Below are 49,017 nucleotides of genomic sequence, written 5' to 3' on the forward strand. Positions count from 1 at the left end.
CTGGGTGCCCTTGACGTAGATGGGTTCCACGTAGAGCATCCCGTCGCCGACCGGCAACGAGATCAGGTTGCCGTACAGGACCGTGGACTGGGTGGTGTTGGACAGCAGGGTCAGCTGGGATCTGACCTCGGCGTTGTTGGCCATGCGCTGGTGGACCTGGACCGGGCCGGGGATGGCGGTCTGGTCGGGTAGTTCGAGGACCTCCAGTTTGGGCTGGCCGCTGACGTAGCTGCCGGAGATCAGCGCGGCCAGGTTGTCACGGTTGCGGGGCGTGACCGCGGAGGTCAGCTGGAACCGGGTGCTGTCCTGCCCGGGCAACTGCACGTTCAGGTAGAACGGCGGCTGCTTGATGTTCTCCTGTGGCGCGTCGGGCGTGTTCGGCACCTGCCAGAAGTCCTGACCGGAGAAGTATTCGCCGGCGTCGGTGACGTGGAACTGGGCGAGCAGGTTGCGCTGCACCTTGAACAGGTCGGCGGGGTAGCGGAAGTGCGCCTCGAGCGACTTCGAGATCTGCGCCTTGGGCACGATCAGGTTGCCGCCGAACGCCTTGTTCCAGGCCTTCAGGACCGGGTCCTGGCCGTCGAACTCGTACAGCTTGACGGTGCCGTCGTACGCGTCGACGGTCGCCTTGACCGAGTTGCGCATGTAGTTGACGTTGTCCCGTTCCAGGGCGAAGGTGCCCCGGTCGGTGGTCTCGTCGCGGGTCTCGTTCTGCAGGTTGATCTGCTGCGAGTAGGGGTAGCTGTTGCTGGTCGTGTAGCCGTCCAGGATCCACTGGATGCGACCGTCGACCACGGCCGGGTACGGGTCGCCGTCGATGGTCAGGAACGGGGCGACCTTCTCGACGCGCTCGCGCGGGTTGCGTACGTACATCAACCGGCTGTTGTTGTTGACCGCGTCGGACAGGACGAAGTTGCTCTCGGTGTTTTTGATGGCGAACACGAGCCGGCGGAAGAAACTGCCGATCGGGACGCCGCCCTTGCCCTCGTAGGTGTAGCGCTCGTCGGCGGTGCCGCCGGGCTGCGGGCGGTCGAACTCGACGTTGCGGTCCTTGTCGGCCTGTCCGACGATCGCGTACTCGCTGGCCTGCTCGCCGTAGTAGACCCGCGGCTGCTCGACCTTGATCTGCTCGACCGGCGCGCAGGCCGCGTCCTGGCTGGGGTCGGCCTTCTGCTCGCCGAGGAAGCCGGAGACGAAGTGCGGAAGGCCGCTGCACACCTGGTTGGCGGGGGCGGCGACCAGGCCGTACCCGTGGGTGAAGACGGTGTGCCGGTTGAGCCAGTTGCGCTGCTGCGCGGTCAGCTGCGAGTCGTTGATCTCGCGGACGCCGACCACGTAGTCGCGGGTGTTGTCGTCGACCTTGTACCGGTCGACGTCCAGTTTGGCCCCGAAGTCGTAGAAGCCGCGGACCTGCTGCGACTGGGTGAACGCCTCGGACACCAGCTGCGGGTCGATCAGCCGGACGTTCTGGGCGCTGGAGTTCGCGGCCAGGGTCGACGGCGCCCGGGTGTTGCTCGCGGCGTACGGGCGTATATCGGTCTGGGCCAGGCCGAACGCGTCTCGGGTGGCGTTGATCGATTTCTGGATGTAGGGCGCTTCCTTGTCGGCCAGGCTGGGCTGGACGGTGAAGTTCTGCACCGCCAGCGGGTAGATGCCGCCGATGGCGACGGCCGAGATGGCCAGCAGGGCCAGCGAGACACCGGGCCAGACCAGGTTGCGCATGACCGCGTTGGAGAACACGATGATCGCCACCGCGACCACGATGGAGATGTAGGCCAGGATCTCCTTGGCCGGCAGCAGGGCGTTGACGTCGGTGTAGCCGGCGCCGTAGAGCCCCGGCGACACATGCTGCTCGAGCAGCAGGGCTCGCCGGTCGAGGATGTATGCGACTGCCTTGAGCAGCACGAACACCGCCACCAGGGTGGTCAGATGGGCCCGGGCGGCCGACGTCATGCGGTCACCGACGCCCTGCAGGCGTACCCCGCCGAAGATGTAGTGGACCGCGAGCGCGCCGATCACCGACAGCACCACCGCGGTAAAACCGACGCCCAGCAGGTATCGCCACATCGGGTAGTCGAAGACGTAGAAGCCGATGTCCACGTTGAACTGGGGGTCACGGACGCCGAACGGCTGGGCGTTCTGGAAGAGCATCCAGTCCTTCCAGCGGTTCTGGGCGCTCAGGCCGGCGAAGAACCCGATGATCACCGCGATGACGGCGATCCAGGTGCCGAGGCGCGGCGCCAGGATCATCCGGTAACGCTCCAGGGTCGCCTGCTCCGCGGAGTGCGGGCGCAGCAGCGGCCGGAGCCGGTAGGCCAGATAGAGGTTGCCGGCCACGAGCAGCGCCATCGCCGCGCCCACCGCGAGGAAGAGCAGCACCTTGGTGACCAGCTGCCCGGTGTAGACCTCGGTGAACTCGACCTCACGGAACCAGAGCAGATCGGTGTACTGGTCGATGCCCCAGCCCAGCAATGTGAAAAGAAGGAAGACCCCGACCAGGACGCCGACCGTGACGCGACCGCGCCGGCTCATCCTCGGTAGAGGGCTGTTACGCATGACCAACGTAAACCCCAACCACTAGTTTGCAACGCATTGTCAGGTGGTCGTACACGGCTTCGGTGTCCCACCGGACGTGAACGTCTTGAGCGCGGTGAGCGCGTCGTCCACCGTGGCCACCTCGGCCATCGGCAGACCGGGCACCGCGTTACGCAGCGCCTCGGCACAGTTGTCCTTGGGCACCAGGAAGATCTGGGCGCCGGCCGACTTGGCGCCGACCAGCTTCTGCGGGATGCCGCCGATCGGGCCGACCGCGCCCTCGTCGTCGATGGTCCCGGTACCAGCGATGATCTTGCCGCCGGTCAGGTCGGCCGGCTCGATCTTGTCGATGATGCCGAGCGTGAACATCAGGCCGGCGCTGGGGCCGCCGATCTCGCCCAGGTCGATGGAGATCCCGTACGGGTCGGTCTGCTTCTTGTCGATCTGCACGCCGACCCGCGGCGTCCCGTTGTCGTCCCGGGTGGTGACGCTGGCCGTGGCCGCCTTGCCGCCCCGGGTGTAGCCGATGGTCAGCGCCGTGCCGGCCGGCTTGGCCTGGATCAGCTCGGTCAGCTTGGCCGGGCTGGTCACCGGCGCGCCGTCGACCGAGGTCAGGATGTCGTCCTTGGCCAGCTTGCCGGCCGAGGCGCCGTCCGGGGACACCAGTGTCACGTACGTCTCGATGGGGTGACCGAGCTCGCGCAGCGCGACCGTCTCGGCGCTGGACTGCGAGGTCTGGAACTCCTGCTTGTTGTTCTGCTCGACCTGTTCCTCGGTCTGGTCCGGCGGATAGATCACATCGCGCGGCACGACCGCCTGATCGGTGCTGAACCAGCCGCGGATCGCCCAGACCAGCTCCACGTCGTTCTGCACGCCGACGGTGGTGAGCCGCAGCTGCCCGGCGGACGTGGAGGTCTGCCCCTTCGTCACCTGGATCACTTCTTTGCCGTTGTCCGAACCGAGCGTGTTCACCGTGGGCCCGGGCTTCAGCACGACATACGGCATGGGGACAGCCATGACCCCGATGGCCAGCAGTGCGGTGATCAGGGCGCCGAGGATGACCGTGACACCGCGACGTCTCATGCGCGTGAGAGTACCCACCTACCCTGAGTCCCCTCTGAGCTGACACCGCATCAGCACCCGGGAAGACCCGGAGTTCTCTCTGAGCTGACTTCCGGACCGGTACCGAGCGGCTTTTCGCGCGTACCGTTGACCTCGTGCCTGATATCCCGTTCGGCTTCTCCCTGCCGGGGGCCCAGCCGCCCGATCCCTCCGACCCGCAGCAGATGCAGCAGTTCATGAACCAGCTGCAGCAGATGTTCGCCGGCCAGGGCAGCGGTCCGGTCAACTGGGACCTGGCTCGCCAGGTGGCGGCGAGCCAGCTCCAATCGTCCGGCGACCCCGCCGTGACCATCGTCGAGCGCAACCAGATCGAGGAGAGCCTGCGGCTCGCCGACCTGTGGCTCGACCCGGCCTCGGCCATGCCCAGCGGCATCCGCGCGGCGGCCGGCTGGAACCGCAACGAGTGGATCTACAACACCCTCGAGGTGTGGAAAAAGCTGTGCGATCCGATCGCCGGCCGCATGGTGGGCGCCATGAGCGACCTCGTCCCCGACGAGGCCAAGGCCCAGCTCGGCCCGATGCAGTCGATGGTCGCCACGCTGGGCGGCGCGCTGTTCGGCGGCCAGCTCGGTCAGGCACTCGGCCAGCTCGCCGCCGAGGTGCTGTCGGCCGGCGACATCGGCCTGCCCCTCGGCCCCGCCGGCACGGCGGCGCTGATCCCCGCCAACATCAAGGCCTACGGCGAGGGCCTGGAGATCCCCGAGGACCAGGTCAGGCTCTACGTGGCGCTGCGCGAGGCGGCCCACCAGCGGCTGTTCCAGCACGTCCCGTGGTTGCGGGCGCACGTGCTGACCGCGGTCGAGACCTACGCGTCGGGCATCACGGTCAACCGCGACGCCATCGAAGAGGCGATGAGCCGCGTCGATCCCGCCGACCCCGAGTCGATGCAGGCCATGGCCCTCGAAGGCATTTTCACGCCCGAGGACACCCCGCAGCAGAAGGCCAGCCTGGCCCGCCTGGAGACCGCGTTGGCGCTGGTCGAGGGCTGGGTCGGGCACGTGGTCGACTCGGCCGTGGGCGACCGGCTGCCGTCGGTGAACGCGCTGGGCGAGGCGTTCCGGCGCCGGCGCGCGGCCGGGGGCCCGGCCGAGCAGACGTTCGCCGCGCTGGTCGGCCTGGAGCTGCGGCCGCGCCGGCTGCGCGAGGCGGGCGCCCTGTGGACGGCCGTGCTCGAGCACCGGGGCATCGCCGGGCGTGACGCGCTCTGGGATCACCCTGACCTGCTGCCGACCGACGAGGACTTCGCCAACCCGGTCGCGTTCGCCCAGGCGAAGCTGGATTGGGACATTTCCGAGCTCGATGGGCCTGGCGACAAAACCGACGAAGACCCCAAGAGCTAAAACCTGGGTCGTAGCGGGGTGGGTGGTGCAGACCGCTGCTCCCGCCGAGGTCGCTTCGCTCCACGTGAGTAATCGGTCGCCCCCAACCCCACCCCCAGGGCGCCATCCGCTCCGCGGACGCCGCGGGCCTACCACCGGGGAGCGCGGTGGTGGGGCAGGGCGGTGGGTCAGCCGCCCAGGAGGGCTCGGGTGTTTTCCCAGCCCTCCAGGGCCGGGTCCAGGCCGGCCAGGTCGGCCGGGCCGCGCAGGCGCCGCCACTCGGGGGTCGACTCGACGTCGCCGGGCTGCGGGGCAGACTTGCGCAGCGCCATCGGGGTTGCGGCGTTGAGGTCGTGGTCGGCCAGCCAGTCCGGCGGCGGGAGTTGCGTGGCCACGCCAAGGCCCGGTGCCACGGCGACCGGCTTGCGTTCCAGTGGTCGCAGAAGCTTGCCCAGGACCAGGCCGGGCACGTCGGGGGCGTCGGCGGCGATGACGGCCGCCTGGTCGAAGCCGTCCTTGGCCGCCGCCTCGAGCACGGGACGGATGGTGGCGGTCGCCACGTCGTAGATCGTCGTACCGGGCCAGGCGATCTCGTCGGCCAGTCCCCGGTCGGCCGGCGTGGCGGCGATGGCCGGTGTGGCCTGTGCCAGCCGGGCCAGCAGGTCAACCAGGTCCTCGGCCATGGCCGCCCGCCACGCTTCGAGATCAACCCCGGGCGGCGACCACGTCACCGGCACGAGCAGAGCCACCACCACACGCCTCACCACGAGCGCGAGGCTACCCCGCTTCGCCCGCCATGAGACCGGCGCCAACAGCCGGGGCCGCGCTCGGCGGTTCACTGCTCCCTTCGAGCTCGGCTCTTCCGCCAGGCTCGGACCTACCACCAAGCTCGGGAATGCCGGGTCGCCTGCGGCAGGCGCGGCGGGGCCGCGAAGCGGGTGAGGGTGACCACTCACGCACGTGGAGCGAAGCGACCCTCGGCGGGAGCAGCGGTCTGCACCACCCACCCAGCTACGACCGCAAGCCCTTGATCTTTATTCATCGCCCATGACGAGGCCGGTGGCCGCGCTGATGCCTTCGAGGTAGCCGCGGGCGCGTTCCGACTTGGGGTAGCGGTTGACCAGGTCCCAGAAGCGGGCCGAGTGACTGGGGACGACCAGGTGGGCCAGCTCGTGCAGGAGCACGTAGTCGATCACCCAGTCGGGCATCTCCTGGATGCGGTGGGAGATGCGGATCGTGCCGTCGTCGGGGGTGCAGCTGCCCCAGCGGCCGTTCTGGTTGGTCACCCAGCGGACGCTCGCGGGCGTGACCCGGCGGGCGTGGTCGGGCAGGTAGCGCGTGGTGAGACGCTGCGCGCGGGCCGCCAGCTCGTCGTCGCTACGCTGTACGCGCTCCTCGCGGGCGGCGAGACGGGCGAGCATGCGCTCGACCCACTCCATCTCCTCGGCGCGGGAGAAGCGGTCCGGGATGAGGACGACGACGCGTTCGCCGTCACGATACGCGGACACGGTCCGACGCCGGCGCTGGCTGCGGCGCACTTCGACGACAGGCTTGCGTGTCCGGGCCATTACCGGCTCGCGGGGCCCAGTTTCGGGTTCACATAAGGACGCTAATCCGTGAGACCCATGTCACCGCAAGGGTACTGGGAACGACACGCGCCGGAAAAACGAGCTTCGTACCCGACTGACCGAAAAGATTTTTCCAGACCGCAACAGCGGAGGCCGTACCCCACCACAAAACGGATCACCGCACGACGCACTCGTCCCGTTTGGGAGCTTCTGAGCGTATTCCTCGGCGTGTCCCGACATATCTGCCTAAAAAGGGCGTGATCGCGTCGCACACTCTCGCTGTCGGCAACTCAGCCGACGCTGCGCTGACATGGAAACGGCCTGACCTGGGTATCGTCCGCCGCGGAAAGGCGGCCGCATCCCGTGGTCGCGGAGCGGTCCAGCGCCGAACACAGGTCGCGGCTGAGCGCCGCGAGCCGGGCACCGGGCCGGCCGGGCCGGCGAACATGACGAGGAGGAACCGTGGCCGACAACACGTACAACGGCTACTGCGTGAAGTGCAAGGAGAAGCGCGACTTCCAGGGCACCGTGGAGGTCTCGAAGACGGGCATGAACATGGCCAAGGGCAAGTGCCCGGTCTGTGGCACGACCGTCAACCGCATCCTGGGCAAGGCCAAGGCCTGACCAGGTAGGACCTGAACGAGGGGCGGCTCCGGCCGCCCCTCACCCGGCCGAGGCCGTAACTTGTGGTCGCACGCACACGTTGAGTAAGTAGCCACAGGCCTGTGGATAACTTGTGCACCGCTGTGGACAACCGTGCGTGAGGCCACCACCGCCCTGTGGATAACTTCCCCTGACCGCGACGGCACAGTGACAACCTGTCACCCATGCCCCTCCAGCGTCCGGTTCTGATCCCCGGCGTACCCCGCCTGCGCCGCGGCCCGCACACCCTGCACCTGGGCGTGACCCGCCCGGTCCTGATCGACCTGCCCGGCCACGACCCCGCGGCGCTCCTCGACCTGATCGACGGCACCCGCACCGACCGGCTGCTGATCAGCCACGCGTCCCGGCTGGGCATACCGCCGCCGACCACCCGCGCGCTGATCGAGACGCTGACGGCGGCCGGCCTACTGATGCCCGCGCTTCCCCGTGAACCCGCCGGTTCCGAGGCGGCCGCGCTGGCCCACTCCGGCTGTGCCGACATCGCCACCGTGCTGCGACGACGGGCGCGTGCGGTGGTGCGGGTGTGCGGCGAGGGCCGGCTGGGCGCCGGCGTGGCCGTGGCGCTGGCGTCGGCCGGGATCGGCCACATCGAGATCGACCTGCCAGGTGCGGTGACCGCGGCCGAACTGCCCGGCGGTCCGCTCACAGCCGAGGACGTGGGCCGGCCGCGCGGGGAAGCGGTCGCCGCGGCCCTGTCCCGGCTGACTTCGGAGATCAAGACCAGTCCGGTACGCAACCGCGCGATCAGCCTGCAGATCCAGCTCCGCCATCGCGAGCCGGTGGCCCTGCTGGCCGCGTCCCTGGCCCGTCGGCGGCGGCCGCACCTGTTGCTGGGGCTGCGCGAGGGGGTGGCGGTTGTCGGGCCGTTCGTGCCGGCGTCCGGTGGGCCGTGCCTGCTCTGCGTCGACCTGCACCGCCGCGACCGCGACCCCGGCTGGTCGGAGCCCACGACGACAGCCGAGCCGGCAACGGTGGCGGTGCTGCTGGCGGCCACGGCGTACGCGGTTGCGGAAGCGCTGACCTTCCTCGACGGCGGCGCACCCGAGACCGTGGGCGCATCGGTCGACATCAGCCGGCCCGGCCGTCATCGCCGCCGGTCCTGGCATCCGCATCCGGCCTGCCAGTGCTCTCGCGAGCGGCGGATCCTCCGGTGACTATCGCGGTGCGCAGGAGCGTGAGGGCTTCGTGGCGGGCGCCGGTGAAAGGTGGGTCTTGGGGTCCGGGCGCTGGGGTCGGCGGCGCTGGAGGTTCGGCCGCTGGGGTCAGCGGGGCCGGGGGTTCGGCCGCTGGGGTCAGCGGGGCCGGGGGTTCGGCCGCTGGGGTCAGCGGGGCCGGAGGTTCGGCCACTGGGGTCAGCGGGTCTGGTCGGGCTGCTGGGGTCGGCGGGGCGGGAGGTCCGGATGCCGGGATCAGCGGGACCGGGCGGGGAGTGGCCGACACGGCGGCGCGGAGAGGGGCGATCAGGGCCGGTCCCCAGGTGCCGCCGATCACGACCTGGGCCGGGTCGGTCAGGGCCACGACGGCGGCGATCACGCCGGTGACGGCTTCGGTCAGGGCGGGGACGGCGCCGGCTTCCAAGAGCTTGGGTACGTCGATCGCGGTCGACCCGGCACGCCGGAGACCCAGGGCGGCGAAGACCTCGGTGAAGCGGACGGCCCGGCCATCGGGACCGGTGGTGATCATGTGCGAGATCTCGCCGGCCAGGCCGCCGTGGCCTCGCCTGATCTCGCCGTCGCTGACGATTGCGCAGCCCAGTCCCTCACCCAGATAGAGGTAGGCGAAGTCGGCGCCGGCCCGCTCCCGCGCGGCCCGGGCCGCCCAGTTGACGTCGTTGTCGACGACTACCGGACCGTCCACCAGCGGGGCGAGCACCGCCACCGGATCGAGCGCGCCGACCAGAAACGGCGAGTCGGGCAGCTCGACCAGGCGGCCGGTGGCCCGATCGACGGGGTCGGCGGCACTGACCACCGCGAGCCGCGGCCGTCTCGGGGTGGTCAGCGGTGTCCGCCGTTGCTGCCCTCCGCCCGTGGCGTCGCCACCCGCCGCCGTCCCGCCACCCGCGGTCCCGCCACTCGCCGCCGTCCCGCCACCCGCGGTCCCGCCACCCGCCGCCGTCCCGCCACCCGCGGTCCCGCCACCCGCCGCGGTCCCGGCATTCGCCGCCATCCGACCGCCCGCCGTTGTGCCCCCGCCCGCCGTCGTACCGCTGCCCACCGATACGCCGCCGTCTGCCGATGCGCCGCCGTCTGCCGATGCGCCGCCGTCGGCCGCCATCTGGGCGTCTGTCGCCGTCCCCGCGCTTGCCGTCTCGCGGTCGGCCTCGCTGTTGTCCAGCGCGACGACTCCTGATGCGGTGAGCACCTCCATTACCGCGGCGTAGAGAGTGGTGGCGACCTCCGAGGGGCGGTGGATCGCCATTGTGACCTCGGCGATCGTCTCGCCGTAGGCGTTGAGGCACTCGGCTCTGACTCCTGCGGGTGCGATGCTGACCGCCAGGGCCGTGCCCGCCGAGGGCGCCAGCGCGTAGTAGGAGCCGACGCGGCCCTTGCCGCGACCACCGGCCGTGCGCTCGCCGGTGTCGACCACCAGGCCACGCTCGGTCAACCGCCGGACACTCTCGCCCGCGGTCGGTTTCGAGATGCCGACCATCGCCGCCAGCTCGGCCCGGGTCAGCCGGCGGGTCGTCATCAAGGCCCGCAGGACGGTTTCGTCGGTCTGAGCGCCCACCGGATCCATACCCGAGATTCTAGACAGGCCCCTTGCCCAGAAAGGCACCCACCCCGTACTCTCACCCGTACAAGTAAGGACCATTGACCAGAAGGAGCTGACCGCCGTGGCCGCGCCGACCATGACCCTTCCCGCCCTTCCGCACTGGGAGGAGACACCAGCCGACCTCAAGGCGGCCATCCGCGAGATCAAGGTGGCATTGCGGGCGCGGATCGCCGCGTCCGGTCGCACCGTCGACGAGGTCTTCACGGTGGTCGAGCGGCGCATCCGGGCCGAGGTGGAAGACATCGCGGCGGCGCGTGAGCGGGGCGAGACGGTGTGGCCGGTGATCGAGTGGTCCGACATCGCCGCCGGCACGGTCAGCCCTGAGCAGCTGGCGCTGCTGCGGCGGCGTGGTTGTCTGGTGGTGCGCGGGCATTTCGAGCGCGAGCAGGCGCTGGGCTGGGATCGAGACATCGTCGACTATGTCGAGAGCAACCGGTTCTTTGAGAACTACCGCGGGCCCGGTGACGACTTCTTCGGCAGCGTCGGGTCAAAGCCAGAGATCTACCCGATCTACTGGTCGCCGGCGCAGATGCAGGCGCGGCAAAGCGACCGGATGGCCACGGTGCAGGCGTTCCTCAACGCGCAGTGGAAGCACGAGTCCGAGGGTGGGCGGTGGTTCGACCCGGGGCGTGACTCGCTCTACCCCGACCGGATCCGGCGGCGTCCGGAGGGCGCTGATTCCAACGGCTTGGGTACTCACCTGGATCCGGGCACGCTCGACCTGTGGATGACCGAGGCCTACCAGCGCGCGTTCCGCCACCTGTTCGACGGCACGGTCGAGGAGTATGACCCGTGGGACGCCGCCTATCGCACGGCCGGCCCGCAATATCCGGGTTCGACAATGTGCTCGGCCTTCCGGACGTTCCAGGGCTGGACGGCCCTGTCCGACATGGCTCATGACCAGGGCGTCCTGCACACGGTGCCGATCCCGGGCGCCATGGCCTACCTGATGCTCCGCCCCCTGCTGAGCGACGTCCCCGACGACGACATGTGCGGTGTCACGGTCAATCAGGTCTTCCCGGCCAACGAGCGCTGGCATCCGCTGCTGATGGAGGCGCTGTCCGGCATCCCCGACGTCCAGGCCGGCGACTCAGTCTGGTGGCACTGCGACATGATCCACAGTGTGGCGCCGGTCCGCTCCCAGCGCGGCTGGGGCAACGTGATGTACATCCCGGCCGCCCCATGGTGCCCCCGCAACGAGGCCTACGCCGAGAACATCCGCGCCGCCTTCGCCTCTGGCGAGAGCCCCAACGACTTCCCACCCGAGCACTACGAGCGCACCTGGCCCAACCGCTTCCAAGCCGCCAACCTAAGCCCGACCGCCCGACGCGGCCTCGGCCTCCAGTAATCCGAGCCCCAACCGCAGCGCCCCGCCCCCGGCTTCCGCTTAATCTCCTTCCGCTTCGTCTCCTTCCGCTGAGCCCACCGCCGCACCTTCAAGCTGGATGTCGGTGAGCGCCCCTACGGTGCCCGGGCGGCGCCTACGTGGCGCTGACGTCCAGTGCGGTGACCGGTAGGGAGCTGGCGAGTGCCGGCCGTGCGGGTGCGGGCCAGCGCAGGTGCCGGCCAGCGCAGGTGCCGGCCAGCGCAGGTGCGGGCCAGCGCAGATCCCGGCCAGCGCAGATCCCGGCCGTACGGGTGCCGGCCGTACGGGTGCCGGCCGTACGGGTGCCGGCCAACGAGAATGCGCGCCGCCCCGGGTGCCGACCAGCACGAGCGCGGCCGCACCGGGTGCCGACCAGCGCGGATGCGGGAGGTGCGGGTTGCTTCACACCGGCCGCCGCACCCTGGATAGTGGCGGACTGATCAGGCGCTTGACTCACTACCTCCTCGGGCACACCGCCCAGCGCCGCTACGCCAGCGGGATCGGCGCCCTGAGCAAGATCCGGCGGGAGGCGCGAGGACGGTCTTGGTGAACCGGACATTGTCTGGCTTATGCGTCATATAGAGCGCACCGGGCGGACGATGCCCTCGTGGTCAGTAACAATGATCGGGTGAGCGATATACCGCGGCGGGCGGCGGCCCGGACTGCCAGGCTGGCCGCACTGCCGCTCGGGTTCGCCGGGCGGACGGCTCTGGGGCTGGGTAAGCGGGCGGTTGGTGCTGCCGCGGAGGTGATCTCCGCGGATATTCAGCAGCGGACGGCCGAGCAGCTCTTCAGCGTGTTGGGGCAGCTCAAGGGCGGCGCGATGAAGTTTGGCCAGGCGCTGTCGGTGCTTGAGGCGGCCATGCCCGACGAGATGGCGGGGCCGTACCGGCAGGCGCTCACCAAACTGCAGGAGGCGGCGCCGCCCATGCCGGTGGCGAACGTGCACAAAGCGCTGGCCGAGCAGTTGGGGGCGGACTGGCGGGACAAATTCGCCGAGTTCGACGACTCGCCGGCCGCCGCCGCCAGCATCGGACAAGTGCACCGGGCCGTGTGGAAGCTGCCGCCCAGCCGGAAGGGGGCCAAGCCCAAGACAGTGCCGGTCGCGGTCAAGATTCAGTATCCGGGGGCGGCGGAGGCGTTGCTCTCGGACCTGAAGCAGCTGTCGCGGCTGGCCGGCATGTTCAAGATCATTCAGCCTGGCATGGACATCAAGCCGCTGGTCAACGAGCTGCGTGAGCGGATTGTCGAGGAGCTCGACTACGCGATGGAGGCGGAGGCCCAGACGGCCTTCGCTGACGGCTACGCGGACGACGACGAGATCTACGTGCCGCGGGTGGTCGCGCACGCCGAGCGGGTGCTGGTCACCGAGTGGGTGGACGGTACGCCGCTGGCCAAAGTGATCTCGGACGGCACCCGGGAGGAGCGGGACGAGGCGGGACGGCTGATGGCCATCCTGCACTTCTCGGCGCCGGCCCGGACGGGACTGCTGCATGCCGACCCGCACCCGGGGAACTTCCGGATCCTGCCGGACGGGCGGCTCGGCGTGATCGACTTCGGTGCGGTGGCCCGGCTCCCGGGCGGGCACCCGGAACCCATCGGGCGGCTGGTCCGGCTGGCGCTGGGCGGCGACGCTCAGGGCGTCGCGGACGGACTTCGGGACGAAGGGTTCATCAAACCGGAGGACGACATCGACGCCGAGGCTGTGCTCAAGTTCCTGCGGCCGATGATCGAGCCGGTCGCGGTGGACGAGTTCCGGTTCACCCGGGCGTGGCTGCGCGGCGAGGCGCAGCGGCTCTCCAGCCCGCGGTCGCCGGCCTACCAGCTCAGCCGCAAGCTCAACCTGCCACCGTCGTACCTGCTGATCCACCGGGTCACGATCGGCTCGATCGGGGTGCTGTCGCAGCTCGAAGCCGAGGCGCCCTACCGCGCGATCCTGCAGAAGTGGCTCCCGGGCTTCGCCCCGGTCGCCTGAGGGACGCGCAGACGTCGCAGACCCCGCGGGTAAGCAAAGCGGCACCGGCTGCGTGGGAAGCGAAGCGCCACCGGGCTTCGCGGGAAGCAAAGCGCCACCGGGCTCCGAGGGAAAGCAAAGGGGCTACCGGGCCTCGCCATGGACAGCGCAGGGGCACCGAATCTCTGCGCGAGCCATTCGACCACCGGTACGCCAGGCCCACCAAACACGAGAACGAGCGCTGACCGATCAGCGGGCACGGGAAAGGCCCCGTCCGCCGACGGGGCCTTTCCTTACCGCGGTGCAGTGAAGCGTCAGAGCCTTGATCAGAGCGGACGACCACCCAGCTCCCGAGCGGCGCGGTGACGCGCCTCCATGGCTACTCGGCGAGCGGAGCGGTACGCCTCAGGATCGGCCTGAGGCCGACGCATTCGGGCTCGGGACAGCGCTTCTTGGATGAGTCTCATCTTCGGTGCTCCGTTCAAAGTCATTTCGGTCGTCTCTCGGGTCGGGGTGTCGATGGTGATGGTGGTCATCTCGTCAGGCCGCCAGTCGGACGGCGTCGCGCTCGAGGCCGTTGGCCGCGAGGCGCTCCTCGGTCTCGGCCTTGAGCTCGGCGTCGCGTGCGACGTCCGCCTTACGCGGACGACCGCGGGGCCGCTTGCGCGGAACCACAGCGCCACGCTCAAAGATCTCGCCGCCCCAGACTCCCCAGGGCTCAGCGCGCTCGACCGCACCGGCCAGGCACTCGACGCGCAGCGGGCAGTCCCCGCAGAGCGACTTGGCCAGTTCCAGCTGGGCCGGCGACTCGGAGAACCACAGGTCCGGGTCGAACTTCCGACAGGGCAGGTTTGCCTCGATCTCGACGCTCACGTCGTGCGGGGCCAGCGCCAGACTCATAAAGCCCGGTCACCTCTCTCTTCGATCGATCTTCTGGATCGCCGTACAGGTGCTGCGTCCCGGTTGTAGGGCCGGGAAAATAAGTAAGGCCGCGGATCCCGGTTATCGGGTTCCGCGGCCTCGAGGTGAGCCGGCTCGGTCTGTCGATCAGACCGGCCTTCCTCGAGGCGGGACACCACTGGCACCATCCGTCTTGATTACGGAGCCATTGCTGCCCACGAACCCATCGCGACCCATGAGGGTCACCTTGGTGCCGTATTCGCCGCCGCGCCGCTTGGCCTGACCCAGCTCGGCCTGGATCTGGACCTGGTGCACCCGCGAAAGCGAAGCCCGGTGTGCCACGGCGGCAGACGCGGGGAACTGAGCGCAGGCAGGCGTCAGCGGCATGGACGGTCGTCCAGTCGTGTAGATCTCCATCGGTGCCACCTCCTCCAGAAAACTGCGCTCGGACCTGCTCGGAACCCCTCGGGACAAGACCGCTCCCTCAAGGTGTGCACTGAGGCTATGCCTCGCGTAGCAGCGAGGGCAAACGAATTAACGGACTAGTTTTCAAAGTTTTCCTGAGCAAGATCATCGGGGCTCCGACCAGCCACCAGAGCAAAGACGGAGGCGCCGTACTGGCCCAGCTTGCGGGGTCCGATGCCGGCGATCGCGAGCAGTTCCGCGGGGGCCGTCGGCTTGCGTTCGGCCAGGGCCACCAGGGTGGCATCGGTAAACACCACATAGGCGGGAACATCCAGCTCGGACGCGGTCCGGGTGCGCCACTCGGACAGCCGATCGTAGAGATCCTGGTCGATGTCGGACGGGCACGTGGGGCAGCGGCCGAGCTTGCGGTCGGCCCCGGCGAGCAGGGTCGCGCCGCAGATCCGGCAGGACGACACCTTGGTGCGGCGGTCGGGTTTCCGACTCAGGCTGGACGCGCCGCCGGCACGCTCCGGGCCGCCTCCGCCGCGGCGTTCCAGCTGGGGCAGGAACCGGCAGGGCCGACGGGCGCGGCCGCCGCCGGAACGGGTCTGCCCGTACGACAACCAGAGCCACTGCCGCGCCCGCGTGACCCCGACATAGAGCAGCCGCCGTTCCTCCTCGATCTGCTCGGTGGTCTTCGCGTACGTGGTCGGCAGCGTCCCGTCCGACAGACCGACCAGGAACACCGCGTCCCACTCCAGGCCCTTGGCCGAGTGCAGCGACGCGAGCGTCACCCCCTCGACCGTGGGCGCGTGCTGCTGCTCGGCCCGGTGGTGCAGCTCGGCCACGAACTCGGACAGGGACGGATCACGCTGCACCGCCGCGCCGTCGCCGATCGGATGGATGGCCGGCGACCGGGCGAAGTCCTCGGCCAGCGCGACCAGGGCGGCGAGGGCTTCCCACTGTTCCCGCGCGGCTCCACCGGCCGGCGGCGTGTCCCGCGACCAGGCCAGCGCGGCGAGCGCCTCGACAACCGCGGAGACCAGGGGCGTCTCGCCGGGAATGGACCGGGTGGCCGACCGGAGGGCGATCATCGCCCGGCGGATCTCGGCCCGTTCGAAGAACCGCTCGGCCCCCCGGACGACGTACGGCACCTCGGCCTCGGCCAGCGCCTTCTCGTACGTCTCGGACTGCGCGTTGGTGCGAAACAGCACCGCGATCTCGCTGGCCGGCGTGCCCGTACCGATCAGCTCCTTGCATCGGCGCGCGACCGCGACCGCCTCACCGGGCTCGTCCGGAAAGATCTTCAGCTCGGGCTCGGCCCCGGCCGGCCGCTGCCCCTGAAGTTCCAGCCGCAGCTTGGCCTCGCTCCCCCGGGCCTGCTTGATCACCGCGTTGGCCAGGCCGACCACCTGCGGCGTGGAGCGGTAGTCGCGGACCAGCCGGACCACCACGGCCTCGCGCCGCAGGCGGGGGAAGTCGATCAGGTACGCCGAGGTCGCGCCGGTGAACGAGTAGATGGTCTGGCTGGCGTCGCCGACCACGGTCAGGTCGTCGCGGCCGCCCAGCCACGCCTCCAGCAGCCGCTGCTGGAGCGGGTTGACGTCCTGGTACTCGTCCACGACGAAGTGGCGGTACTGCGCGCGGATCTGCTCGGCCACGTCGGGGTGCTCCTCGATGCCCCAGACCGCGGCGCGCAGCATGTCCTCGAAGTCGATCACGCCCTGGCGGCGTTTGAGTTCCTCGTACGCGGTGAAGACCTCGGCGACCTTGGCCGGGTCGTACGGTGGCTCGCGCAGCGCTTTGGCCGCCGCCACCGCGTATTCGGCCGGCTCGACCAGCGACGACTTGGCCCACTCGATCTCGGCGGCCAGGTCGCGGGCGCCGGTGCGGTCGGCCCGGACGTTGACCCGGGCGGCGGCCAGGGCGACCAGCCGCGCCTTGCTCTCCAGCAACTCGGGCATCGCCCGGCCCTCGAGCAGCCGCGGCGCGAAGTAGCGCACCTGGCGCAGCGCGGCCGAGTGGAAGGTGCGTGCCTGCACGCCGCCGGCGCCGAGGCCGGTGAGCCGGGCCCGCATCTCGGCCGCCGCCCGCGCGGTGAAGGTGACCGCCAGCACGTGCCGGCCGCTGATCTCGCCGGTGATCGTGCGGTACGCGATCCGGTGTGTGATCGACCGGGTCTTGCCCGTGCCCGCCCCGGCCAGGATGCAGACCGGCCCCGCGGGAGCGGTCACCGCCTTACGCTGATCGGGATCCAGCCCGGCGAGCACACGTTCCGCTGTCACAGTCGGGAATCATGGCACCCCGGTATGACGTTTCCTCTCAAGGCACCGTGCCGAGTGAGCCTGGCCGAAGGGGACCCGACCGATGTTGACCATGTATTCCACCACGTGGTGCGGCTACTGCTACCGGCTCAAGACGCAGCTGGATCGCGAGGGCATCGCTTACGAGGTGGTCGACATCGAGCAGGACCCGGCCGCCGCCGAGTTCGTGATGAGCGTCAACGGCGGCAACCAGACGGTTCCCACGCTGAAGTTCGACGACGGGTCGGCCCTGACCAACCCGAGCATCATCGAGGTCAAGAAGCACCTGACCGAGACGGTCGCCTAAAGCTCGGCGAGCAGTTCGTCGAGTTCGTCGTCGGTCAGCGCCAGTTCCTCGACCAGGGTGGCGAACAGCAGGACGTGCGCGGTGACCGACGCGGTGCGGGCGATCTCCGCGACCGGCACCTGCTCGCCCAGGGCCGATCGGATCAACATCTCCGCTTCCCGTACGGGCACCAGTTCGCCGTGCCGACGGGTGGCGGCCCGGACCGAGCCGGTGATGGCGGCCAGCGGCGCGTCGGCACGGAAGCGCAGCTTGACCGCCGCGCGGAAGGCGGCGGCGAACGTCTCGTCGGCGTCCTCGCCCGGCGGTTCGGGCGCGGGCGTGTTGGTTGCGGTGGCCCTGAGGAAGGCAGCGGCGGTCATCGGGCGGCACCTCGCCGCCAGGGGCGGCCGTCGGAGGGCGGGTCGAAGCGGGCGACCCGGGTCTCGGCCTGGGCGACCAGGGCTTCGAGCAGTTCCGCGTCGCTGATCACGCCGTCGGCCACCGCTCCCTGGGCGAGGTCGCCGATCACGATGATCATCATGCCGACCCGGCGCTCGTCGGGGATGCCGGTCAGCAGGTCGGCGTCGCCCAGCGCGGAGCGGATGACCGCTTCCAGCTCGCGGGCCTTCTCCCCGTCCGGCGGCAGGCCCCGGCGGGTGAGCAGACCGCGGACGTACGGCGTGACGTCGCGCGGGTCGCGGCCAGCGAAGCATCGCCGGACCGCGACCGCGAACACCTCACGCATCAGCCGGGCCGGGCCCGGGCGGGCCTGGACCGGCGTCCGGTCCTCGTCCCGCAATGAGGTCAGCACGAGCTGACCGGCCGAAGTCGAGATCACATAGCGGACTTTACGTACTTCAGGGGATCAGGGCCGGGATACTGCCATCAAGAGCCCCATTCCGCTTCAGTTCGCCGTACAGCGGTGTGGTTTCCGGGTAGTGGCCCCAGGCGTGGTCGCCCGAGCCGTCCCCGCAGTGCCCGAGCAGCTGCCGCTGCACCGGCGTGAGGGCGTCGAGGTTCAGGCCGGCGGTCTCGTCGCGGCCGGCCACCCAGCGGTACGAATATCCGAAGAACGCACCGACCCGGGTGATCGGCGAGTAGTTGTCCGAGCGGGCGTGCCACAGCCGACGGTCGAACACCACCAGGTCGCCGGCGTTGGCGGTGATCTGGGTGGCACCGACCGGCGCGGGCCACGGCACGTCCCGCTTCGGCGGACCGGGCAGCCAGTTGGTCTTGTGACTGCCGGGCAGGATGGTGAAGTTGCCTCGGCCGGTCTCACTCACGTCGGACAGCCAGTAGGCGAGTTTCACCGACATCCGCGGCCGTGGGTCGGTCTCCAGCTCCCGGTTCTGCCGGCCGCCGTCCTGGTGCCAATGCCACCAGTCGGGCTTCTTCTCGTGGATCCGCGGGTGCACGTCGACGTGCGAGTGGTAGACGTGAATGTTCCAGCCGAGCAGCGACCAGATGTACCGGAACGCGCGCGGGTGGTCGACCAGGAAAGCCAGTTCGGGACAGGCGGTCACCGCCGAAAGCTGGTGCAAGGTGCCCGTACCGACAGCTTTTTCGCGGAATCGCAGAATGGCGTCGCGCGCCATCTCGATCTCCGTCGAATCGAGCACCGAGCGGATGACCAGATATCCGTCTCGGTCGAACTGTTCGCGCTCCTCGGCTGTCATCGGGGCCCAGTCCGGTGCGATGACCTGTGTCATGAGTTCCACCCTTCCGTGTGGCGACACCCTCATGACGTAGCGAATAGATCTCGGGTTGCAGTGCGGCCAATTTTGACAGATAAGACTGCCTTAATCTTCAGGAAAGGCCAGCCAGGTCTCAATTAAATAGAGCGCGATCGAAGCACTCATCGGAAGTCCGATCGATACTCCGGTGTCCGGATCCCGGTATTCACCCGCTCTTATGGCCTTTATCTCGGTGCGGGTGAACCAGCGCGCTTCGGCGATCTCGTCGGGGTCGACCGAGATCGGGTCGGAGGCGTCGGCACGGGCGGTGAAGCCCAGCATCAGCGAGCCGGGGTACGGCCAGGCCTGGCTCCCCTCGTACCGCAGCTCATGGACCCTGACCCCGACCTCCTCGAGCACCTCACGGTGGACGGCCGCCTCGGCCGACTCGCCCGGCTCGACGAACCCGGCCAGCGTGGAGAAACGCTTGCTGCCATCCGGCACGACCCACTGGGCGTTGCGGCCGAGCAGGCAGCGCCCGCCCGGCCCGGCGACACCGTCGTGAATCAGCACGATCATCGCCGGATCGGTGCGCGGCCACATCTGCTTGCCGTCCGGGTCGGTACGCGACCAGCCCGCCTCGGTGATCGTCGTCGGCTTGCCCGACCGTGGCGAGAACAGGTGCGAGACGTGCCAGTTGACCAGGGCCGCGGCCGCGCTGAAGAGTCCCGCGTCACGGTCGTCGAGCCGGTGCCCGACCTCCCGCAACGTCACGCCGGAGACCCCGGACAGGGCCGGCAGCGGTGCGTCCACGGTGAACAGGGGCGTGCCGTCCGGGTCGACGCCGAGGAAGTGCCGATCGCCCTCGGGTGCGGCCGCGGCGTCCAGCAGCACCAGCGAGGCCGAGCCGTCGGAGTTGTCCCGGGCCGGCGCCCGCCCACCGGCCGCGGTGTCCACGACCAGCACCAGACCGGTCTTGAAGGCCTGGGCCAGCCAGTCCGGGTCGCGCCGGTGATGCGCGGCCCGGTCGAGCATGGTGCGGGCGAGCGGTGGGACATGCGGCCCGGACATCAGGCGCTTCGCTCGACGGTGGTGAGGGCGGCCAGCTGCCCCTCGATGACAGCGGCGTCACCGAGCACGACCGTGACCGCCTTGGCCGGGGCCAGGTGCCGGGCGGCCACCTCGGCCACCCGCTCGCGGGTCGCCGCGGCCAGCGCCGCCGAATGCTCGACCAGATAGTCCAGGCGCAGGCCGAAGCTGGCGTAGATGCTGGCCAGCCCGGCCAGCCCGGCCTGCGTCGACATGCCCAGCCGGAGCGTGCCCAGGGCATAGCGCCGGGCCTGCTCCAGCTCCTCCTCGCCGGGCGGAAGGCTGGCGATGCGGCCCAGCTCGTAGGTGGTCTCCAGCAGCGACGGCCCGGTCACCGCGGTCGCCACCTCGACCGCCGCGACCAGCGACGACCCGGCCACGAAGTGCTCGATCGAGCTGCCCGGCCCGTACGTGTAGCCCTTGTCCTCCCGGATGTTCTCCACCCAGCGGGACGAGAAGTAACCGCCGAAGACCAGGTTGGCCAGCAGCAGCGCGGCGTAGTCGGGGTCGGTGCGCGGGACGGCCGGCAACGCGATCCGCAGCGACGACTGCACCGAGCCGGGCCGGTCGACCAGCAGCAGCGGGCCGGTCTCGAGCGGTGGGGTGGGCGGCACGTTGCCGTCCTTACCCGGGCCGGTCCAGCTGCCCAGCGCTTTGTCGGCGGCGTCGATCGCGCGGTCCGGGTTGATGTCGCCGACCAGCACCAGGACCGCGCCGTCGGGGCGGACCCGGTCGGCGTGCAGGGCCCGGAGCTGGGCCGGGCGGACGCCGCGGACCTGGTCGGGCTCGGGGGTCTGCACCGCGTACGGATGCCGGCCGTAGATCCGCTTGAGCAGTGCCGTGCGGGCCAGGTGGGCGGGCTGGCTCTGGGCCACCTGAATGTGGTCGACCAGCCGCTCGCGCTCGGTGCCCACCTCGTCGGCCGGGTAGGCCGGGTCGGTCAGCACCTGGGCCAGGATCTCCAGCATCCGGTCGAGTCCACCGGCCAGCGCGTTGCCGGTGACCAGCAGCCGGTCCGGGTCGAGGCCGGCCGACAGCCCGCCCCCGACCGCCTGCAGCTCGGCCGCGATCTCGGTGCTGGACATGCTGCCGGTGCCGGTGAACAGCGCCTGCGACAGCAGCGTGGCCCGGGGCAGTGGCGCCCGGCCGAACGGCACCCGCAGGCGCAGCTCGACCAGCGGGACCGCCGGCCGCCGGATGGCGATCACGGTCAGGCCGCTGCTCAGCGTGCGCTCGGCCGAACGCGGAAGCTTGATCTTGGAATCCGGCGCCAGGCCGGGAAGAACGTGCGTGCTCATGCTCCGGCTCCCGGCTTGACCTCGATGGTGGCGCGGCGCTCCGGGCGCATCGTCGCGGCGGCCGCGACGACCTGCTCCTCGGTCACCTCGCCGATCAGTTTCGGCACCTCGTTGATCAGCTCGGGGCGCCCGCGCTGCTGCTCGAGGACGGCCATGGGCTGCGCCCGGCCGAGCACGGCGTCGATCTCACGCAGGTGGTGGGTGGCGATGCGGGCCTGGGTACGTGCCAGCTCGCCCGGCCGCAGCCCGTCGGCGGCCAGCCGGTCCAACTCCTCGTCCACGGTCCGCAGCACCTTCTCGGCGTCGCCGCCGGGTGACAGGTGGGCCTGGAGCAGCATCGCGGTCGGGTTGCGGACGGCGTACTCGTCGCCCATGAACCCGAGGTAGCCGCCGATGCTGGTGGCGGTGCGGTCGCGCTGCACCAGCCGGTCGACCAGGCGGGAGGCGTCGCCGTCGGTGAGCACCTCGGCCAGCACCACGAACGGCAGGTAGCCGGCGAAGTCGGCGATCGGGTCGGGCACCCGCCAGCCCGAGGCCACCGCGGGCAGCGGGGCGAGCCGGTCGACGTACGCCTCGCGCACCTCGCCGGTCAGGTCGGGCTCGTCGAAGTCGGGGCGCTCGGGGGCGGGCCGGGCCGGCACATCGCCGAAATGCCGCTCGATCAGCTGGGTGGTCTTGGCCAGGTCGAAGTCCCCGGCCACGGCCAGCACCGCGTTGCCGCAGGCGTAGTAGCGCTCGAAGAACTCCTCGGCGTCGGCCAGCGTGGCGCTCTCCAGGTCTTCGAACGACCCGTACCCGTCGTGCTCGTTGGGGAACGTCGAGAACATCACCGGCGGCAGCTTCAGCCAGGGGAAGCCGCCGTACGGCCGGTTGAGGACGTTGACCCGGATCTCCTCCTTGACCACGTCGACCTGGTTGCGGAGGTTCTCCTCGGTCAGCCGCGGCCCGCGCATCCGGTCGGCCTCGAGGAAGAGCGCGCGCTCGAGCCCGCCCGCGGGCAGGACCTCGTAGTAGTCGGTGTAGTCCAGATGGGTGGATCCGTTGAAGCTGCCGCCCGCGCCCTGCACGTGCCGCGCGTGCTCCAGCTTGTCGATGTTGCCCGAGCCCTGGAACATCAGGTGCTCGAAGAGGTGCGCGAACCCGGTGCGCCCCTCGGGTTCGGAGCGGATGCCGACGTCGTAGACCACGGCCACGCCGACGACCGGAGCACTGCGATCGGGTGACAGAACCACCCGCAGGCCGTTGTCGAGCGTGAGGCGTTCGACCGGATACTTGGTCGCGGGAATCTTCATTTTGCGCACCACACCATGAATCTAGTGCGGCTTCCACAAACTTTCACCGGGTGGGGCCCGGTGGCGTCGCGGATCCTCGCCCATGAACGTAGGCCGGCGACTCCCACAAATAGTGCTGGTGGGGCGGGCCTCTGCCGGCCAAGGGACCCTGGCGCCGTCGTCCGGTGCCAGACATGTCAACCTGCAACCCTCGACATGGCGGCGGACGCTCGTCGACACACGAGCCCGGCGATGGGCCGGGCATGCCAGTGGCTGGAGCGGCGATGCTAACTTTCGCAGGGGCCAGGCAACGAAAGGGTTCAATTTCCCGATGGCAGTTCAGCTGCAGTTGACGTGCGATTCAGAGGCCGACGCGGAATCGTTGTTCCGGTGGTTGCGGGACGAGCCGGGTGCGCGTGCGGACGGCCGGTTGGCCCGGGCCGAGAACGACAACCCGGAGGAGCTCGGCCCCCTGATCGACGTGCTGACCTTGGTGATCGGCTCGGGCTTCTCGGCGGCCCAGCTGGTGCTGGCGGTCAAGCAGTGGCGCGAGTCCCGGCCCCGGCCGCCCGAGCTGGTCGTCACCCACGTTCACCCGGACGGCAGCACCACCCGCATCGAGGCGTCCACGCCGGAGGCACTGGAAACCGCGCTGCGGGAGCTGGAGCGGGCGTAGCTGATGAGCGAGGTCGCCAATCCGGCGCTGTCCAGGGTCGTCCTCATCGGCGTGTCGGAGTACCGGCATCTGCCGCAGCTGCCCGCGGTCCGCAACAACGTGGACGGCTTCGGTGAAGTGCTGCGCGACAACGACTACTGGGGCGTGCCACCGGAGAACTGCCACGTGCTGCTCGACCCGGCCAGTCCGGGCGAGGTCAGCCGGGTCGTGCGGGAGGCGGCCGCGGCGGTCGACCGGGACGGCCTGCTGCTGGTCTACTTCTCGGGGCACGGCCTGGTCGACCCGGCCGACGACGACAAGCTGATCCTCGCGCTGCCGGCCTGCGACCCGGACGCCCCGCACGAGGAGGGCCTGCCGTACGACTGGATCCGCTGGGCGGTGGCCGGCACCCGGGCCCGGCGCCGGCTGGTGATCCTGGACTGCTGCTATTCCGGGCGGGCCGATTCCGAGCTGGGCAGCGGCTTCACCGGCACCGACGCGGTCGCCGACAAGGCCGTCACGGACGGCACCTGCCTGCTGGTCTCGGCGCCGGCCAACCGTCGTGCGCGGGCCCCGCACGGCGAGATCCACACCGCGTTCACCGGCGAGCTGTTGCGGTTCCTGCGTGAGGGCTATCAGCCCGGCCCGCGTGAGGCGACGCCGGCGGCGTTGACCGTGGAGACCGTCTGGCGATCGGTACGCGACGCGATGCTGCACCGCGGCTTCGAACGCCCGGAGATGCGCGCCCGCGACTTCGGCACCGCGATCGCGCTGGTGCACAACGCCCGCCTGCCGCGGCGGAACCTGGCCGGCACGGTGTTGTACGCCGCGCCCTGGTTCATCGACGACGAGCTCGGGCAGCGGGCGATCCTGGTGCTGCGGCACAACTCGACCGGTGCGCTGGGCGTCTGCCTGACCCGCCCGGACCGGGAGATCCCGCCCGAGTTCCCGGTCCCCTGGCGGACGCTGATCAGCACCCCGACGATGCTCTTCAACGGTGGCCCGGTCGCCCGGGACGGCTACATCCTGCTGACCATGCTGCGCTCGGGCGCGCCGCATCCGCTGCGGTTCACGCCGCTGCGGGAACGGGACGCCGAGGAGCGGCTGGGCACGATCGCGCTGTCCGAGGCGCCCGACGACCTGGCCGACACGGTGGCCACGATGCGCGTGTTCGTCGGCTATCTCGGCTGGCGGCCCGGCGAGCTGGAGGAATACATCGAACGCGGCGAACTGATCGTCAGCCGGCGACCGACCCGGCAGGTGTTCACCGAGCGCCCCGGCGAGCTGTGGCAGAGCCTGCAGGCCGGCCGGTGACCGCGCACACCCGCAGTGGTAGGCCCGGGCGGTACTCGGGGCCCGGAGACCGCCCGGGGCTACCACCGACATCGAGGGCGGGCCGGTGACGGACCTCAACGACGACGAGCTGAGTACGGGCGAGTCGCTGCTGCTGGCGCGGCTGTCGGCCAGCCTGTCCGGCTCGGAGCAGATCACGCTGATCGTCGGCTCGGGCATGTCGGCCAGCGTGGTGCCCCGGGTGCCGGGCCTGCTCGAGATCGCCGACCAGTACGCCGCCGGCCGCAACGACGAGGGCGCGCTGCAACGGGCGCTGGCCCAGGCCCGGGCCCGACTCGGTTCGGCGCCGCCGATCGACATCTACCGCGCGTACCGCCGGGTCTTCTCGGACTGGGTCTCGGCCGGCGCCTTCGACGTGATCGCGCAGCAGGCCGTGCTCAAGGCGTACGCGCCCGAGGACCCGATGGAGTCGCCGCTGGCCACCCGCGGCCTCGGGCAGCGGGTCGAGCGTGGCGTCGGCGAGACGCTGGAGAACGAGCGCTACGGCTGGCAGCTGCCGCGCGGCGTGGAGGCGCTCGGGCACCTGCTGGCACAGACCGCGGTGGCCTTCGACAACCGGATCATCACCACCAACTTCGACCCGCTGGTCGAGATCGCCGTCCGGCACGCCGGCGGCCTGGCCGTGAGCCTGCCCCTCGACCTCGGCGGCGGGTTCGGCGCCTCGGCCGGTGCCGACGGCGCGATCCGGGTCTTCCACGTGCACGGCTTCTGGCGGCCGACGCTGCACGTACGCGGGCCCCGGCTGCTGCACGACCCGGCCCGCATCACGGCCGCCACCGACCTGGTCGACGGCACCGCGGCGCTGATCCGCGGCGACACCGTGTGCGTGCTCGGCACCACCGACTGGGCCGGCACGCTGTCCTCGGCGATCGCGCTGGTGGCCCGGCGCCGCCGGATCCGGGTGCTGTGGGGCCTGCTCGACGCCGACCCCGACCAGGCGCTGCGGGTGAGCGAGCGGCTCCGGGCCCTGACCGGTACGGACGTCGAATGCTTCCCCGGCGTCGACACCGATCGGCTCTTCCCGGCCCTGGCCGACCGGGCCGGGGTGATCGTGCCGGCCCGGGAGACCGGGCGACGGCACATGATCCGCCACCACAAGTGGGAACGCGAGCTGGTCACCCAGCCCGACTCGGCCCCGCCGTCCGACGTGCCCGGGCTGCTGCTGCAACTGGAGCGCCGGTTCGGCTGGGTCAACCAGCAGCAGGGCACCCGGCGCCCGGCCCGGGTGCTGTGGCCGGTCCGGCTCCGCCCGCGCGCCTCGGTCATCCACATGGTGCAGGCGTTCGTGGCCGGGGCGCTGGCCCAGCTCGGCGTCGAGGTGCGGATGGTGCTCGACGACGTGGGCACCCGCACCCCGGACACGGCCGACAGCTTCCGGGCCGACCTGCAGCGGTGGATCGACGCCGGCGAGACCGGGCGGAGCGGGCGCGGTTCCCGGGTGCGCTTCGTCAGCCTGGGCGAGTTCGTCGAGCAGAGCCAGCGGCTGCCGCGTACGCCCTCGCCGGAGTCTCTGCTTCGCCCGACCGACCCGTGGGGTGTGGCCCGGCGCATCTTCTACAGCGACCGCAACCCGTCGCTGTACAGCATGCTGGCCGCGGTGAAGGCGGTGCCGCATCTGGCCGACTGGGACGCGCTGGAGGCCAACGCGTGGCCGATCGTGCAGGCGATGCTGCGGACCGACGCCAGCCGGCTGCTGATCCCGCTGACCCTGTGGCCGTACCTGAACAGCATGCTGTTGGAGAGCCAGACCGGGGACGTGCTGACGCTCGGCGGCCGGGACGAGGCGCTGCTGTGGGCGTCGTGGCGGCAGACGTTCGGGTTGGGGCCGGGGCACCTCTACAACCCGTACATCAAGAATCTGAAGCACGACGCGCACATGCTCAGCTGGTCCACCCGCGAGGAGCTGCGCGAACACCTCTACCGCACGCGGGAGTTGCACGGCTGGGACTCGGACGGCAGCTACGTGCCGTGGCTGTTCCACAACGCGATGCTGCTGCCGGTCTATCTGACCTCGGCCACCATGCCCCGGGTGGACGACTTCCCGCTGGACTCGTGGGCCGCCTTCGTGGCGGCGATCGAGTTGGGCAAGCCGGCCCTGGACGTGCTCGCCGACCGCGTCAACGACCTCTATCTGGGCGCTCGCCCCGATAGTCTCGGAGAGATAACGTAGACGTCATGACCGCTACCGCGTTACGCCCTGTCTCGGTCGCGAGCGAGGTCTCGGCGCAGGTCGAGGTGTGCGACGACGTGCTCGGCGAGGACCTGACCGCCTACCTGGCCGGTGCCAACACGATCGGCGAGTTCCGGTCGTGGGCGGCCGGTCCGGTGCTGAGCAGCGACACCGCCGCCCGGCGGGTGGCCGCCGCGGTCGAGTTGATCACCGTCTTCCACACCGTCAACCGCACCGCTCTAGCCGCGGCCTGGCTGCGTGAGATGGATGCGTCGGGCCTGGTGCCGGCTCGCGCGCTGCGCGAGTCGAGCGCCGACCCGACCACCGTGAAGGCACTGCACGAGGCCGCCGGGGCGTTCCTCGGTTAGGCCGTGTTTCGCGGTCCAGCCGGGGCTTCGGCGGAGATGAGCTCCGCGGCGCGCTCGGCGACGGCGACGATCGTCGCCTGCGGGAGCGTACGGGTGATCCGGGGCATGACCGACGCGTCGGCGACCCACAGCCCGTCGACGCCATGGACGTGCAGGCGCGCGTCGACGGCGGAGGATGCGGGGTCGGATCCCATCCGGGCCGTCCCGACCGGGTGGTAATACGTGCCCAGGGTCGCGTCGATGAACTCGTCCAGGGCACGGTTCCCGTCGGGCTCGGGGATCAGGGCGTCGACCAGGTCGCGCAGTGCCTTCGAGCGCAGCGTCCGGTAGCCCGCGCGAACGCCTTCCCGCAACCGTTCGCGGTCGGTGTCCTCGGCCAGGTAACGCGGGTCGACGACGACGTCGTCACCGGGGTCGGCCGAGGCGAGCCGGACGTGGCCCCGGCTGTGCGGATCGACCAGCCCGATGATCCACGCACCGCTGGGCCCCTCGAAGGCGGGCAGGCCTGCCTCCGGCCCCAGCAGGGCGAGGCCGTAGATGAGTTCCGGGAGCGTGGTGTGCTCGCCCGCCGGGACCAGCGCGACCACCTGCCCGAGGGTCGACAGCGGGCCGCGGCGCAGCAGGTCGTAGTCGGCCTGGGCGTCCGGGTACGGGACGCCGGGAGTCTTCAGCATGAACGGCAGCGCCACGGCGGGATGATCCTGCAGATGTGATCCCACGGCGGGCAGGTCGCGGATCGCGGCTATGCCGTGTTCGGCCAGGTGAGCGGCGGGTCCCAGGCCGGAAAGCATGAGCAACTGCGGGGTACGGAGTGCCCCGGCCGTCACGACGACACCGTGCCGGGCCGAGAGCTCGGTCGTGCCGCCGTCCCGGCCGAGCACGCGTACGCCAACCGCCCGCTCGCCGTCGAGGATCAGTCGCGTCACCCGGGTGGTCGCGAGCACCGTCAGGTTCGGCCGGTTCCGGGCCGGGTTCAGGTAGCCGTCGACGACGCTGTGCCGGCGGCCGTCGCGCACGTTGCTGGGGACGAGCGAGATGCCGGTCCGCCGGCTGCCGTTCAGGTCGTGGCTCAGCGGCCAACCTTGCTCGATGCCGGCCCGCACGAAGGCCGGCGCCAGCGGATGCAGGTGCCGCGGCCCGGAGATCGCCATGGGTCCGCCGGCACCGTGCGTGGCCGAGGCGCCGGCCTCGTGGTCCTCGATGCGCCGGAACAGCGGAACGACGGCGTCGGCGGCCCAGCCGTCCGCTCCGGCCGCCGCCCACGCGTCGTAGTCGGACGGGTGGGCCTGCAGCCAGCCCAGGCTGTTGATGCTGCTGCCGCCGCCCAGCCCGACACCGGTCACCAGCGGCACCGTGCGCCCGCCGGCGGCCGTCTGGGCGGTGGTCGTCGACGGCCAGGCCCGGTCGCCCATCGGCAGGATCCCGCCGTAGGCCGGGATACGCACTTCCTCGGGGATGCTCTCCTCGCCGGCCTCGATCAGGGCTACCCGCCGGCTCGGATCCTCGCTCAGGCGCGCGGCGAGGACGCAGCCGGCGCTCCCCGCTCCGACGACGATGACGTCGTACGTCTCCGTATTGATCATGTTCGACACCCTAACCAAGACGGAACGGAACTGCACCGTTCCATTTGACTCGGATAGGCTGCCCTGGTGACCGCCCGCCCGCCGACCGGAGGCGCGCTGCACCGGCCCAGGGTCACGAGCGCCATTCGCGAAGCCGCGCTGGAAGAACTGGCCGCGAACGGGTACGCACGACTGTCCATGGACGCCGTGGCGCGGCGTGCCGGCGTCGGCAAAGCGGCGATCTACCGCCGGTGGTCATCCAAGGTCGCTCTCGTCGGCGACCTCATCGGAGACGTCTTCGTCCCGCCCGACGCGACCGTCACCGGCAACCTCGGCGACGACCTGCACAGCCTGATGACGTCCTTCGCGGCGCTGCTGTCGGCACCGCGGATCCCGGCCATCATGGCCGACCTGGCCTCGGAGGCCCGCCGCAGCCCGGAGTTGTCCCAGCGCATCGCCGAGACGGTCGGCGATCCGTACCGCAGCCGCATAACCGACGTCCTCGACCGCGCCATCGCCGGCGGCGAACTCCCGCCCAGCCTCGACCGCGAGGCGGCGCTGGACCTCACGCTCAGCTCTCTGTACTGGCGGGTGGTGGTACGCCGGCAGAGCCTCGAGCCACGCGACCTGCGCCTCTTCGCCGCCGCCGTCGCCGCCGGGCTGGCCGCCTTGGACAGCGCCTAAAGGGGCCGCACCGACTTGAGCACCTCGTCGATGACGTAGTCGAACTGCTTGTGCGTGCCCGGGATGGACACGTACAGCACGGCCGCCGTCGGCTTGCCCACGTCGATCACCGCGACCGCGGAGAGCTCGTCCTTGGCCCGCAGACCGGCCGCCGAGAAATGCAGGCGGAACTCGGCGACGTAGGCCGGGCGGCCGCCCAGCGTCGTCAACTCGTCGCGCAGCGGGTCCATCGTGTTGGGCTGGGGGTAATACTCGGCCCGGACGTCGGCCGCCACCTGCCGGCCCACGCACTCCAGGTTGAGCGTCACCGCGTCGTTGTCCGCGGCCGGGACCGCCGCCGACAGGATCGACGCGTGGTACTGCCCGGCCGAGTACTCCTCGGTGACGAAGTGCTGGCCGACCTTGTACGGCACCTCCAGCGTGCCGGCCTTCCATACCGTGTTCCAGGGGAGCCAGGGCGCGCCGTACGCCTTGTACGAGATGCCGGACTCCTCGTCCACGGTCCGCGGGCCGCCGGGAGCTGAGGGAGCCGTGCTGGGGCCGGGGGCGGCCGGGTCGCTCGGTGGGACCGTCGGGGCCGGGCACATCTGGGCCAGCGGCGGGCGTACGTCGGTCGGCGCCTCCGCCTGGCCCCGGCCGAACGGGTCGGAGCGGCCGGAGAACGCCATGATCAGGATGATGGTCAGGCCGACGGCCAGGATCGCGCCGGCCACGCCACCGAAGATGAGCATCTGCCGCTTGCGCCGGGCCGGGCCGCCGCCACCCGGGCCGGGCGGGGCGGGCGGCGGGGGCAGATCGGGCGGGGGCGGGGGTGCGGTGACCGTACCCGAAGCCCATGAACCGCCCGGACGTGGCCAGGAACCGATGGGTGTCGAGCCGTCACTCACGCTCTCCAGTGAACACCACGCCGGTCGGTCAGCTCAGCACCAGGCTGTACCAGGGGGCGAATGCCACCAGCATCACCAGTGTCACGCCCGAGAGGGCAACACCAAGCACAAAGGTGAACTCGCGGCGGGCGGTCTGCATACCCTTAAGACGCCACAGACGGCCGGTTGGTTGCCTCCGTGTGCGAACTAATGCAAGCGGCGCCGTGCCCCCACTTGGGGAGACGGCGCCGACCTGGTGTTTCGTTCGCTCAGGCGAAGATCAGAGCGGACGGATGTTGGCGGCCTGCGGGCCCTTCTGACCCTGGGTCACCTCGAACTCGACCCGCTGGTTCTCGTCCAGGCTGCGGTAGCCGTTGCTCTGGATCGCCGAGAAGTGGGCGAACACGTCAGCGCCGCCGTCCTCGGGGGTGATGAACCCGTAGCCCTTGTCCGCATTGAACCACTTCACAACGCCAGTAACCATGATCGTGTCCTCCACGGTCGATCGCTCCCGTCACTTCGACGGAAACGAGGTAGTAAGACCCACACTTCGTGGGTCTCGTGCTGTCGTACTGATCGCCCGCACCGGAAGACCCGGGTTACGACAAAGAGCGCCTGGGGCAGAATCCCCCACAGGCGCTCCTGAGTACTTGGGAACCAAACTGACAACGGGGCGAGCGTAGCACGGTGAGAGGGGCCGCCAAGTGATCGGCGTACAGATGGCACAGCAGCTCAAGGACGCTGGACTGACATGGAAACCGGCGCCCGGCGACCGCTTCACGATCCCCGATCGGGACCTCGACGACGAGGTGTTCGTGCTGAGCAACATGACGATCGAGGTGTACCAGGTGCCCGAGGGGCGGGTGATCGGCTTCAACGGCACCACCGAGTGGGCGCTGGACGATGTGGAGATCGAGGAGACCCTCTGGCTTCCGCGCGAGGACCAGTTGCGCGAACTGTTGGGCGGGACGTTCCGGAGCCTTCACCGTACCGACGACGGATATTCGGTCGAGACCACCGCGGTCTTCGCCGCGCCCACGACCGAGGAGGCGTACGCGGCGGCGCTGCTAGCCCTCCTCGGGGAGGTCTTCGAGTAGCGCCGCCAGCTCGGCCGCCTCCAACAGGTCGGCCGGCCGGACCGTGGCCCCCTCGGCGACGTAGTGGAAGCCGGCCCGCACATGGGTCACCGGCACGCCGGCCAGGGAGGCCCAGGCGATCCGGTACGCCGACAGCTGCACCGCCGCCGCGGCGGCCTCGGCCGGTCCCGGGCGCCGGCCGGTCTTCCAGTCGATCACGTCGAAGCGGCCGCCCGGGTCGGCGAACACCGCGTCCATCCGCCCCCGGATCACCACCCCGGCGATCGTGGTGGCGAACGGCACCTCCACCTCGATCGGGGAGCGGTTCGCCCACTCGCCGGCCAGGAACGCCTGCTGCAGGGCGGCCAGCTGGTCGTCCCCGGCCGCGTCATCGTCGGCCGCGCCCGGCAACCCGTCCAGGTCGATCAGGCGGGCCGAACCGAACCGCTGCTCCAGCCAGGCGTGGAAGGCGGTGCCACGGCGGGCGTACGGCGCCGGGCGGGACGGGAGCGGGCGGCGTAGCGACCGGGCCAGCTGCTCCGGGTCGCGGCGCAGCACCACGAGCTGGGACACGGACAGGTGCGCGGGCACGGCCACCGGCCTCGGACCGTCGCTGCGGGCCCGTTCGGCCTGCTCGGCCAGCAGCATGGTGGCCTCGGTACGCCAGCGTTCGACCGTGTCGTCGCTGGTCTCGGGCACGCCGGCCAGGTCGGCAGCCAGGCCCGCGCGCTCGGCGATCGACGGGTCGGCCTCGGCCAGCTCGGCGAAGGCGGTGGCCGCGTCCGACTCCGGATTGGTGATCATGCGGCGGATCAGCTCGGCCGCCGCCTGCATGGCCGGGCGGCGCAGGCCCAGCGGGTCGGCCGGCCAATCCGCCGACGCCACCAGCTCGGCGCTCGGGTTGGTCGCGTCCGGCGCCGGCTCCGGCGTCCACACGTCCACCACCCCGGCGCCGGCCCGGCATCGCTGAAGGATCTCGGCCAGGAACACCGATGGCCCGCGCGGCTTCTTCACGCCGTCGCCCCACCAGTAGCCCGAACACAGCAGCAGCCGGCGCGGCCGGGTCACCGCCACGTAGGCCAGCCGCCGCTCCTCCCGCTCGTCGTGCTCACGCCAATCGGTGGCGAACGTGCCCAGCGCGGTCGCCGCACCCCGCTGGTCGACCGCCTCGGACAGGTCCAGCCGCGGCAGCCCACCGGCGTCACCGCGCAGCGGGAACGGCAGCACGCCGACGCCCATCAGGTAGTGGTCGGACCTGCGGACCAGACCCGGCCACACGCCCTTGGCCAGGCCGGCCACCGCGACCACGTCCCACTCCAGGCCCTTGGCGGCGTGCGCGGTGAGGATCTGCACAGCGCCCTCGACCACGTCGACCTGGCCCGGTTCCAGGCCGCGTTCCTCCTCCTCGGCCGCGGCCAGGAAGGCCAGGAAACCGGCCAGCGTGCCGCCGTCGGTGTCGCCGGCGTAGCGGGCGGCCACATTGCCCAGCGCGTCCAGGTGGCCGCGGGCCAGCCCGGCGTCGCCCGCCTGCCAGCCCCGGACCGCCACCTCGACGTCGAGGCCGATGGTGCGTTCGATGTCGGCGATCAGGTCGGGCAACGGCTGGTCGAGGCGCTTGCGCAGGTCGGCCATTTCTTTGGCGTACGAACGCAGCCGGGCATAGCCCTCGGCCGAGTACTGCTGCGGCGCCCCCGGATCGGCCATCGCCTCGACCAGGGTGGCGTCGTCGAGCCGGTCGCCGACGATCTCGTCGTCTTCCGTCCGGGTGGCCTGGGCCCGGGCGGCGGCCAGAGCACGAGCCCGGCGGTGCAGCGCGACCAGGTCACGCGGGCCGATCCGCCACCGGGCCCCGGTCAGCAGGCGGAGCAGCGACGCGCCGTCGGCCGGGTCGGCCAGGACCCGCAGCGTGCACACGACGTCGCGTACCTCGGGGGTGTCGAGCAGACCGCCCAGACCGACCACCTCGACCGGCAGACCGCGCGCCCGCAGCGCCTCCTCCAGCACCGGGATCTGGCTGCGTACCCGCACCAGCACCGCACTGGTCGGCCGCTTCTCGACCGGGATCTCGGCCGCCGGCGCGTCCCGCAGGCCGGCGGCGATCCGCCACGCCGTCAGCATCGAATCGGCGATCCACTCGGCCTCGTCCACGAACGTCGGCAGCAGCGCACACGCCACCGTCCGGCCGCCGACGTGCTCCGCCGTCCGCTGCGCCGGCACCAGCTCGGCCACCCGGGCGCCGGCCGCGCGCAACGGCTCGGACAGCGCGTTGGCCACGTCCAGGATCTCCGGCCGGTTCCGCCACGACCGGCTCAGCGTCAGCACCTCGGCGTCCCGGCCGTCCTTCCGGGCGAATTCGCTGGGAAAGCGGTCGAGCGTGCCGGCCGAGGCGCCGCGCCAGCCGTAGATGGACTGGCACGGGTCACCGACCGCGGTCACCGCGTGGCCGCCGCCGAACAGCGCGTTCAACATCACCACCTGGGCGTGGCTGGTGTCCTGGTACTCGTCCAGCAGCACCACCTTGAACCGGCCGCGTTCGATCTCGCCGACCTCCGGATGGTCTCGGGCCACCCGCGCCGCCCGGGCCATCTGGTCGCCGAAATCCATCGCCTCCAGATCGAGTTTGCGCTGGTCGTAGCGGCGAACCAGGGGCAGCAGAGTGAGCCGGTTGCGCTGCCGCTGAAGCATGTCGGTGACGTCGGAGTAGACCCGGCCCGGCAACGACTGCACCTCGGCGGTGAACCGGCCGGTCCACGCGGCCAGGTCGTCCGGCGACACCAGGTGCTCGGCCATCTCGCCGGCCAGCGCCAGCACGTCGTCGGTCACCGTGCCCGGCGCGCGGTTCAGGCCGGTCATCTCTCCCGTGTACGAGCGGACCAGCGAATCCACGATCTGCCAGCGGGCCGCCTCGGTCAGCAGCCGGGCCGACGGCTCGAAGCCCGCCCGCAGGCCGTGCTCGGTCACCACCCGGGCGGCGTACGAGTGGTAGGTGGCCACGGTCGCCTCGCCGGCCAGCGCGTCGTCCCGGCCCAGCCGCCGCACCAGCTGGCCCAGCCTCGTCCGGACGCGATGGGCGAGCTCGCCCGCCGCCTTCCGGGTGAACGTCAGGCCCAGAATTTGGTCCGGGTGGGCGTACCCGTTGGCCACCAGCCAGACCACCCGCGACGCCATCGTCTCGGTCTTGCCCGACCCCGCGCCGGCGACCACCAGGATCGGCTCCACCGGGGCCGCGATGATCGCCGTCTGCTCCGGCGTCGGCGGATGCAGCCGCAGCAGACGGGCCAGCTCCACCGGGGTGTACCGCGGCCCGGCGTCGGCCTGCCGGCGCGGGCGGGGCGGCGCTGCGGTGAACAGGGACGGTTGGGTCACGGTTCGACGACCTGTCGTCCCTTGCTGGACACCGGACAGCTGGTCTGGACCGGGCAGATCCGGCAGCGGCTGTTGGCCACCGCCGAGAAGGTCGCGGCGGCCATGGTGTCGGCCGTACGGCGGACCATCGCGTACGCCCACTCCGGATCGTCGGCGTCGGCCAGCGGGAGCTGCATCTGCTCGCGGGCGTCTTTGCCCGGCCCGAGCTGGACGAGCGCGGCGCCACCACTCTCGTTGTTGTCGTGCAGTCCCTCGAAGGCGCCCGCGTCCACCGCCGCCTGATAGCCGGCCAGCTGGGCGTGCTCGGACACGTCGGAGGCGGTCACCGCGGTCGACTTCCCGGTCTTGAGGTCGATCACCACGAGGCGGCCCTCCTCGTCCACCTCGAGCCGGTCCACCCGCCCGGTCAGCTGAATCGGCCGCTCCGGATCGTCCAGCCGTACGGTGAACTCGTGTTCGATGGCCAGCAGCCGCCGCGGGTTCCGGGCCAGCCAGCGCAGCAGCTTGTCGACCATGGCCTGGGCCCGTTCCTGCTCCGGCCCGGCCAGCCAGCGCGCCGCCAGCTCGATCGCGTCGAACCGCGCCGACACGTACTCGACCAGCCGCTCCCGGTCGGCGTTGGCGTCCTCGGCCAGCATCGCGGCCGCGTGCACCAGGTTGCCGACGCCCTGAGCCGGACCCGGCGGCGCCGCGCCGCCGTGCCGTTCCAGCAGCCAGCGCAGGCTGCAGCGCAGCGCCGACTCCATCGAGGACGGAGTCACCTTGACCGGCTCACCCGGCTCGGCCAGCGGACGGTCGTCGGAGAGACCCTTGAGCCCCCACCACTCGTCCGGATGCGCTCCCGGGACGCCGGCCCGCGCGAGCCGGGCGAGTTCCGCGGCCGCGGCGCGCCGGCGGGTGGGCGTCTGGTCCTTGGCGACCACGACGGTACGCAGCTCAGCCACCAGCGCGGGCAAGGTCAACGCCCGGGGTGCCTGCCCCCCGCCGCGCTCCCTTTCGGGTTCCACGTCCGGCTCGGCCTCATCTTCCGGCTCTTCCGGCTCCGGCTCTTTCGGCTCTCTCGGGTCTGAGCCGTCGGCGGGGGCCGGGCCGTCGGGATCGGTCGGGGCCGGGCCGTCGGGATCGGTCGGGGCCGGGCCGTCGGGATCGGTCGGGGCCGGGCCGTCGGGGTCCGGGGGCTCGGGTGGGCCGGGGTCGGCCGGGTCGGCCGGGTCGGCCGGGGGTGGGGCGTCACCGTCGTGGCCGGCGAGCTCGGTGAGGAAGCGGGACGGCTGCTCCTCGCCGTCCGCGTTGCCCACGGCGGCCGAGGCCACCGCGGTCACCACCAGCTTGCGGCGGGCCCGGGTCGCGGCCACGTAGAACAGCCGCCGCTCCTCGTCGAGCAGCGCCGACGTCTGGCCGACGATCGCCGCCGCGCCCGAGGCGTCCCGGCCCGCCAGCACGTCGACCAGCCGCTCCGAACCGAGCAGGCTGCCGCGCAGGCGCAGATCGGGCCAGATCCCCTCCTGCACGCCGGCCAGCACCACGACGTCCCACTCCAGGCCCTTGGCGGCGTGGGCGGTGAGCAGCCGCACCGCCTCGCCCCGGTCGGCGCTGGGCGCGATCGAGTCGGCCGGCAGATCTTGCCCGAGCACGTGGTCGAGGAAGACCTCGGTCCGGGCCCCCGGCAGCCGGTCGACGAACCGGGCGGCCGCGTCGAAGAGCACGACCATCGCGTCCAGGTCCCGGTCGGCCGCCTCGGCGCGCCACTGCCGGGCCCGGCCACCGTCGACCGCCGAATCGACAGTGGTGGTGCGCGTGCTGAGGCCGTACCACCGATCGGACAGCCCGCTGGCCCGCCAGACCGTCCACAACACCTGCTCGGCCGACGCCCCCGTCTCGCCCGCAGCCGAGCGTGCCACCTCGAGCAGCCGCGACACCCGCTGGGCGGGACCGGCCCAGCGTCGTTCCACCATGTCCAGCCCGGCCGGGTCACGGACCGCGTCGACGAGCAGCTCGCCGGACGGCCGCTTGTCCCCCGCCGCCAGCGCCAGCGCGCGCAGGCCCTGTCGCAGCCGCCGCTCGGCCAGCGGATCGGCCCCGCCCAGCGGCGAGTGCAGCAGCGCGACCGCGGTCTCCTCGGTGAGCAGGCCCGGGTCGAGCGCGCATCGCAGCAACAGCAGGAACGGAGCGACCGCCGGCTGCAGGTGCAGCGGCAGATCCTCGGCGTGGGTGACGGTCGGCACCCCGGAGGCGGTCAGCCCGCGCTGCAGCGAGGCCAGTTGCAGCGAGGTCGATCGCATCAGGACGGCCATCCGTGACCAGGGCACCCCGTGGATCAGATGGGCCTCACGCAGCACGTGCGCGAGGTAGCCGGCCTCACTGCTCGGTGTCCGAAAAGTCCGCACCTCGGCCGCCGCGCTCCCGCCGAGCGACACGCTCCCGCCGGGCGACACCTTCTCGCCGGGCGACGCGCTCGGGTCCGGCTGGGCGCTGGGGTTGGCCGGCGCGGTGGCGGGGTCCGGGGCGTGCAGGTGGCGGTTGCGCTGAGGGCCGCGCATGTGGGTGGTGACGTTGGCGGTGGCCGTGAGGAGCGGGGTGGTGGCTCGGTAACTGGTGTGCAGGACGAGAGTCTCGGCGACCGCGCCGGAGGCGGTGCGGAACTTTTGCGGGAAGGCGCCCACCACTGACGGGTCGGCGCCGCGGAAGCCGTACACGGACGAGTCGGGGTCGGCGAAGGCGACCAGGGGCGTGCCACCGCCGGCGACCAGGGACAGCAGCTCGATCTGGGCCGGATCGGTGTCGGCCAGCTCGTCGACGTAGACACAGGAGAGGCGGCGGCGTTCGGCGTCGAGCAGGGCGGGCTCGTCGGTGAGCAGGCCCGTGGCCGCCCGGACCAGCTCGGCCGGGTCGTAGGCGGTCGAGCCCCGGGTGGTGGCGTCGCGCAGGGCCAGCACGGCGACGTACTCGCGGAGGAAGCGGGCCGCGGCCGGCCAGTCGTCGCGGCCCAGGCGTTCGCCCAGGCGGGCCAGCTCGACCGGGCCGACGCCACGCTCGGCGGCGCGCTGCATCAGGTCGCGCAGCTGCTGGGCGAAGGCCCGGGTGGGCAGGGCCGGGCGGAGGCCGTCGGGCCAGCCGTACGGGTCGGGCCGGTCGCCCACGACGGCCAGCAGCTCGCGGATGATCAAATCTTGTTCGGGCCCGGTGAGCAGGCGGGGGGAGGGTTCGCCACGGTCGGCGGCGGCCCGGCGGAGCAGGCCGAAGGCGTACGCGTGAAAGGTCCTGACCAGCGGCTCGTGCACGATCCGGCGGTCGTCGCGGGCGATCCGCGCCTCGATCCGGTCGCGCAGCGCCTGGGCCCCGCGGCGGCCGAATGTGAGCACCAGAACGCGTTCCGGATCGACGCCCTCGGCGATACGCGCGGCGACCGCCTCGACCAGCGTCGTCGTCTTGCCGGTGCCGGGGCCGCCGACGACGAGCAACGGGCCGTCGGTGTGGGCGGCCGCGTACTCCTGCAGCGGATCGGGCCGCCGCTCCGGCAGCGCGTCGGGTGGGCGCCGCACCAGACGAAACGCCGGGCGGCGGGCCGCCGGAGAAGTCGCCTGGAGGTTCACGGCGTCAATGAGACCACGCGCGTACGACAGCCCTGCTCACCGGCCGGGTGGTTCCTCGTCGCCGGCATCGGTCAGCGGCGGTGGCGGGTGAGGAGTGTCGGCCGGGCCGGGCACGGTCGTGCCGGCCTGCGGCGGCGGGAAGACCGGCTTCCGGATCGGTGGGGGCGTTCTCTCCCGCGGCGCCGGCGCCGGGTGCGCGCCGGCCGGCCGCGACATCAGCGCGTACGCCGTGGTGGGAGCGCCGATCCCGGCCGCGACCAGGACGGCCCCGATGAGCAACAGACGTTTCCGGGTCACGCGAGCACCTCCGAATCACAGTGGACCGTAGTGCCGCGGGTCCGGGGGCGTCCCTCGTCCGTCAGGTCGGCTCGAACGGCTTTCCGACCGATGCACGATTGCGTACGGGCATGGGCACCCGCACCACGCCCGGCTCGGCATCGGGGTTGAGCAGCAGTTCCACCGCCCGCCAGCCCATTTGATAGTGCGGCAGCGCGATGCTGGTCAGCTGAGGCCGGAGCCACGCGGCCAGGTCGGAGTCATCGAAAGAGAGCACCGAGACGTCATCCGGGACGGTGACTCCGGCCTCCCCGAGCGCCTGATAGGTGCCCATCGCGATCCGGTCGTTGAGGCAGATCAGGGCGCGCGGCCGCAGCCCGCCGGCCAGTGCGGCCCGCACCGCCTCGTACGCCGGCTCCGGCCACCAGTCGCACTCGATCGTCCCGGCCGGCCGGGCCCGCCCCTGGGCCAGACCCTCGCGGATGCCGGCGGCCCGCTCCCGCCCCGCGAAGACGTGCTCAGCCGGGCGCCCGACCAGGTGGATGCCGTCGCGGTGGCCGGCCTCGAGGATCACCTGGGCCGCGTTCCAGCCGGCCGCCACCTCGTCCGGGATGATCGCGGGCTGGGCCGGGCGGCCGGCCCGGGTCATGCAGTTGAGCAGGGCGACCTTGCGGCCTCGGAGCAGTTTGGGTAGGCGTACGTAGCGGGTGAACATGCTGGCGTACACGAAGGCGTCGACCTGACGATCGAGCAGGTCCGAGATCAGCTTCTCCTCGACCACCGGGTCGCCCTCGGTCTCGCCGATGAAGAGCAGATGCCCGTGGGCGACGGCGGCGGCGAGGCTGCCCTGGATCGCCCGGCCGGCGTACGGGTCGGACGCGATCGTGTCCGAGACCAGCGCGATCGTTCGGGTGACCTTGGTCCGCAGGCTGCGCGCCATCAGGTTGGGCCGGTAGTCCAGCTCCCGCGCGGCGCGCAGCACCCGCTGCCGGGCGTCCTCCGAGATCCGCATGTCCACGTGGCGTCCGGCCAGGACGAACGAGGCCGTGCTGCGGGAGACACCGGCTCGCTGCGCGACCTGGAGCAGGGTCGGCCGTTGGGGCGGCATGCGACGCAGTGTTCCACGTACGGGCGATTTAATTCGTGCCCAGTGCGGTTTCGATCGCGTCCAGGGCGGCCGGGATCGAACCGGCCACGGTGACCATGGCCAACGCCTCGCGCCGGATGAAGGACTGCTCGGTCAGCTCGGCCAGCCAGGCGAACAGCCCGGTGTAGAAGCCGTCCGGGTCGAGCACGACCATCGGCTTGGCGTGCAGGGCCAGGCTGCCGGTGGTCCACACCTCGAACAACTCGTCCAGCGTGCCGAGCCCGCCGGGCAGGGTGAGGAAGGCGTCCGAGCCGTCGATCATCAGGTCCTTGCGGGCGGACATGGCGTCGGTGACGATCAGCTCGTCCGAGTCCTGGTCGGCGACCTCCCAGTCGACCAGGACCTGCGGCATGATCCCGAGGGTATGCGCGCCACCGGCCCGGGCGCCGGCCGCGACCGTGCCCATCATGCCGACCTTGCCACCGCCGGAGACCAGCGTGTGGCCGCGCGCGGCCAGCTCTTTGCCGGTCTCGGTGGCCAGGTCGAGCCAGCGCTGATCGATGCGGGTCGAGGAGGCGCAGAACACGCAGATCTTCGCCACTTAAGCCTCGCCGTCCGCGGCCACCTCGGAGTTGGACGAGGAGATCGGGGCGGCGTCCACGATGATCTGCACCGCTTCCTCCACGTCGTCGGTGATCTGGATCAGGTCCAGGTCGGCCGGGCTGATCTTGCCGTCGTCGAGCACCGTGCGCTTCACCCAGTCGAGCAGTCCACCCCAGTACGCCGAGCCCATCAGGATCACCGGGAACCGGGTCACCTTGCGGGTCTGCACCAGGGTGATCGCCTCGAACAGTTCGTCGAGGGTGCCGAAGCCGCCGGGCAGCACGACGAAAGCCTGCGCGTACTTGACGAACATGGTCTTGCGTACGAAGAAATAGCGGAAGTCGATCCCGACGTCGACCCAGTCGTTGAGGCCCTGCTCGAACGGGAGCTCGATGCCCAGCCCGACCGACATGCCGCCGGCCTCGGTGGCGCCGCGGTTGGCCGCCTCCATCACGCCCGGCCCGCCGCCGGTGATCACCGCGTACCCGGCCTCGGCCAGCGCCGCGCCCAGGTCGGCGGCCATCTCGCACTCGGGACTGTCCGGCTTGCTGCGGGCCGAGCCGAACACGCTGACCGCGTGCGGCAGGTCGGCCAGGGTGTCGAAGCCCTCGACGAACTCGGAGAGGATGCGTAGGGCCCGCCAGGCGTCCTTGGTCTTCCATTCGCGGCGGTGGTGCGAGTCGAGCAGTTTCTCGTCGGCGGTGCTCGGCGGAATCGAATCGCGCCGCAGGGTGACCGCGCCGCGATGACGCTCCGGTGTCGTTCGGGGTCGCCCATTGGTGCTGTCAGTCATGACCACAACGGTAGTGCCGGGATGCATGACCCGGTGAATAAGTGGACGGGTTTCGGTAAGAGGATTGCGGCGGGAAGGCCTTTTTGCCAGATTGGGGAAACTGAAACCCACGGCAGGCAGGGGAGCCACCGTGACGACGCGATACGAGCGCCTCAAGGAACAGCGCCGCATGCAGCGGCGCATCCGGCTGGTGGTGGAAGAACGCCGGATGGCCATGGCCGTGCCGCCGCGGGAGCATTCGCTGGACAGCGAGGCCACGATCGAGATCCGGCCGCGGGCGATCGGTCGCGTGAGCCTGCCGGCCGGCTAGTCGGCCAGCCACCGATGCAGGGTGGCGGCGCCGTCGCGGATCTTGCCGATCTCGACGTGCTCGTCCGGTGCGTGGGCCAGCAGCGGGTCGCCCGGTCCGTAGTTGAGCGCCGGGATGCCCAGCGCGGCGAACCGGGCCACGTCGGTCCAGCCCAGCTTGGCCTCGGGCTGCTCGCCGACCGCGGTCAGGAATTCCCGGGCCGGTGCGGCGGTCAGCCCGGGCATCGCCCCGGGCGCCGAGTCGGTGAGCTCGATGTCGAAGCCCTCGAACACCTCGTGCACGTGTTCCAGCGCCTGCTTCTCGCTGCGGTCCGGCGCGAACCGCAGGTTGACCTCGACCTCGCAGGCGTCGGGGACGACGTTGCCGGCCACACCGCCGGCGATCCGGACCGCGTTGAGGCCTTCACGGTACGTACACCCATCGATCGTCACCGTGCGCGGACGGTAATCGGTGAGGCGCTGCAGCAGCTCGCCCATCGCGTGGATCGCGTTGACCCCCCGCCAGGCCCGCGCGGTGTGCGCCCGCCGGCCCGTGGTGCGGACCATCGCCCGCAGCGTGCCCTGGCAGCCAGCCTCGACGACACCGTAGGTGGGCTCGAGCAGCACCGCGAAGTCGGCCATCAACCATTCCGGCCGGGCCTCGGCGACCAGACGCAGCCCGTTGTACCGCGAGTCGATCTCCTCCGCCTCGTAGAAGAGGAAGGTCAGGTCGTAGCGCGGATCGGGCAGCGTGGCCGCCAGGTGCAGGGCCAGCGCGACACCGGACTTCATGTCGGCGGTGCCGCAACCGAAGATCAGATCGTCCTGGACGGTCGACGGAAAATTGTTGTTGATCGGCACCGTGTCGAGGTGACCGGCGAGCACCACTCGCTGTTCACGTCCCAGGTCGGTACGCGCCATCACCGTGTTGCCGAGGCGGTCCACGCTCAGATGCGGAACCGGCCGGAGCACCTCCTCGACACAGTCCGCGATCTCCTTCTCGTCGCGGGACACGGACTGGAGGTCGACCAGGGCGCGGGTCAACGCGACCGGATCGGCCAGGACGTCCTGGGTAAGCGGGTTGGCCATAGGCCGCACGATACCGGCCGTGGGTGAACCGCTCTCGCGATGACCGGTAGGGTCGCTTCGTGACTCCCGAGATCTCGACCGCGCCCGCCTGGGGCGCCGGCCTGGCCACCGTGACCGCCGAGGGGCAGGTGCTGGACACCTGGTTCCCGGCCGGATCGCTGGGTCTGGGCGAGCCGCCGACCGACGCCGAGGCCGCGCCGCCGATCGGTCCCATCGGTCCACGCCCGCTGTCCGGGTTGTCGGCCGTGGCCGTGCACGTGGTGATCGGCTCGCTGGCCGACCCGATCAAGGACGCCTCCGACGCGTACCTGCGCCTGCACCTGCTGTCGCACCGCCTGGTGCGGCCCAACGAGCTGAACCTCGACGGCATCTTCGCCCACCTGGCCAACGTCGCCTGGACCTCGGCCGGGCCGTGCCCGCCGGCGCGGGTCGACGAGCTGCGGCTGATCGAGCGCGCGGCCGGGCGACACCTGACCGTGTTCGGGGTGGACAAGTTCCCGCGGATGACCGACTACGTCGTGCCGTCGGGCGTCCGGATCGCCGACGCCGACCGGGTCCGGCTCGGCGCCCACCTGTCCAGTGGCACCACGGTCATGCACGAGGGCTTCGTCAACTTCAACGCCGGCACGCTGGGCGCCTCGATGGTCGAGGGCCGGATCGTGCAGGGCGTGGTGGTCGGCGACGGCTCCGACATCGGCGGCGGCAGCTCGATCCTGGGCACGCTCTCCGGCGGCGGCAAGGACAAGCTGGTGATCGGCGAGCGCAGCCTGCTCGGGGCGAACGCCGGCGTGGGCATCTCGCTGGGCGACGACTGCGTGGTCGAGGCCGGGACCTACATCACGCCCGGCTCGAAGATCACCCTGCCCGACGGCCGCGTGGTCAAGGCGCGCGAGCTGGCCGGGGTCGACAACCTGCTGTTCTGGCGCAACTCGGTGAGCGGCGCGCTGGAGGCCCGCCCGCGCAAGGGCACCGGCATCGAGCTCAACTCAGCCCTGCACTCGAACGACTAGGGCGCATCTGACGGACCATCCAGGTGCGAGGCGAGGTCCAGAGCGTGCCCGGCGTCGCCGCGACGCGCCCTCATACCGGTGTTGTATGCGGGTGTGTCGCGGGTGCCGTCAGGCACGCTCTGGGCCACGCCGCAGCCCTGGGTGATTGGTCAGATGCGCACTAGCGACAGCGCGATCACGACCATCCCGGCGGCGATCAGCCCGTCCAGCACGCGCCAGGCGGCCGGGCGGGCGAGCACCGGGGCGAGCTTGCGGGCGCCGGCGCCGAGGGCGGCGAACCAGACCAGGCTGGCCGCGGCCGCGCCGGCGCCGAACACCCAGCGGTAGGTGTGCTGCTGCGCGATCGACCCGAGCAGCAGCACCGTGTCGAGATAGACGTGCGGGTTCAGGTAGGTGAAGGCGAGGCAGGTCAGCAGCGTCGCCCGCAGGGTGGCGGGGGCTTGATCGGCCGGCGTCATCCCGGTCGGCCGGATCGCCCTGCGGGCCGCGAGGACGGCGTACGCGAAAAGGAAGATCGCCCCGGCCCAGCGCGCGACGGTCACCACCGCCGGGTGGGCCGTGATCAGGGCGCCGAGCCCACCGATGCCGGCCAGGATCAGCACCAGGTCGGAAAGAGCGCAGGTCAGGACCACGGGGAGCACGTGTTCCCGGCGCAGACCCTGGCGTAGCACGAAGGCGTTCTGCGCCCCGATGGCGACGATCAGGGCGACAGCGGCGGCGAACCCGGCCAGGGCGGAGCTGAGCATGCTGTCATCCTGCGGGGACGGGCTGTGTTAAGGCCAGCTACAGATTCTGATGGTCGATTAGCATCGCTTAAGTGGATGCCCTTCAGCTGGCGACCTTCCAGGCGGTGATCGAGGCGGGCAGCTTCGACGCCGCCGCGCGATCCCTGCACGTCACGCCGTCCGCTGTCAGCCAGCGGATCAAGGCGCTGGAGCAGGACGTCGGCCAGGTGCTGGTGCGGCGGGCCAAGCCGTGCGAGCCGACCGAGGCCGGGCGGGCGCTGGTCCGCTTCGCCGGGCAGGTGTCCCTACTGGAACGAGAGGCGCTCGCGGCCGCGCGGGGCGGGCTGACCGGCTCACGCGTACGCGTCTCGGTCGTCGTCAACGCCGACTCCCTGCACACCTGGTTCCTGCCCGCGCTGACCCGCCTGCCCCACCTGATCTTCGACCTGCACCAGGACGACCAGGAGTACACCGCCGACCTGCTGCGGGCCGGCACCGTGATGGCCGGGGTGACCGCCCAGCACGTGGCGGTCCAGGGCTGCCGGGTCGAACCTCTGGGCGCGATGCGATACCTGGCGGTGGCCGCGCCGTCGCTGAACTTCCAGGACTTCGCGACCACGCCGGTGATCCTGCTCAACCGCAAGGACGAGCTGCAGCACCGGTTCATGGGCCCGTCCGTCGACCCGCCGGTGCACTACGTGCCGGCGGCGGCCTCGTTCGTGGACGCGGTCCGGTTGGGGCTGGGCTGGGCCTTGGTTCCGGAACAGATCGCGGTTCAGGACCTGGCCGCCGGTCGGTTGGTCGAACTCACACCCGGGCGGCATCTGGACGTGCCGTTGTACTGGCAGTGCTGGCGGATAGAGTCCGACGTCCTGGCCGAGCTGACCCGGGCGGTGAAGACGGAGGCTTCAGCCGCCTTGCGGGCTTGACCCTCGACCTGGTTCAAGGGGCAGCGTTACCGACGTGGAGAGCGACATGCGTGCGATCGGCGAGATGGCCCGGGCCAGCGGCCTGACCGCCAGTGCCCTGCGGTTCTACGACCGGGCCGGGGTGCTGGTGCCGGCCGAGGTCGACCCGGTCACCGGCTACCGGCGCTATGCCGACGATCAGGTGCGCGCGGCGCGGCTGGTGGCCAGCCTGCGCCGGGTCGGCATGCCGATCGCCGAGATCATCGCCGCGGTCAGCGCGCTTCCCGACCCGACCGCCGTCGGCGTGCTGATCGACCGGCATCTGCACCGGCTCGAGGTCGGGCTGGCCGATGCCCGCCGTGAGCTCGCCCGCGCCCGCACCCGGCTGGAGCTGGAGGTTCCGATGACCACCGTCACGCTGTCCGCCGCCTCGTTCGCCGCCACCCTGTCGGCCGTCCGGTTCGCCGTCGGCTCCGACCCCGCCATCCTCGGCGGCGTCCTCCTCGAAACCGGCGAAAACGTGCTGACCATGGTCGCGACCGACCGGTTCCGCCTGGCCGTGGCGTCAACGATCGCCGCCGTCGAGGGGCCGCCGGTCCGGGTGGTGCTGCCACCCGAGGCGTTGTGCGGCGACGTCACCCGGCTGACCCTGACGCCCGGCCGGGTGACTATCGAGGGCGCCGAGGTCACGCCGATCGAGGGCGAGTTCCCCGACTTCCGGCGGCTGGTCCGCGAGCCGGAAGGTCCGCGGGTCGTCGTCGACGTGGCCGGCTTGCGAGCGGCGGTCGAGGCGCAGCCACTGGTCTGGCGTGAGCACGAGGGGTCGACGTACCCCCTGGTGATCCTCAATGTCGACGATGGGGTGCGGATGGCGTCCGAGGAGGAGTGGGCGGCCGATGTGGGGCGGCACGTGGCGGTGAATCGTGACTTTCTGCTCCAGGCGCTCGACGTGGGCGACTCCGGGCAGCTGGTGCTGGAGCTCGACGGCCCGATCGGCCCGCTGGCCGTGCACGACCTGGAACGTGATCAGTTCTCGCTATTGATGCCGGTACGACACTGACAGACTGTTGCGGTGGATGACGAGATCAGGCAGCGACGCGCCAACTGCATCGACTCCTTTCACGGCAACGGCCTGCAGCGCCCCGCTGACCTACTGAGGTCCATTCCGCCGGACGCGGTCGAGGACGTCTACGGCGACGGTGGCGCGGTCGCCGACCTCGAACACCACATCGCCGAGGTGCTCGGCAAACCGGCCGCGGTCTTCCTGCCCAGCGGCACGATGGCCCAGCCGGCGATGCTGCGCGTGCACGCCGACCGGCGCACCACGCGGACAGTGGTCTGGCACCCGTACTGCCACATCCAGGAGCATGAGAACGGCGCGTACGCCCGGCTCCACCAACTGGTCGCCCGGCCCACCGGCACCCGCGACCGGCTGCTCACGAAGGCCGACCTGGCCGGGGTGGCCGAGCCGGTGGCGGCGCTGGTGATCGAGCTGCCGCAGCGCGACCTGGGCGGGCAGCTGCCGCCGTGGGACGAGTTGGTCGCCCAGACGGCGTGGGCCCGTGATCGCGGCGCCGCGGCTCACCTGGACGGTGCCCGGCTGTGGGAGGCGACCACCGGGTACGGCCGCTCCCCGGCCGAGATCGCGGCGCTGTTCGACACCGTGTACGTGTCGTTCTACAAGGGTGTCGGGGCGCTGGCCGGGTGCAGCCTGGCCGGCAGTGAACAGGACATCGCCGAGGTGCGCGAGTGGCGGCACCGGCTCGGCGGCACGCTGTACGGTCTGTGGCCGGCCGCCGCCTCCGCCCTCACCCTGCTGCCCGCCGCGCTGGCCGAGATGCCCGCCCGCATGGAGCACGCCCGGGCGATCGCGGCGGCCCTGGCCGACGTGCCCACCGTCCGGGTTGTGCCCGACCCGCCCCAGACGCCGATGATGCACCTGCTGCTGCACACCACGGTCGAGTCGTACGCCGCCCGGGCCAAACAGCTGGCCGACGAGCAGCGTTTCTGGGTGTGGCCGCGGGTCGAGCCGACAGGCGACCCCGCGGTGGCCCGCACGGAGCTCTCGGTCGGCAGCGCCACCCTGCGCCACAAGCCGTCCTTCATCGCCGAGACGCTGGCCTGGTTGTCGGGCGCCTAGACGGCGGGGCGTCGCGGCTTTGTCGCGCTGCGGCTTCCTCACGGCTTCTCGCGGCGCGGCTCGGTGTGGGCGCTGCCCGGTCGCCGCACGGCTCGATGACGGCGCGGCCCGGTCGCCGCACGGCTTGATGACGGCGCGGCCCGGTCGCCGCACGGCTCGGTGACGGCGCAGCCAGTCCCCGGACGGCTCGATGACGGCGCTTTCTCGGTGTGGGCGCGGCTCGGTGACGGCACGGCGCGGCTTGGTTGCGCGGTGCGGTCATGGGCTCGGCCTCGCCTCGGCGGCTTGATCGGGATGGAGCGGATCTACGCTGGTGACGTGGAGTTTGAGCAGGTTCTGGCCGCTTATCGAGGGGAGTTGCTCGCGCACTGTTATCGGATGCTCGGGTCGGTGCACGATGCGGAAGATGCGCTGCAGGAGTCGATGGTGCGGGCCTGGCGGAGCCTCGACAGCTTTGACGGGCGGGGGTCGATGCGGCCGTGGCTCTACCGGATTGCCACCAATCGGTGCCTGACCATGCTGGACAAGCGGGCCCGGCGGGAGCTGCCGGCCGACCTCAGCCCGGGCGCACCGTTGGCCGAGGTCGCGTGGCTCACCCCGTACCCCTCGGCCGCTCTTGATCCGGCCGCGACCGCCGAGCAGCGTGAGGGCGTCGAGCTGGCCTTCGTCGCGGCGCAGCACCTGTCGCCGACCCAGCGGGCCGTGCTCGTGCTGCGGGACGTGCTCGAATTTTCCGCGGCCGAGGTCGCCGGCCAGCTCGGCACCACCGTCGCCGCCGTCAACAGCGGCCTGCAACGCGCCCGCAAGGTGGTCGCGTCGCACAACCCGCCGCTGCGCCCGGCCAGCGATGCCACAATCAAAGACCTCGCCGACCGGTACGCGGCCGCGTGGGAAGCCGGCGACGTCGACGCCATCGTCGCGCTGCTCGCCGAGGACGCGACATACTCGATGCCGCCGCTGCCACAGTGGTACCGCGGCACCGCCGCCATCCGGGCCTGGCTGCTGTCGGAGCCTCTGAACAACCACTGGCGTTTCCAGCCGGCCCAGGCGAACGGCCAGCTCGCCCACGGCACCTACTGGTGGCAGGACGGCGCATGGGACTGGATCTCGCTAGACGTCCTCCGGTTCGCCGGCTCGCACATCGTCGAGGTCGTCTCCTTCCTGGACGCCGACCCGGCCACCTTCGGCCTGCCCACCCGAGGCACCTGGCCGCCACCACCCACCCCGTAGCAGCCACCCACCGCACAGCCGCCGCCCACCGCATGGCCGCCACCCACCGCTCGGCCGCCCGCCCACCGCTCGGCCGCCCGCCCACCGCTCGGCCGCCCGCCCACCGCGCGGCCGCCCACCCACCGCATGGCCGCCACCCACCGCACAGCCGCCCACCCACCGCACAGCCGCCCAGCCACCGCATGGCCGCCACCCACCGCATGGCCGCCGCCGCCACTCACGCCTCGAGCCGCGGCGCGGCCGCCAGTTCGGGTCGTTCCCTGGTCGCGGCGTGCCGCCCTTCAGAGGCGTTGTCGCCTCATCCGCGAGCCCGACCGCTGCCTGTCCACGAGCGACGGCGTCGCCTTCTCGATGAAGTGGCGGTGGCGTCTCGCCCGCACCGCGCCGAGAAACGGCGGCAGCGCTCGCGGACAGGTGGCGGCACCACTCGTGAATGCAGCGGCACCGCCCGCGGACGAGGCGGCGGCAACGCTCGCGGAGGCAACGGCGGCGGTCGTGGATGGCGTGGCGGCGCAGGTCAGGGCGACGCTCCTCAAAGGCGACGCTGGTCAGGAGCGACGCTGGTCAGGAGCGACGCTGGTCAGGAGCGACGCTGGTCAGGAGCGACGCTGGTCAGGAGCGACGCTGGTCAGGAGCGACGCTGGTCAGGAG

At 71.5% G+C, this 49,017-nt stretch carries 43 protein-coding genes (1 of these 43 only partly in view); 18 read left to right on the top strand and 25 right to left on the bottom strand.

Features of this window, described 5'->3' with window-relative positions; translation table 11 throughout:
* Window positions 1–2,532: the 5' portion of a UPF0182 family protein gene (locus ACGFIO_RS02365; RefSeq protein WP_392820957.1), read on the bottom strand. 423 nt of this gene lie to the left of the window's left edge; only the first 2,532 of its 2,955 coding nucleotides appear in the window; it begins with the start codon at window positions 2,530–2,532; its stop codon lies beyond the left edge, outside the window.
* Window positions 2,533–2,595: 63 nt separating this feature from the next.
* Window positions 2,596–3,618, bottom strand: coding sequence for a PDZ domain-containing protein (locus tag ACGFIO_RS02370; protein WP_392820960.1), 1,023 nt, complete (start codon window positions 3,616–3,618; stop codon window positions 2,596–2,598).
* Between the two features lie 134 nt (window positions 3,619–3,752).
* Here ACGFIO_RS02370 and ACGFIO_RS02375 point away from each other — a divergent pair, with 134 nt between their 5' ends.
* Window positions 3,753–4,997, top strand: coding sequence for a zinc-dependent metalloprotease (locus ACGFIO_RS02375; protein WP_392820963.1), 1,245 nt, complete (start codon window positions 3,753–3,755; stop codon window positions 4,995–4,997).
* Between the two features lie 167 nt (window positions 4,998–5,164).
* On the opposite strand, the gene ACGFIO_RS02380 is transcribed toward ACGFIO_RS02375, so the two are convergent.
* Together ACGFIO_RS02380 and ACGFIO_RS02385 are read right to left on the bottom strand one after the other, a co-directional pair.
* Complete coding sequence (locus ACGFIO_RS02380) at window positions 5,165–5,743, bottom strand: hypothetical protein (RefSeq protein ID WP_392820966.1); 579 nt, start codon at window positions 5,741–5,743, stop codon at window positions 5,165–5,167.
* 267 nt (window positions 5,744–6,010) lie between these two features.
* A complete protein-coding gene (locus ACGFIO_RS02385) occupies window positions 6,011–6,544 on the bottom strand; it encodes a M48 family metallopeptidase (RefSeq protein ID WP_392820969.1) in 534 nt (177 codons plus the stop codon).
* A gap of 462 nt (window positions 6,545–7,006) precedes the next feature.
* On the opposite strand from ACGFIO_RS02385, the gene ACGFIO_RS02390 reads away from it, so the two are divergent.
* Together ACGFIO_RS02390 and ACGFIO_RS02395 are read left to right on the top strand one after the other, a co-directional pair.
* On the top strand, window positions 7,007–7,168 hold the full coding sequence (locus tag ACGFIO_RS02390; RefSeq protein ID WP_015625326.1) for a DUF5679 domain-containing protein: 162 nt from the start codon (window positions 7,007–7,009) through the stop codon (window positions 7,166–7,168).
* Between the two features lie 203 nt (window positions 7,169–7,371).
* Entirely contained in the window at window positions 7,372–8,361 is a 990-nt protein-coding gene (locus ACGFIO_RS02395) for a ThiF family adenylyltransferase (protein WP_392820972.1), read from the top strand.
* Here ACGFIO_RS02395 and ACGFIO_RS02400 read toward each other — a convergent pair.
* On the bottom strand, window positions 8,276–9,943 hold the full coding sequence (locus tag ACGFIO_RS02400) for an ROK family protein (RefSeq protein WP_392820974.1): 1,668 nt from the start codon (window positions 9,941–9,943) through the stop codon (window positions 8,276–8,278). The genes ACGFIO_RS02395 and ACGFIO_RS02400 overlap by 86 nt on opposite strands.
* A 97-nt stretch (window positions 9,944–10,040) precedes the next feature.
* On the opposite strand from ACGFIO_RS02400, the gene ACGFIO_RS02405 reads away from it, so the two are divergent.
* Window positions 10,041–11,327 carry a YbiU family protein gene (locus ACGFIO_RS02405; RefSeq protein WP_392820977.1) on the top strand — a complete coding sequence of 429 codons (1,287 nt, stop codon included), beginning with the start codon at window positions 10,041–10,043 and terminating at the stop codon, window positions 11,325–11,327.
* Window positions 11,328–11,973: 646 nt separating this feature from the next.
* Window positions 11,974–13,320 (top strand): ABC1 kinase family protein, encoded by a 1,347-nt coding sequence (locus ACGFIO_RS02410; protein WP_392820979.1) that lies wholly within the window; start codon window positions 11,974–11,976, stop codon window positions 13,318–13,320.
* A 519-nt stretch (window positions 13,321–13,839) separates the two neighbouring features.
* Here ACGFIO_RS02410 and ACGFIO_RS02415 read toward each other — a convergent pair.
* The 3 genes from ACGFIO_RS02415 to ACGFIO_RS02425 form a co-directional block, all read right to left on the bottom strand.
* Window positions 13,840–14,199 carry a WhiB family transcriptional regulator gene (locus ACGFIO_RS02415; RefSeq protein WP_392820982.1) on the bottom strand — a complete coding sequence of 120 codons (360 nt, stop codon included), beginning with the start codon at window positions 14,197–14,199 and terminating at the stop codon, window positions 13,840–13,842.
* Between the two features lie 147 nt (window positions 14,200–14,346).
* On the bottom strand, window positions 14,347–14,616 hold the full coding sequence (locus tag ACGFIO_RS02420; protein ID WP_392820985.1) for a hypothetical protein: 270 nt from the start codon (window positions 14,614–14,616) through the stop codon (window positions 14,347–14,349).
* Window positions 14,617–14,741: 125 nt separating this feature from the next.
* The gene (locus ACGFIO_RS02425; RefSeq protein WP_392820988.1) at window positions 14,742–16,889 is read right to left on the bottom strand and encodes an ATP-dependent DNA helicase UvrD2; all 2,148 of its coding nucleotides are present in this window, start codon (window positions 16,887–16,889) and stop codon (window positions 14,742–14,744) included.
* Between the two features lie 82 nt (window positions 16,890–16,971).
* Between ACGFIO_RS02425 and ACGFIO_RS02430 the strand changes: the two genes are divergently transcribed.
* Window positions 16,972–17,214, top strand: a complete 243-nt coding sequence (locus ACGFIO_RS02430) for a mycoredoxin (RefSeq protein ID WP_392820991.1) — start codon at window positions 16,972–16,974, stop codon at window positions 17,212–17,214.
* Here ACGFIO_RS02430 and ACGFIO_RS02435 read toward each other — a convergent pair.
* From ACGFIO_RS02435 to ACGFIO_RS02460, 6 genes are all read right to left on the bottom strand, one after another.
* Window positions 17,211–17,573 (bottom strand): hypothetical protein, encoded by a 363-nt coding sequence (locus tag ACGFIO_RS02435; RefSeq protein WP_392820994.1) that lies wholly within the window; start codon window positions 17,571–17,573, stop codon window positions 17,211–17,213. The two genes, ACGFIO_RS02430 and ACGFIO_RS02435, sit on opposite strands and share 4 nt — an antisense overlap.
* Complete coding sequence (locus ACGFIO_RS02440) at window positions 17,570–18,031, bottom strand: hypothetical protein (RefSeq protein ID WP_392820997.1); 462 nt, start codon at window positions 18,029–18,031, stop codon at window positions 17,570–17,572. The genes ACGFIO_RS02435 and ACGFIO_RS02440 overlap by 4 nt, the downstream gene beginning before the upstream one ends.
* Before the next feature lie 19 nt (window positions 18,032–18,050).
* Entirely contained in the window at window positions 18,051–18,902 is an 852-nt protein-coding gene (locus tag ACGFIO_RS02445; RefSeq protein WP_392820999.1) for a phytanoyl-CoA dioxygenase family protein, read from the bottom strand.
* A 90-nt stretch (window positions 18,903–18,992) separates the two neighbouring features.
* Window positions 18,993–19,940, bottom strand: coding sequence for an NAD(+) diphosphatase (gene nudC, locus ACGFIO_RS02450; protein WP_392822551.1), 948 nt, complete (start codon window positions 19,938–19,940; stop codon window positions 18,993–18,995).
* On the bottom strand, window positions 19,937–21,253 hold the full coding sequence (locus tag ACGFIO_RS02455) for a M16 family metallopeptidase (protein WP_392821001.1): 1,317 nt from the start codon (window positions 21,251–21,253) through the stop codon (window positions 19,937–19,939). Before ACGFIO_RS02455 ends, nudC begins: the two co-directional genes overlap by 4 nt.
* On the bottom strand, window positions 21,250–22,545 hold the full coding sequence (locus ACGFIO_RS02460) for a M16 family metallopeptidase (protein ID WP_392821003.1): 1,296 nt from the start codon (window positions 22,543–22,545) through the stop codon (window positions 21,250–21,252). Before ACGFIO_RS02460 ends, ACGFIO_RS02455 begins: the two co-directional genes overlap by 4 nt.
* Before the next feature lie 310 nt (window positions 22,546–22,855).
* Between ACGFIO_RS02460 and ACGFIO_RS02465 the strand changes: the two genes are divergently transcribed.
* The 4 genes from ACGFIO_RS02465 (at window position 22,856) to ACGFIO_RS02480 (ending at window position 27,070) form a co-directional block, all read left to right on the top strand.
* Complete coding sequence (locus ACGFIO_RS02465; protein WP_392821006.1) at window positions 22,856–23,200, top strand: hypothetical protein; 345 nt, start codon at window positions 22,856–22,858, stop codon at window positions 23,198–23,200.
* A 3-nt stretch (window positions 23,201–23,203) separates the two neighbouring features.
* Entirely contained in the window at window positions 23,204–24,493 is a 1,290-nt protein-coding gene (locus ACGFIO_RS02470) for a YqgE/AlgH family protein (protein ID WP_392821008.1), read from the top strand.
* Window positions 24,494–24,578: 85 nt separating this feature from the next.
* On the top strand, window positions 24,579–26,702 hold the full coding sequence (locus ACGFIO_RS02475) for a hypothetical protein (RefSeq protein WP_392821011.1): 2,124 nt from the start codon (window positions 24,579–24,581) through the stop codon (window positions 26,700–26,702).
* 5 nt (window positions 26,703–26,707) lie between these two features.
* On the top strand, window positions 26,708–27,070 hold the full coding sequence (locus tag ACGFIO_RS02480; RefSeq protein ID WP_392821013.1) for a hypothetical protein: 363 nt from the start codon (window positions 26,708–26,710) through the stop codon (window positions 27,068–27,070).
* On the opposite strand, the gene ACGFIO_RS02485 is transcribed toward ACGFIO_RS02480, so the two are convergent.
* A complete protein-coding gene (locus ACGFIO_RS02485) occupies window positions 27,067–28,653 on the bottom strand; it encodes a GMC family oxidoreductase (RefSeq protein ID WP_392821015.1) in 1,587 nt (528 codons plus the stop codon). The genes ACGFIO_RS02480 and ACGFIO_RS02485 overlap by 4 nt on opposite strands.
* A 66-nt stretch (window positions 28,654–28,719) precedes the next feature.
* On the opposite strand from ACGFIO_RS02485, the gene ACGFIO_RS02490 reads away from it, so the two are divergent.
* Entirely contained in the window at window positions 28,720–29,316 is a 597-nt protein-coding gene (locus ACGFIO_RS02490; RefSeq protein ID WP_392821017.1) for a TetR/AcrR family transcriptional regulator, read from the top strand.
* Here the strand turns inward: ACGFIO_RS02490 and ACGFIO_RS02495 are convergent.
* On the bottom strand, window positions 29,313–30,203 hold the full coding sequence (locus ACGFIO_RS02495) for a hypothetical protein (protein WP_392821019.1): 891 nt from the start codon (window positions 30,201–30,203) through the stop codon (window positions 29,313–29,315). The genes ACGFIO_RS02490 and ACGFIO_RS02495 overlap by 4 nt on opposite strands.
* A 259-nt stretch (window positions 30,204–30,462) precedes the next feature.
* Entirely contained in the window at window positions 30,463–30,666 is a 204-nt protein-coding gene (locus ACGFIO_RS02500) for a cold-shock protein (RefSeq protein WP_364314386.1), read from the bottom strand.
* Between the two features lie 220 nt (window positions 30,667–30,886).
* Between ACGFIO_RS02500 and ACGFIO_RS02505 the strand changes: the two genes are divergently transcribed.
* Entirely contained in the window at window positions 30,887–31,279 is a 393-nt protein-coding gene (locus ACGFIO_RS02505; protein ID WP_392821021.1) for a pilus assembly protein CpaE, read from the top strand.
* Here the strand turns inward: ACGFIO_RS02505 and ACGFIO_RS02510 are convergent.
* From ACGFIO_RS02510 to ACGFIO_RS02535, 6 genes are all read right to left on the bottom strand, one after another.
* The gene (locus tag ACGFIO_RS02510; protein ID WP_392821023.1) at window positions 31,250–34,624 is read right to left on the bottom strand and encodes an ATP-dependent helicase; all 3,375 of its coding nucleotides are present in this window, start codon (window positions 34,622–34,624) and stop codon (window positions 31,250–31,252) included. The genes ACGFIO_RS02505 and ACGFIO_RS02510 overlap by 30 nt on opposite strands.
* Window positions 34,621–38,166 carry an ATP-dependent helicase gene (locus ACGFIO_RS02515; protein ID WP_392822554.1) on the bottom strand — a complete coding sequence of 1,182 codons (3,546 nt, stop codon included), beginning with the start codon at window positions 38,164–38,166 and terminating at the stop codon, window positions 34,621–34,623. The genes ACGFIO_RS02510 and ACGFIO_RS02515 overlap by 4 nt, the downstream gene beginning before the upstream one ends.
* A gap of 87 nt (window positions 38,167–38,253) precedes the next feature.
* Window positions 38,254–38,514 carry a hypothetical protein gene (locus ACGFIO_RS02520; protein ID WP_392821025.1) on the bottom strand — a complete coding sequence of 87 codons (261 nt, stop codon included), beginning with the start codon at window positions 38,512–38,514 and terminating at the stop codon, window positions 38,254–38,256.
* 61 nt (window positions 38,515–38,575) lie between these two features.
* The gene (locus ACGFIO_RS02525) at window positions 38,576–39,601 is read right to left on the bottom strand and encodes a LacI family DNA-binding transcriptional regulator (RefSeq protein WP_392821028.1); all 1,026 of its coding nucleotides are present in this window, start codon (window positions 39,599–39,601) and stop codon (window positions 38,576–38,578) included.
* A 28-nt stretch (window positions 39,602–39,629) separates the two neighbouring features.
* Window positions 39,630–40,181, bottom strand: a complete 552-nt coding sequence (locus ACGFIO_RS02530) for a TIGR00730 family Rossman fold protein (RefSeq protein ID WP_392821030.1) — start codon at window positions 40,179–40,181, stop codon at window positions 39,630–39,632.
* The gene (locus tag ACGFIO_RS02535; protein ID WP_392821032.1) at window positions 40,182–40,976 is read right to left on the bottom strand and encodes a TIGR00730 family Rossman fold protein; all 795 of its coding nucleotides are present in this window, start codon (window positions 40,974–40,976) and stop codon (window positions 40,182–40,184) included. It abuts the gene before it with no gap.
* A 130-nt stretch (window positions 40,977–41,106) separates the two neighbouring features.
* Between ACGFIO_RS02535 and ACGFIO_RS02540 the strand changes: the two genes are divergently transcribed.
* A complete protein-coding gene (locus ACGFIO_RS02540; protein WP_392821034.1) occupies window positions 41,107–41,286 on the top strand; it encodes a hypothetical protein in 180 nt (59 codons plus the stop codon).
* On the opposite strand, the gene dapE is transcribed toward ACGFIO_RS02540, so the two are convergent.
* A complete protein-coding gene (gene dapE, locus ACGFIO_RS02545) occupies window positions 41,283–42,353 on the bottom strand; it encodes a succinyl-diaminopimelate desuccinylase (RefSeq protein WP_392821036.1) in 1,071 nt (356 codons plus the stop codon). The genes ACGFIO_RS02540 and dapE overlap by 4 nt on opposite strands.
* A 71-nt stretch (window positions 42,354–42,424) precedes the next feature.
* On the opposite strand from dapE, the gene dapD reads away from it, so the two are divergent.
* A complete protein-coding gene (gene dapD / locus ACGFIO_RS02550; RefSeq protein WP_392822557.1) occupies window positions 42,425–43,363 on the top strand; it encodes a 2,3,4,5-tetrahydropyridine-2,6-dicarboxylate N-succinyltransferase in 939 nt (312 codons plus the stop codon).
* 149 nt (window positions 43,364–43,512) lie between these two features.
* Here dapD and ACGFIO_RS02555 read toward each other — a convergent pair whose 3' ends face one another.
* Complete coding sequence (locus ACGFIO_RS02555; protein WP_392821039.1) at window positions 43,513–44,109, bottom strand: LysE/ArgO family amino acid transporter; 597 nt, start codon at window positions 44,107–44,109, stop codon at window positions 43,513–43,515.
* A gap of 71 nt (window positions 44,110–44,180) precedes the next feature.
* Here ACGFIO_RS02555 and ACGFIO_RS02560 point away from each other — a divergent pair, with 71 nt between their 5' ends.
* The 4 genes from ACGFIO_RS02560 to ACGFIO_RS02575 all read left to right on the top strand — a co-directional run bounded on the left by ACGFIO_RS02560 (window position 44,181) and on the right by ACGFIO_RS02575 (window position 48,366).
* Window positions 44,181–45,017 (top strand): LysR family transcriptional regulator ArgP, encoded by an 837-nt coding sequence (locus tag ACGFIO_RS02560; protein WP_392821041.1) that lies wholly within the window; start codon window positions 44,181–44,183, stop codon window positions 45,015–45,017.
* 46 nt (window positions 45,018–45,063) lie between these two features.
* Window positions 45,064–46,056 carry a MerR family transcriptional regulator gene (locus ACGFIO_RS02565; protein WP_392822558.1) on the top strand — a complete coding sequence of 331 codons (993 nt, stop codon included), beginning with the start codon at window positions 45,064–45,066 and terminating at the stop codon, window positions 46,054–46,056.
* 12 nt (window positions 46,057–46,068) lie between these two features.
* The gene (locus tag ACGFIO_RS02570; RefSeq protein ID WP_392821044.1) at window positions 46,069–47,136 is read left to right on the top strand and encodes a threonine aldolase family protein; all 1,068 of its coding nucleotides are present in this window, start codon (window positions 46,069–46,071) and stop codon (window positions 47,134–47,136) included.
* A 294-nt stretch (window positions 47,137–47,430) separates the two neighbouring features.
* A complete protein-coding gene (locus ACGFIO_RS02575; RefSeq protein ID WP_392821047.1) occupies window positions 47,431–48,366 on the top strand; it encodes an RNA polymerase subunit sigma-70 in 936 nt (311 codons plus the stop codon).
* Window positions 48,367–49,017 lie beyond the last annotated feature (651 nt).

This window comes from Actinoplanes sp. NPDC049265 (assembly GCF_043197135.1).
Classification (GTDB): Bacteria; Actinomycetota; Actinomycetes; order Mycobacteriales; family Micromonosporaceae; genus Actinoplanes.

Excerpts from the sequence above, each read along its gene's own strand:
- ACGFIO_RS02370 (WP_392820960.1), bottom strand. The coding sequence starts at position 3,618 with ATGAGACGTCGCGGTGTCACGGTCATCCTCGGCGCCCTGATCACCGCA.
- ACGFIO_RS02385 (WP_392820969.1), bottom strand. The coding sequence starts at position 6,544 with ATGGCCCGGACACGCAAGCCTGTCGTCGAAGTGCGCCGCAGCCAGCGC.
- ACGFIO_RS02395 (WP_392820972.1), top strand. The coding sequence starts at position 7,372 with ATGCCCCTCCAGCGTCCGGTTCTGATCCCCGGCGTACCCCGCCTGCGC.
- ACGFIO_RS02400 (WP_392820974.1), bottom strand. The coding sequence starts at position 9,943 with ATGGATCCGGTGGGCGCTCAGACCGACGAAACCGTCCTGCGGGCCTTG.
- ACGFIO_RS02415 (WP_392820982.1), bottom strand. The coding sequence starts at position 14,199 with ATGAGTCTGGCGCTGGCCCCGCACGACGTGAGCGTCGAGATCGAGGCA.
- ACGFIO_RS02420 (WP_392820985.1), bottom strand. The coding sequence starts at position 14,616 with ATGGAGATCTACACGACTGGACGACCGTCCATGCCGCTGACGCCTGCC.
- ACGFIO_RS02430 (WP_392820991.1), top strand. The coding sequence starts at position 16,972 with ATGTTGACCATGTATTCCACCACGTGGTGCGGCTACTGCTACCGGCTC.
- ACGFIO_RS02435 (WP_392820994.1), bottom strand. The coding sequence starts at position 17,573 with ATGACCGCCGCTGCCTTCCTCAGGGCCACCGCAACCAACACGCCCGCG.
- ACGFIO_RS02445 (WP_392820999.1), bottom strand. The coding sequence starts at position 18,902 with ATGACACAGGTCATCGCACCGGACTGGGCCCCGATGACAGCCGAGGAG.
- ACGFIO_RS02455 (WP_392821001.1), bottom strand. The coding sequence starts at position 21,253 with ATGAGCACGCACGTTCTTCCCGGCCTGGCGCCGGATTCCAAGATCAAG.
- ACGFIO_RS02460 (WP_392821003.1), bottom strand. The coding sequence starts at position 22,545 with ATGAAGATTCCCGCGACCAAGTATCCGGTCGAACGCCTCACGCTCGAC.
- ACGFIO_RS02465 (WP_392821006.1), top strand. The coding sequence starts at position 22,856 with ATGGCAGTTCAGCTGCAGTTGACGTGCGATTCAGAGGCCGACGCGGAA.
- ACGFIO_RS02470 (WP_392821008.1), top strand. The coding sequence starts at position 23,204 with ATGAGCGAGGTCGCCAATCCGGCGCTGTCCAGGGTCGTCCTCATCGGC.
- ACGFIO_RS02480 (WP_392821013.1), top strand. The coding sequence starts at position 26,708 with ATGACCGCTACCGCGTTACGCCCTGTCTCGGTCGCGAGCGAGGTCTCG.
- ACGFIO_RS02485 (WP_392821015.1), bottom strand. The coding sequence starts at position 28,653 with ATGATCAATACGGAGACGTACGACGTCATCGTCGTCGGAGCGGGGAGC.
- ACGFIO_RS02500 (WP_364314386.1), bottom strand. The coding sequence starts at position 30,666 with ATGGTTACTGGCGTTGTGAAGTGGTTCAATGCGGACAAGGGCTACGGG.
- ACGFIO_RS02525 (WP_392821028.1), bottom strand. The coding sequence starts at position 39,601 with ATGCCGCCCCAACGGCCGACCCTGCTCCAGGTCGCGCAGCGAGCCGGT.
- ACGFIO_RS02535 (WP_392821032.1), bottom strand. The coding sequence starts at position 40,976 with ATGACTGACAGCACCAATGGGCGACCCCGAACGACACCGGAGCGTCAT.
- dapE (WP_392821036.1), bottom strand. The coding sequence starts at position 42,353 with ATGGCCAACCCGCTTACCCAGGACGTCCTGGCCGATCCGGTCGCGTTG.
- ACGFIO_RS02555 (WP_392821039.1), bottom strand. The coding sequence starts at position 44,109 with ATGCTCAGCTCCGCCCTGGCCGGGTTCGCCGCCGCTGTCGCCCTGATC.
- ACGFIO_RS02565 (WP_392822558.1), top strand. The coding sequence starts at position 45,064 with ATGCGTGCGATCGGCGAGATGGCCCGGGCCAGCGGCCTGACCGCCAGT.
- ACGFIO_RS02575 (WP_392821047.1), top strand. The coding sequence starts at position 47,431 with ATGGAGCGGATCTACGCTGGTGACGTGGAGTTTGAGCAGGTTCTGGCC.